Origin of the sequence: Pseudofrankia asymbiotica (assembly GCF_001983105.1) — a bacterium.
Taxonomy (GTDB): Bacteria; Actinomycetota; Actinomycetes; order Frankiales; family Frankiaceae; genus Pseudofrankia; species Pseudofrankia asymbiotica.
Genome location: NZ_MOMC01000043.1, coordinates 57,672 through 115,342 on the forward strand (window position 1 = coordinate 57,672; position 57,671 = coordinate 115,342).

Sequence of the window (57,671 nt, forward strand, 5' to 3'; positions counted from 1 at the left end):
CGGTCGAGATGCCCACCCGCACGGACCTCGACGAGACGGTCCGCCTGGTGAAGGCGACCGGGCGCCAGGTGACCGCCCTCGAGATCGACGTCCGGGACCTCGAAGCGCTGACCGCCGGTGTCGACGAAGCGGTCGCCGCGATGGGCCGGCTCGACATCGTCTGCGCGAACGCGGGCATCGGCGGTTTCGAGACCGTCCGCGAGATGACCGCGCGCTCCTGGCAGGACATGATCGACGTCAACCTCACCGGCGTCTGGAACACCACCAAGGCCACCCTGGCCCACCTGGCCGACTCGGGCCGCGGCGGGGCGATGGTGCTGACGAGCTCGACGGCCGGCTTCAAGGCCGGCAGCCAGGCCGTGCACTACGCCGCCGCCAAGCACGGCGTGATCGGCCTGGTCAAGACCCTGGCGAACGAGCTCGGGCCGTTCTCGGTGCGGGTGAACGCCGTATGCCCGGCGATGACCGCCACGCCCATGATCCTCAACGACGGCGTGTTCCGTCTCTTCCGCCCCGACCTCGAGGCGCCGACGGTCGACGACGCCCGCGCGGGCTTCGCCAGCCACCACGCGCTGCCGATCCCCTGGGTCGAGCCCGTGGACGTGAGCAACGCCGTGCTGTTCCTCGCGTCGGACGACGCACGCTACATCACCGGCATCGCGCTGCCGGTGGACGCCGGATACCTGGTGAAGTGAGGCGGGCCTGGTGCCGCCGCGTCGGTCGCGGCGGCGGCGAGATGGCGCGCCGCTGGGCGACCGTGAACGGTGCGGCCGCCTACGGAGCACCCGACGACCTGGACGTGGTCGCGCCGGGCCGGCTCGCGGATCTCCTGGTCGTCGACGGCGACCCCGTCGAGGACGTCTCGATCCTTTCCGACTCGGAACTGTCGCTGCTCGCGGTCCTGAAGAACGGCGAGCTCGTCACGGACCGCCTCGACGAGCTCGCGGCGGTGCCCGCGTGAGCGCCCCCGGCGCGGCGCCCGCGGAGGGCACCGATCCCATTCCCGGCCGCCTGGTGCGCACCCGCGGCCTCGACGTGTTCGTCCGCGAACTCGGCACCGGCCGGCCGGTCATCCTGCTGCACGGCTTCCCGCTCACCTCGCACATGTGGCGCCACCAGACGCGCGCGCTCGCCGACGGCGGGTACCGCGTCCTGGCGCCGGACTGCCGCGGCTACGGCCTGTCCGGCAAGCCCGGCACCAGGGTCACCCTCGACGCGCTCGCCCGCGACGTGATCGACCTGATGGACGCCCTCGGCCTCGCGACCGCGGCGCTCGCCGGGCACGACTGGGGCGGGATCATCGCCGCGGCGACGGCGCTGCGCCACCCGGAACGCTTCACCACACTCGCGGTTCTCGACGCCCCGGTGGGGATCTGGCCCGACTACGCCGTGCACGGCTGGTGGTTCAAGGCCCGGCCGCGGCCCGAGGTCTTCATGGCCCGGCACGCCGCCGAGTTCGTCGGCACCGTGATGGGCGGCCGGGCACRCACCTACGGCGGGCCGCCCGAGAGCGCGTGGCCGGCGATCGGCTCGGCGACGACGCTCTCCCTCGCGGGCCGGGCGAGCCGGCCGAGCTTCCTCACCGAGGCCGACGTCGATCACTATGTCGCGTCGTTCGCGCGCGAGGCCTCCTGGCGCCACGCGATCAGCTACTACCGCGACGCGCTGCCGTTCCACCGCGCGCGTCCCGCCCCGGACGAGCGGGACGGCGTGCGTTACGAGTTCGCGGACCCGCGCGTCGCGACCGAGATGTGGGAGCATCCCGGCGGCCTGTCGAGCCATCCCGACCACGGGTGGATGCCGGTGTACGACCCCGACTACCGCCACCGCCCGCTGGAGACGCCGACGCTGTTCGTCTACAGCCGCGCACTGCTGCCGGCCGCGTTCGCCGGTCTGGCCCCCGGCGAGCTGCCGCCGGAGGGCAAGCTGCCCCACCTGCCGGTCCTGGCCGCGCACGCCGAGCTGTTCACGAACCTCGCCGCGTTCCCCGTCGCGGGCGGCCACTTCATGCCCGAGGAGGAGGCCGGCCGCACGACGGAGCTGATGCTCGGGCACCTGCGCGGCTGACGCCCGCCTTCAGCGGTCCCGCCCAGGCCCAGGCCCAGGTCTCGCCGCGACCTGACTGGACCTGGGCCTGGGCGGGACCGCCGGGACCGACAGGGCTCCCGAGTCGACCGTCGTTGTCAACCAATGTTGACATAAGGCCGGCCGGCCCGCCCGTTCTCCGCCTCGCCCTCTGGGACGCCCCACCCCCTCCAGCCGGCGCGTCCCCGCCTGGCTTCCGGTGGTTCAGGCAGGCGGCAAAGTCGGCGTCGGCTCCGCGATGACGACGCCGATGTCACCCGCCTCAGCGATCGCGAGGTTCGGGCGACCTCGACAACGGCTCCGGCGCGGACGGAGACGCCCCTGGCCGCCGCCGAACCTGGCCTTCGGTGATCAGCTCGGCCGCCGGGCCGAGCAGGCGCACGAGGTCGTCGCGGTCGGCCCGCGCCAGCTCCGGCATGCTGCCGACCGCGCGGACGAGGCCGATGCCGATGAGAGCCGCGACCATCGCCTGGGCGCGCAGCACCGGCGTGCCGACACCCTGGGCGGACAGCTTGGCCGCGAGCGGGCCGATGAGCCGCTGCTCGGTCAGCCGCAGCGCTGGCGCGCGCACCTCCGGCGCCAGGCCGGGGATGACGAAGGCCGGCACCCCGCTGCCGATCCCGCTGTCGTCCCACATCTCGAAGATCCGGGCGACCAGCTCTGTCGCGCTCTCGTCCCCGGCCGGGCTGACCGCGTCGACGACCTCGCTCGCCAGCGCCGCCCGGTGCAGGCCGTGCTTGCCGCCGAAGTACCGGGCGACCAGGGCGACGTCCACCCCCGCCTCGGCCGCGACGTCGCGCAGGCGGGTGCCCTCGTAGCCGCGCTCGGCGAACAGGGTTTTGGCCGCGGCGAGCAGCGCCTCCCGGGTCGCGGCCGCGTCCCGCCGCCGAGCGGGTCGCGCGCCGTCCCCTGCTCGCCGGCTTGACTCGGCGGGCATCTGCGGCTGTGCGGGCATGGCACGAGCATGCCAGTCACGTCCTCCCGAGCCGCGCGTCGACGGCCACCAAGGACCCCTTGCACCACGGACTACCTGGATGCAGGATTCCTGTTTACCGACAAGTCCTGTTTACCGACAGGTCACAGAGAAGGGATGCGCGATGACGCAGACGCCTGGCGACGTGGTTCGGGCCTTCGCCGCCGCGATGGCCGAGGGAGACCTCGACAGGGCGCTCAACGAGTTCGCGGCCTCCGACATCGTCTTCGAGAACGTGCCCATGGAACCGCCCGCGCAGGTCGTGCGGGGCGCCGATGTCGTCAGGGCCCGGCTCGGCGCGCTCTACCAGGTGGCGAAGGCCGAGAGTTTCGACATCGTCAGGCAGGTCGAGCAGGGCGAGTGGGTCTTCCACGAGCGGGTCGACTCCTTCCGGTTCCCGCCCGGCACGTTTCCCAAGGGCGATGTCTTCGTGATGCGGGTGGCGACCGTCTTCCACGTCCAGGACGGGCGCATCGCGCTCTGGCGGGACTACTACGACTTCGGCTGCTTCGAGCGCGACCTCGGCGTCGACCTCGCCGAGTTCGGCCGCCGGGTGGGGCATGCCTACACCCCGGCGTAGTCCCGGCMCGGCCGGGTCCACGCCGACCAGACGCGACCGCTGCACGCCAGGCCGTATTCCTGAAGGTCGTCCGGAGAGCGCATGACGCCGGACTCGGAATCCAGTCCTTCGACCACATCGAAACGGAACCACGCCCCGCGGCGTGGCGAGCGGACGGAAGGGCGCGATGGCGAGCCTTGAGGAATACCGCCAGGTCGGCGAGAGGCTGCGTAACTGGGGACGGTGGGGCGCGGACGACCAGCTCGGGACGCTGAACCTGCTGACGGCCGACCGGGTACGCCAGGCGGCGGCACTGGTCCGCAAGGGCGCGGTCTTCCCGCTCGGCATCGCGTTCGGTGCCGACGGCATCTGGCCGTCGAACCACTTCCGGCGCAACCCCATCCATGTCATGACTGTCGACGGCGGGGACGCCAACGCGCTCGCCGAGTGGCTGCCCGGGTACGGCGGCCCCTGCGAGGCGTCGATGCTCCCGATCTACGCCTCGCCGTTCCGCTTCGCCGACGACATGGTGATCATGCCGCTGCAGTCCGGGACCCAGTGGGACGCGCTCGCCCACGCCTGGTACGACGACCTGCTCTACAACGGCGTCCCGGCGAGCGCGATCACCAGCATGGGCGCGACGCGCAACAGCATCGACCAGGTCCACGTCAAGGGCATCACCGGGCGAGGGGTCCTGCTCGACGTCGCAAGGGCGCACAACCAGGAGCACGTCCCCACGAACCACGGCATCACCCCCCGGGAGCTGGACGAGACGGCCGACCGCCAGGGCGTCGAGGTGCGCTCCGGCGACATCGTGCTCGTCCGCACCGGCTGGTGGTCCCAGCTCGGCCAGGTCGGCGACCCCGCGCGCTGGCGCGCCGGCTCCCCCGGGCTTTCCTGGACCTGCGGGACCTGGCTGCACGACCACGAGGTCGCCGCGGTCGCCRCCGACAACGTAGCGCTGGAGGCGGCCGAGCAGGCGGTCGACGGCATGTTCCTGCCGCTGCACGGGCTGTGCCTGCGCGACATGGGCATGATGCTCGGCGAGCTGTGGGACCTGGAGGCCCTGGCCGCCGACTGCGCCGAGGACGGCGTCTACGAGTTCCAGCTCGTGGCGCCGCCGCTGCGGGTCACCGGCGCCGTCGGCTCGCCCCTCAACCCTCTGGCGCTGAAGTGACCCGGCCGGAGGCTGGCGCCGCCGGGGACGGTGGCCGGGCCGGGGACCTCGACGGCGACCTCTCGGGCTACTGATCGATCGTCGGGCCCGACGTGAGCCCGCCCGGGGCCTGGCGAGGCCTCACCCGGGCCCGACGATCACCGAGCCTCGCGGGTCTGGCCGTACTCGATGTGGGCACGCACGGCACGCTCGACCAGCCAGCCCTTGCTGGCCGCGTACCCGRGCATGCCGTCCCACCGCGCATCCCAGCCCGCTGACAGCTCCGTCGAGGCCGCGGCGAGCGCGTGAAGGTGGTCCACATCGAGCACAGCGTGATCATCTTCGGTGACGGTACCAACCGGGTCGAGAGCCCTCGCCAGCGCGTCGCGCGGCAGCGCGCTCTCGACGTGCAGGCGGCCGCAGTCGTCGGCCTGGTCCACGAAGACGCGCGCCGAGGCGTCCACGACGACGATCACTGGGTCACCCGCCGCCACACCAGCTCCCGGACCTCCCGCTTGAGGATCTTGCCGGTCGAGCCCTTCGGCAGCTCGTCGACGACCACGACATGGCGGGGCTTCTTGTATCCGGCGAGGCGGTCGGAGCACCAGGCGTCGACCGCGGCCGGCTCGACGGTCGCTCCGTCGGCCGGCACGACGGCGACGGTCACCAGCTCCCCCCAGCGGGCGTCGGGGATGCCGACGACACTCGCCTCGCCGACGCCGGGCATCTCGCGCAGGACACGCTCGACCTCGGCGGGGTACACGTTGAGACCGCCGGAGATCACGATGTCCTTCGACCGGTCGACGATCACGTACCTTGCCTGGGCGTCGACCGTGACGACGTCGCCGGTGTGGTACCAGCCGTCGACGATCGACTCGGCCGTCGCCTCCGGCTTGTTCCAGTAGCCGGCCATGACGTTGGGGCCGCGCACGAGCAGCTCACCGGTGCGGCTGCCGTCGGCGGCAGGCTCGGCGTCCTTGCCGTCGGTGGTCGTCACCCGGACCTCGACGCCGACGGACGGATAGCCCGCCGGGACGCCGAGCTCGCACGGGACGTACGGGTCGGCCTCGTCGCGGTGGCGCAGGGCGAGGACCGGATGCGGCGCCTCGCACGAGCCGTAGACCTGGGTGAGGATCGGGCCCAGCACGTCGAGGGCGTCGGTGAGGGTCTGCCGGGAGATGGACGCGCCGCCGTAGGTGAGGTTGCGCAGCCCGGCCGGGACCTCCTTCCCGCGCAGGTGCTCGACAAGCATCTKGATCATGGTCGGCACGACGAAGGACGACGTGCCGCCCGACTGCTCGACCGCCCGCAGGAACAGCTCGGGCTCGAACTTCGGCAGCACGATGTTGCGCGCGCCGCGCACGAAGAACGTCAGCAGCTTCGACGCGCTGCCGTGCGACAGCGGACCGGCGTGGATCATGCCGTCGGCGGGGGTGACGAGGTACTCGTCGGTGAGCGTCATCATCGTCGCCGAGACCCGGCAGCGGTCGAGCAGCATCGCGCCCTTCGGGCGGCCGGTCGTGCCGGAGGTGTAGAGGAACTGGCTGAGCCGCTCGGGGTCGGCGGGCAGCGCCGGACCGGTGACCGCCGAGTCCCGCAGCAGGTCGGCGTAGTCGACGACCCCGGCGCCGGGGCCGTCGACCGACACGACCACGGTGCCCCGGGCCCGGCAGACGTCGACGACGCGGTCGAGCTCGGCGGCCTCGGTGATCAGCACCGCGGCGTCGGAGTCCTCGAGCACGTAGCCGCGCTCGTCGTCCGACAGCCGCGGGTTGATCGGGACCTTGACCAGGCCGGCGACGGCGAGCGCCAGGTCGGTCTCGACGTACTCCAGCCGGTTGCGCATCAGGATGGCGACCCGGCTGCCCGGCTTGGCCCCGAGGCCGGCCAGGCCGCTCGCCAGCCGGAAGACGCGCTCGCCGGCCTCGGCGAACGTCAGGCTGCGCTCCCCGTCCACCACCGCGGTCCGGTCGGCGTGGCGGGCCACGGCGCGGCGCACCAGCTGGGGGATCGTGGGCACGGTCAACTCCCTGGAAACAGTGGTCGTGGGACGGCCGCGGCCGGCTGGCTCCGGCCGCGGGGGCGGGGGCGACGGACTCGGCCGGGCGGCCGCGGTCAGCGGGTCGCGGTCAGGCGGCCGCGGTCAGAGGTCGATGTCGAGCATCAGCGACGCGTAGCTCTTGCCGGTGCCGTCGACCCGCAGTGACCGGGACATACCGCCGGCCAGTGCCGCGGTCATCACGAAGTTCAGGCCGTGYAGCACCGGGAACTCGTAACGGGTCACCGTCCCGTGGATCAGTGGGGCGAACTTCGTCGCGACGACCTCGGCGGTGAGCCGCTCCCGAAGGGCCGGCCAGTCGGCCTCGTCGTGTGGGAAGACGCAGATGTTGGCCACGTCGGTCTTGTCGCCCTGACGGGCATAGGCGATGTCACGCAGCTTCATGGTCACCTCGCTTCATGGTCACGCGGCTTCATGTCTCGAGGATCTCCACGTGCAGCGGGACGTCGGCCCGGTCCAGGAAGGCCGGGGTGACGCCGATCGCGCGCCCGATGGTCATGGCGCCACGGCCGCCGCCACCGGCGGGCCCCGAGATCGGCAGGTAGTCGGCCTCGTCGAAGATGGTCTGCGCGGCAGCCCTGGACTCGGTACGCGCCGCGACGCGCATCCGCACCTCGGCCGGGTAGCCGCGCTCGATGGCGGTGCCGAACAGCGAGGTCATGCCTACGAGGTCGGTGTGCCACTCGATGATCTCGCTGCCGACGGCACGCTCGACGCGGGCACGCACCAGGTCGGCGGCGTACCGGGCCCGCTCGACGCAGCTGGGACCGCCGTAGGAGATCTCGGCGGTCACCTTCCAGCCGAGGTCGAGACCGACGAGCACCTTGAGCCGCTCTGGACGGGCCCGGCCGGTCATCCCGGTGACCTCGACCTGGTCGGGGCCGAGCTGGCGCACGGACGCGTGGCTGAAGTCGGCCGTCACGTCCGGGGTCAGGTACGAGGTGGGGTCGTGGACCTCGTAGCCGATCTGGACCCGCACGGTCTTGGTGCTGACCAGTCCCCCGGTGCCCGGGGTCTTGCTCAGGACCACGCGGTCGCCCTCGACCTCCGCCCACGGGAAGCCGATCTCGAGCATGTCGGCGACCGGGTTGAACGGCGGGTCGGTGAAGTTGCCGCCGGAGACGTGCGGGCCGCACTCGAGCAGGTGTCCCGCCATCGTCGCGACGCCGAGCTTCTGCCAGTCGTCGAGCGCCCAGCCGTTGCGGAAGCAGATCGCCCCGACGTAGGGCGACGGGTCCRCCAGCCGGCCGCCGATCACGAACGTCGAGCCGCGTTCGAGGGCCTCGACCACGGGTTCGGCACCGATGTACGCGTTGGCGGACACGACGCGTTCCTTGATCTGGGAGATCGTGCAGTCGTGCTCGGGGAGGTACAGGTCGCGGTCGTTCGCGGCGGCCAGCACGTCGTCACCGGTGATCACCGCGACCTTGACGCCCGTCACTCCCGCGGCCCGCAGCCCGTCGACGACCACGCCACCGGCGGCCTCGGGGTTGGCCGCGCCGTAGTTGCCGATCAGCGTGCCGCCACCGGCGACGAAGCCGGCGAACGAGCTGACGATCTTCGGGAGGCGGGCGTCGAAGCCGGGCACCGGCCGGTCGAGGCGCTGCAGGAAGCCGGCCGAGGCGTCCTCGAGCTTGCGCAGCTGGTTGAGCGCCATCGAGCGCTCCGCCAGACAGTCGAAGCCCATGTGGTCGACGACGCCCGAGTTCGCCAGCCGCGCCGGCCAGTCGAGGCGGTCGCGCTCGTACGCGCTCCCGCAGCCGATCCGGATCACTGGGCGAGCCCGAGTTCCTCGCGGCGACCGGCGGGCCAGAAGTCGAACAGCTCCCGCGCGTTGATCTCCGCGATCCGGGCGGCGTCATCGTCGGCGACGTCCGCGAGCTCCTTGGCCAGGCCCTCCCGGGCGTTCGGCCAGTTGGAGTCGTTGTGCGGGTAGTCGCACTCCCACATCAGCCGGTCGACGCCGATCAGGTCGCGCAGCCGGACGGCGACCGGGTCGCTGATGAAGCAGGTCCAGAAGTGGCGACGGAACAGCTCCGACGGCGGGATCGAACGGTCGACGTCGAGCCGGGTGCGCTCCCAGGTGTAGTCCATCCGGTCGACGAGGTAGGGCACCCAGCCGCTGCCACCCTCCGACAGCGCGATCTTCAGGTCGGGGTGGCGGGTGAGGGCGCCGGAGAAGATCAGGTCGGTGCTCGCGCTCATCGAGTTCAGCCCGCACAGGGTGATCGGCACGGTGGGCGCGGACTCGGGGCTGGGCACGACCATCTTCGACGACGAGCCGATGTGGGTGCACAGCGGCAGGCCGGTCTCCTCGGCGGCGTCGAGGAACGGGTCCCAGTAGTTCGTCCAGAACGACGGTAGGCCCAGCGCCGACGGGTTCTCGCTGAACGAGACCGCCTTCGCGCCGCGCGCGGCCATCCGGCGGACCTCGGCCGCGGCCAGCTCGGGGTCCCACAGCGGCACCAGGACCATCGGGATGAACCGCTCGGGAGCGGCGCCGCACCACTCGTCGATCATCCAGTCGTTGTAGGCCTGGACGCACAGCAGGCCCAGCTCGCGGTCCTTGGCCTCGTTGAAGGTCTGGCCGCAGTAACGCGGGAAGGTCGCGAAGACCGTCGCCGCCTGGATGCCGTCGCGGTCCATGTCGGCGACGCGGGCCTTCGGGTCGTAGCAGCCGGGGATCATGTCGTCGTAGTGCCGGGCGACGATCTCGCTGCCCTGCGCGGCCAGCTTCTCGGCCAGGGTGCCGGTCGCGGCGCCGCTCCCGGCGTCCGAGCTGGCCGCCCCGGCGGTCGAGGAACGGCCGTGGAAGCGCCGGGTGTGCACGCTGCCCTGCATCGACAGCGGGTACCGCCGGTCCTCGTACTGCCAGTCCAGGACGCCGCCCTCGCCCTCGACGATGTGCGGGCCGGCCTCCCGGTACTTGGCCGGTAGCCGGTCGGTCCAGATGGTGGGCGGCTCGATGACGTGGTCGTCGACCGAGACGAGTTGAACCGAGTCCCTGAGCATGACGCACCTCCCGTGCCCGGTCCGCAGACGCGGCCCCCCGCGCCCCGCCTCGCCGGGCTCCCTTCGACTGTGTCTGTCCGCCGCCAAGGCGACCTTGAGGACTGGGGTCAGATCTTCCTGGCGCCGTCTGCCCAGTACGCCTCGCGTACCTTCCGCCGCATGAGCTTGCCGTTGTCCCCGCGCGGCAGCGCGTCGACGAAGTCGACGCCGCGCGGGACCTTGAACCGGGCGACCCGCTCCCTCGCGAAGTCGATCAGCTCCGCTGCCAGCGCGTCGCTCGCCGCCGCGCCGTCCGCGAGCTGGACGACGGCCCTGACCTGCTCGCCCCATTCCGGGTCTGGAGCGCCGACGACGGCGACATCGACCACGGCCGGATGCGTGATCAGCGCGGCCTCGATCTCGGCCGGGTAGATGTTCACCCCGCCCGAGATGATCGTCTCGGCCTTGCGGTCACAGAGGAAGAGGTAGCCGTCGGCATCGACGTAACCGATGTCGCCGACGGTCGCCCAGTCTCCTCTGCGGCTGCTCGCGGTCTTGTCCGGGTCGTCCTTGTACTCGAACGGGACGTTGACCTTGAAGTAGACCAGGCCGGGCTCGCCGGTGGGCTGTTCGTTGCCGTCGTCGTCGAGGATCCGCAGCTGGGCGCCAGGGTAGGCCCGTCCGACGGTGCCCGGCCGCGCCAGCCACTCGGTCGGGCTGACCATCGTGCCGCCGACCTCGGAGGAGGAGTAGTACTCCCAGATGATCGGGCCCCACCAGTCCATCATCGCCCGCTTGAGGTCGGGCGGGCAGGGCGCGGCGGCGTGCACGACGTTGCGCAGTGTCGTCACCGAGGCCTGGCGCCGTTGCTCCTCCCCCAGGCGTAGCAGGCGCTGGAACATCGTGGGGACGAAGTGCGCGTCGGTGACGCCGTATCGCTCGATCGCCGCCAGCGTGCCTTCGGGGGTCCACTTGTTCATGAGCACGACGGTCTGGCCGAAGTGCAGCGCCGCCATGCCGAACCCGAGCGGCGACGGGTGGTAGGTCGGCCCGGTGACCAGGTGAACGCCATCCGGGTACGTGCCCATGCCCGAGTGCCCGAACAGGTTCGCGGAGAACCGCGCCGCCGCCGTGTCCGCGTCGCCGGCCGGGCGCGGCTTGAGGACGGCCTTCGGCCGGCCGGTCGTGCCGGAGGTGTAGTAGAGCCGCTGGCCGGGGCGACGGTCAGACGGCGCCGACGGCGAGGACGCCGCCTTGAACGACTCGTAGGACGCGAAACCCTCGGCCTCCCCGCCCACCAGCAGCCGGCGCTCCGGCGGAATGCCCGCCTCCTCGGCCGCGGCACGCACGGTGTCCGCGAACTCGGCCGCGGCGACGACGACCGTCGCGCCACTGTCCGCCAGAACGTAGGCGATCTCGGACGCGGTCAGATGCCAGTTGACGGGCGTGAAGTAGAGACCCGACTGCAGCACCGCGCTGAAGACCTCGTAGACGACGCGCGAGTTCGGCAGCACGATCGCCACCGGGTCCGCGTCTCCCAGGCCGAATGCCCGCAGGCCGTTGGCGACCCGGTTGCTTGCCTCGCCGAGCGCGGCGAACGTCGTCACCGTCCCGTCGGGGTCGATCACCGCCGGCTTCGTGCCGAGACCGGCCGCGCRCTGCCAGAAGGACAACGCGGCCGGCGCCCGCACGGCGTTCGTCGCCGTGCTCACCGGGCGCCCCCCGCCGACGGTTCGGACGTCGCACCAGCCATGGTCAGTTCTCCTCGTTCCGGTCCGGGGGCGTCCAGCCGGGCGGACAGGTCGTCCCCGGCCGCGGCCGGCGGCGACCAGCCGCACCGGCCAGGGCCGCCAGGCCGTTTCCGCTCACCTGTCGCCCATGGATGCCAGCAGTGCAGCTAACCGCAAGGCTGGATCCAGGATACGTTTGATCTTTCGCGAACGCAACCGGCCAAAGCCTCACCCGTCCGCCGTCTCGTGACTAGGAGTCACAGATCCACCGCGCGAGCCGGGCCCGGTGCGTACCGGGGCTGCCGAACAGCAGCTCGTCCGACTTGGCGCGGCGGTAGTACAGGTGCGCGCGGTGTTCCCACGTGAAGCCGAGGCCGCCGTGGATGTGCAGCGCGTCGTACGCGGCCTGGGCATACGCCTCCGAGCACAGCGCCCCGCACGCCGCCACCGCGGCGGGGAGCATCGAGGGGCGCTCGTCGGCGATCCATGCCGCGTGCTCGGTCAGCGCCCGAGCGGATTCCAGCTCCAGCATCATGCGCGAGCAGGTGTGCTTGATCGCCTGGAAGGAGCCGATCGGCCGGTCGAACTGCTCGCGCACCTTGGCGTAGTCCACGGCCATCTCCAGCACGGCCTCGGTGCCGCCGACCTGCTCCGCCGACAGCGCCAGCACGGCGCGGTCGCGGACCAGGTCCAGCACGGTGTCCCCCTCGCCAGGCGCGCCCACCGGCACGGCGGCGGCGTCCTCGAGGTCGACCGTGGCGAACTCCCGCGTCATGTCGAGCGACGCCAGCGGCCGGGCGGAGACCCCCGCCCCGGCCGGCACGGCGAACAGCGAGACGGCGCCGTCCTCGCCGGTCACCGGCACGAACAGCACGTCGGCCTGGGCGGCGAACATCACGTGCGACAGCCGCCCGGTCAGGCGGGCGGCACCTCCCTCTCGCCGTACGCGCAGCGGGTCCCGCATCGGGGTGTCGAGGGCGACGGTCGCGATCAGCTCCCCGGCGGCGAGCCCGGGCAGCCAGCGCTCGCGCGCCTCCTGGTCGTCACAGGCCGCCAGCAGTGGGATCGCGAGACCGACGGCGGCCAGGTACGGACCGGCGTAGAGCACCCGCCCCAGCTCGTGGAACACCAGTGCCTGCTCGACCCAGCCGAAGCCGGAGCCGCCGTGCTCCTCCGCCACGGTGATGCCGTGCGCGCCCAGCTGGCCGGCCAGGTCCGCCCACAACGCCCGGTCGAAGGCCGCGCCGGACTCGGTCCTGGTCACCAGATCCTCGGTCGGCAGCCGGTCGGCGAGGAAGTCCCGCACGGCCTGCCGCAGCGCCAGGTGCTCGGCGGTGAGCGCCGACCCACCGCTGACGAAGTCGCGGACGGACAGCCGGCCCCCCGCCGGTTCCACGTCGAGCGCCGTCATCCCGCCACCGCCTCGTTCGCCACGGCAGGCCGCGGGACCTGCCCGTCTGTCGCCTCGGCCCGCGCCGCGGCCGCCGAGGAGCCATTCCACCGGGACGGCGGGTTTGCGGGCTTCGGCTCCCGGGGCAGGCCGAGCATCCGCTCGGCGAGGATCGTCGCCACGATCTCGTCGGTCCCACCGCCCACCGCGAGGCCCGGCGCCGCGCAGACCCTCGCGGCCCACTGCCCGCCGGCCTCGTCACCATCGTCCCAGGCCAGGGCGTCAAGCCCGCCCGCGGACAGCCCGAGCGCGGAGACCTGCCGGACGAACCGCGACGACGCGAGCTTCGCCAGGGCACCCTCCGGGCCCGGCGCACGCCCGTCCAGCACCGCGCGGCGGACCCGCTCCCGCATGAGCATGATCACCGCCTCGCAGGACCAGGCGTCGGCGAGGCGCTGGCGCACCACCGGGTCGTCGATCATGCCCGACGCGTTCGCCTCCGCGATCACCAGCTCGACGGTGCCCCCGCGCAGGGCCGTGTTGCCGCCGACGGCGACCCGCTCGTTCGACAGGGTGGTGCGTGCCACCCGCCAGCCGTCGCCGGGCTCGCCGAGCACCTGGTCATCGGGCACGAAGACGTCGTCGAGGTAGACCTGGTCGAACTTGGACAACCCCGTCATCTGCTTCAGCGGCCGGATCTGCACCCCCGCCGCCCGCATGTCGACCACGGCGACCATCAGGCCCTTGTGCTTGGGCCGGTCCGGGTGGCAGCGCACCAGCGCGAGGCCCAGGTCGGAGAAACGGCCGTGCGAGGTCCAGATCTTCTGCCCGCGCAGCACCCAGCCGCCGTCCACCCGGTCCGCGCGCGTGCGCACGGCCGCCAGGTCCGAGCCCGCGTCCGGCTCGGAGAACAGCTGGCACCAGACCTGATCGCCGCACAGGATCGCCTGTGCCCACCGCTCACGCTGGGCCGGCGTGCCATGCGCCAGGATCGTCGGCCCGCACATGCCGATGCCGACGTTGAACAGCGCGTTCGGAAGCTCGTAGTCGGCGCACTCCTGCTGGAACACGACCTCGTAGCGCGCGTCGAGGCCCTGCCCACCGACGTCCACCGGCCAGGTCAGGCCACTGAAGCCCTCGCCGTGCAGCCTGCGCTGGAACCCGCGGGCCGCTACCACCGACACCTCGTCGTACTCCTCGGCGACACCCGTGCCGCTCGACCGGAGCCGCGCGTTCCCGGCGAGCCAGGCCCGCGCGMGCCGGCGGAAGGCGCCCAGGTCCTCCGCTTCCATCTACTTCRCTCCTCCGCGCCGTGGTCACCATCCGCTCGGCGGTGGGCCAACCCTCAGCGCCTCCGACCCTGCGGGTATGACCGGCTCCGCGTCCTGGCAGCCGTCCCCGACCCGCGCCCGGCGCCCGTCTCCCTTGTCTCGACGAGTGTATCCGGGATTCAGCTTTTCGGCTGCCTATCCGGCGGGTCCGCGGGTCAGGACCACGGCGGGGCCAGCCCGTCAGTGGGGATGCACGCTCGACATGCCACCGTCCACCGGCAGGACCGCGCCGGTGACGAACGAGGCCTCGTCGCTGGCCAGGAAGGAGGCGACGGCGGCGATCTCCGCCGGCTCGGCGATCCGCCCCAGCGGGACCGTCGCCCGCATCCGGGCCTCGACGTCGGGGATGTTGCGGATGGCACTACCGAAGATCCCGGTCCGGGTCGGGCCCGGGCAGATCGCGTTCACCCGCACCCCGGCGGCCGCGTAGTCCACCGCGGCCGACCTGGTCAGCATGGCGACCGCGCCCTTCGAGCCGGCGTACGCGGCCCGGCCCGGCAGCGCGAGCAGGCTGGAGGTCGACGCGGTGTTCACCACGGACCCACGCCCGCGGGTCCGGATGATCGCCGCGATGCCGTACTTCATCCCGAGGAACACGCCCCGGGCGTTGACCGCCTGCACGCGGTCGTAGTCGTCCTCGGAGATCTCCGCGAGCGGCGTCGGCGCCAGGGTGATGCCCGCGTTGTTGCAGACCACGTCGAGGGCGCCGAACTCGTCCAGCGCCGCCGTGACCGCGCGCCGGACGTCCTCACCTCTGGTGACGTCGGCGGTCACGGCTAACGCCGCGCCGGACAGGCTGTGGGTGACGTCCTCGGCGCCGCCCAGGTCGACCGCGACGACGCTCGCCCCCTCGGCGACGAACCGCTCGCACATCGCCGCACCCATCCCGGAGCTGGCCCCGGTCACGAGAACCACCTTACCGTCATGCCGCATCGCGATTCTCCTTCATCAAGTATCCTGGATGTAAGCACGGTGCAGCGCAAGCCGTCGGGCTCGTGACCGAGCCGACAACGCGACAGGCGCCCCGCCGTTCCGAGCGGGGCGCCTGTCGTGGTCGGAGCGCGGCACAGCCGCCAGCGCCGGCGTGCCGGGCTGCTGGGCCCGCCCCGCCGATCGGGTCAGAACCGGATGACTCCGCGCAGGTTCACGCCGGCGTGCATGTCGGCGTAGCCCTCGTTGATCTGGTCCAGCGTGTATTCCCTGGTGATGATCTCGTCAAGGTGCAGCTGACCCGCCCGGTACTGGCTGAAGATCCGATCCACGTCGGCGAGCGGGCGCGTCTGCCCGAAGACGCAGCCCAGCAGCCGCTTCGCCGACAGGAAGAACTGCGAGATCGRCAGCGTGATGGTGGTGTCGTCGTACCGCGCGACCGCCGTTGGCACCACCGCACCGCCCTTGCCGACGAGCTCGGCGACCTGGCCGATGAGCTCACCGGTCATGACCCCGACGGTGATGATGGCCGAGTCGGCCATGGCGTTGCGGGTCAGCCCGGCCAGCAGCGGCCCCGCCTCCTCGACGGAGGCGGCGACGTGGGTGGCGCCCAGCTTGAGCGCCTGCTCCCGCTTGAACGCGACCGGGTCGACCGCCACGATTTTCGCCGCGCCGGCGATCCGCGCGCCCTGGACCGCGTTGATGCCGACCCCGCCGGCACCGACGACCACGACCGTGTCGCCCTCGCGCACGGCGGCGACCCGCACGGCGGAGCCGTAGCCGGTGACCACGGCGCAGCTGGTGATCGCGGCGACCTTGGCGGGGATGTCCCGCTCGTAGGGGACGACACGGTGCTGCTTGACGAGCGTGTACTCGGAGAAGGTGCCGAGCTGGGCGTAGGCGCCGACGCCCCGGCCGTCAGGGGTGCTGAACGCGTAGGTCCCGTCCCCGCGTACCCCGGCCATGACATCGGCGTTGGCCTCGCATATGTAGCCGCGGCCGTCCGCGCACCAGCGGCACTTCCCGCAGGTCGGGGTGGCGACGAGCAGGACGGCGTCGCCCACGGACACCCTGTCAACCCTGGGGCCAACCGCGACGACCTCACCGGCGCCCTCGTGACCGCCGACGACCGGGGGCGGTACCGGGAAGTCACCGGTGATGTTGTGGTCGTCGCTGTGGCACAGGCCCGCGTACTCGAGCTTGACGAGGACCTCTTCGCCCACCGGCTCGGCGATCTCGAGCTCGGTGATTTCCCAGGGCTTTCCTGGCCCCCAGCACACAGCCGATCGCGTCTTCATGATGAGTATCCCTTCGGGCCGCGCCACCGCCGTCGTCGTCGGGGCGCGGTGTGGTCGGTATTGGAGATCCGGTCGACGCACCGGGGCCGGTCAGTCCAGGAGCTTGATGGCCTGCACCGGGCACGAGTCGGCCGCGGCCTGGACGTCGAACCGCAGGTCCTCGTCGTACTCGGCGTCGTACTCGAGCCGGTCGTCGTCGTTCATCCGGAAGACGGTCGGCGCCGCGAACACGCACTGGGCGTGGTCCTCGCAGACGTCCAGGTCCACAGAGACGTGGGGCATATCAACAGCTCCAGAAGGCAGAACTCGTCGCGGTTACGGGCCGCCCAGGGACAGGACCGGGCGCAGGGCCGGGGGAACACACACGGGGCATGAGGAAGGCGGAACGCGCGGAGGCGGGCGGCGAGCCCCCGGCTCGGGGGCGTCCGACTAGGCCACGGCCGCGGCCGCCGCGGCCGCCGCGGCCGGCCGCCCGCCCTCCCGTGACCCGGGCGTGAACACGGCCGGCAGGTGCATGAGGCCGTCGATCGTCTTGACCGTGTGGTAGCGGTCCACCGCGGACTCGTCGATCTGATAGTCCGGCATGCGGCGCAGCACCTCGCGCACCATTGTCCGGAACTCCATCCGGGCGATGTGCTGGCCGAGGCAGCGATGGGTGCCGTTCCCGAAGGACAGGTGCCGGTTCGCCTCGCGGCGGTCCAGCCGGACCTCATAGGGGTCGGCGAAGACCGCGGGGTCGCGGTTCGCGGCGGCCCACCACATCATCACGGACTCGCCACGCCGCACGGGCTGCCCGGACAGCTCGGTGTCCTGCGTGGCCACCCGGAAGATCTGCACATTGGGCGTGAAGACCCGCAGGAACTCCTCGGTGGCCGTGGCGAAGTAGGCGTCGTCGGTGAGCAGCCGCGCGCGGTGCTCCGGGTTGTGGTGCAGCCAGCGCAGCGTCTGCAGGGTCAGCGTCGCCGTGGTGTCGCCGCCGCCGAGGATGAGCGACATGAGGACGCCGACGACCTCGTCCTCGCTGAGCTGGCGTCCCCTGACGTCGCCCACCAGCAGCCGGTCGATCAGGCCGCCTTCGCCCGGGTTCTTCTTTCGCTCGCTGACCAGGCCGATCACGTCCGACTGGATCTCACCGATCCCCGCCATCGCCTCGTCGAAGCCGGGCTGCCCGGGAGCGAGATAGGAGGACTCGTGCGAGACCTTCGCGTAGAGCGGGAGCCGGTCGGCCGGCAGCCCGATGAGCTCCATCGTGGCGCGCACCGTGGTGATCGCGGCGAGGTCCTCGGAGAAGTCGACCCGCCCGGTCTCGATGACCGCGTCGAGGCACTCGGTGACCATCTCGAGAAACCGCGGCTCGAACTGCTTCGCACCGGCGGGCGAGAACGCGGGCCCGCACAGCTGGCGGATGAACTGGGTGAACGGGCTGTGCGACTCGATCGGCAGGGTGCGCACCGGGCCGGGCGGGCGCTGCACTCCCTGGCCGAGGCCGCCGCCGTCCTCCCTGCGCTCGTGATCCTGGGTGAAGTAGTCGTCGTCCCGGGCGACCCGGGCGACGTCGGCGTGGCCCGGCGTCACCCAGAACCCGCCGTGGTGCTCGCTCCAGGCGACCGGGCAGCCGCTGCCGCGCAGCTCGTCCGCGACCTGATGATAGGAGTCCGCGTACTCCTGGCTGTGGTGGTCTAAGTCAATCGTTCGGCGATCCGTCATGCGAGATCCCTGCCTTGGTTCTGGCTAACACGATCGCCCCGGGTGCTGGCGCGCCGGGTCTCCCAGACACCAGGTACTTCGGCGAGGGCGTGCGGAGCGTTCACGCGGACTCCGGCGCGACGGACGCCGCACGCGCGTCGCCGGTCGAGGCGAGCACCTCGCCGTGGCTCGCGTGCGGCCGACCGTCCAGCAGCGCCGCCAGCTTCGGCTGCCAGGCCCGGAACGCCTCGGTCTCCCGATGCGCCAGCCGCGCCGGCTCGTCGACGTACTGCTCGTAGACGAGGAACTGTCGGGACTCGGCCGCCAGCCGCACCACGGTGTACGCCAGCGCCCCGGGTTCCGTGCCCGCGCCCGCCACCAGCTGCCGCAGGATGTCCGCCGCCTCGTCCTCTGTGCCGGGCAGCACCGTCAGGGTCGCCACGATCGCGACCGGGCCGGCGGCCGCGCCGTCGGATCCGGGCATGCGCACCTTCCTTCCTTCTCGGGAGCCAGACGCCGGCACGGGGTCATCGCCAACGCCGGAACACTCAGAACTCAGAGGTTCGGGGTGACCTCGCGGATCGCCTCGACGCCGTCCCAGTCACGCGCCGCGGCGCTGATCAGGTCGAAGAACGAGCGCAGCCCTGGGATCTCGATGAGCTCGAGCAGTGGCTCGGAGCCACCGGTGCGGCCCAGGTAGCAGAAGTTGATCGTGGGGCCGGCGTCGCCCTCCTGGACGAGCTCCAGGCCGCCGTCCATCAGCCGCCGCTTCGTGTCCTGGTAGTCCTCGACGAACCGGCCCACGTGGTGCAGCGAGCCGAGGCCGTGCGGCAGGACGTCCCGGTAGGCCGAGGGGACGTCGTTGAGCAGCTGGATGAACTCGACCTGGACGCCGCCGGCCTGGGCCAGTGCCGTGGAGCTGACGACAGCGGTGCGCTCCCCCTTGAAGAAGAGGTTCCGCGTCGCCGACCGGCGCAGGTGGAAGAACGGGCCGACGCCGAGCACCGACGCCCAGTACCGCATGGACGCCTCGATGTCGGGGACGACGAAGCAGATCTGGTCGACCCCCTTCCCGGCGCCAGGGATCCCCAGCGCCGGGAAGGGGTTGGCCTGCGAAGTCACGGACGCCTCCTGTGGTGGTCGCTTGGGCGCACGGCCGTCAGCCGGCCGCGAGCGTGGTCCGGAAGTCCCGCGCACCACTGGCGATGTCGGCGGGGACCTCGTGGTGGAACAGCGCAGCCGGTCACGGCCGTGACGGCCCGTGGCTCACCCGGCGGATCATCACTAACTCCCGAACGGCTGGCCGTCCAGGAACGTCGCCTTCTGCTCGACATAGGCGTTCATCCCCTCGGGCCCGAACTCCCGGCCGTAGCCGGACGCTTTGAAACCGCCGAACGGCACGCCGATGTCGACGGTGAGCGCGTTGTTCAGATGCACCGATCCGGCGCGGATGCGGCCGGCGACCGCCGCGACCTCGGCGTCGTCGGCGCCGAACACCGCGCCGGACAGGCCGTAGGCCGTCCCGTTGGCGATCCGCACGGCGTCGTCGACGGAGTCGTAGGGCAGGACCGTCAGCACCGGGGCGAAGATCTCCTGCTGCGCGATCTCGGCGTCCGGCTCCACGTCGCAGACGATCGTCGGTGCCAGGTAGAAGCCCCGATCCAGGCCGTCCGGCCGGCCGCCACCCGCCACCACCCGGGCGCCGCCGGCCTGCGCGGTCTCCAGGATCTTCTGCACCCGGGTGTAGTGCGCGCGGAAGGCCAGCGGGCCGATGTCGGTGCCCGGGTCGCGGGGATCTCCGACCACCAGCTTGCCGACCGCGTCCGCCACGGCCGCGACGATTTCCTCCTGCCGGTCGCGGGGGACCAGCATCAGGGTCATCGCGGCGCAGGCCTCGCCGTTGTTGAGGGTGAACCCGGGAGGCACCGTCTCCACCAGCCGGTCGAGCGGCGCGTCCGCGAGGACGATTCCGGCCGACTTGCCGCCGAGCTCGAGGGTGACGCGCTTGAGCGTCTCCGCCGCGGCGCCAGCGATGATCTTGCCGGTGTGGTCGCTGCCGGTGAAGGCGACCTTGTCGACGCCCGGGTGCCGGACCAGCGCGTCGGACGCCGCGATGCCGGCCGGAACCACGTTGAGAACGCCACGCGGCAGGCCGGCGTGCTCGGCGGCGTCGGCGAAGCAGCGCAAGCTCAGCGCGTTGAGCGGCGACGGCTTGAGGACCATGGTGCACCCGGCGAGCAGTGCCGGGACGATCTTGCTGGCCGAGAGGCTGACCGGTGCGTTCCACGGCACGATCCCGGCCACGACGCCGATCGGCTCCCGGGTGATGCGGGTGTGCACGCCGGACACGCCGACGCGCTCCTCGGCCCACGGGTAACCCTCGTACGCCTGCTCCCAGTAGGCCACGTGGTAGGCGACCGAAGCGACGCCGCCGACCGACAAGCCGACGGGCAGGCCGACCTCCTGGACGACCAGGTCCCCGTAGGTGGCCGCGTTCTCGGTCAGGAACTGCGCCATAGCCTTCAGATAGGAGAGGCGTTCGGCGTGGGTGAGGGAGGTCCAGGCGCCGTCGTCGAACGCGCGGCGGGCGGCCGTGACGGCCGCGTCCATCGTGGCCGGGCCGGCGAGCGCCACACGGGCGAACACCTCCTCGCGGGCCGGGTCCTCCAGATCGGTCCATTCGGCGTCGTCGGGACGGACCCAACGCCCGTCAAGGTAGACATCTTCAGCTGTGATCATGGCCATCCACTCAAGCAGATTGGATCCTGGATTCTTACTCTAGTTCGACGGACGCGCCGCGCCTACCCGTCCGGGCCCGGAAGCCGGGGCCTGGCTACCGGCCCGCCAGCCGCGCCACGACCGGGGCGAACGCCTCCAGGTTGTCCTCACGGACCGTGATGTAGGAGAAGCCGTAGCGCTCGCGCCGCTCGACCAGCCGGTCGCAGATCTCGTCCACCGAGCCGATCAGCACGTGCGGGTGGTCAAGGGTGTCCCGGGGCGACAGGTCGAACATGCCGCGACTGGCGGCCCCCAGGTTCGCCACCGCCCCCTCGGGGTCGTCGGTGATGATCGTGAAGAAGGCGCCAACCTCCAGCGTCAACTGATCGAACCGCTCCCCCGCGGCCTCGCGCACCCAGCCGATCTTCTCCGCGGTCGCCTCGGCGGTGGCCGAGCGCACGCCCTCGGAGCCGAGCTTGCCCGTGGCGTTGTTGAGGTTGATCGCGACGACGTCGGCGGCGCGGGCCGCGGTTTGCAGGACGACGCGCCCTCCCCCGCCCACCGCGATCTCCGGCTGGCGCGCGGGCGTGGGCACCCCCTCGAAGCCGCTGGCGTGCACCCCGTGCTCACCGCGGACGTCGACCTGGCCCGGGCCGAAGCATGCCCGCAGCACCTCGATGACCTCCGCCATCCGGCGGATGCGGACACCGGGGCGGTCGAGCGGGATGCCCATCGCCTCGTACTCGGCGGTGATCCAGMCGGCGCCCAGGCCGACCTCCAGCCTGCCCTCGCCGAACAGGTCGATCGTGGCGAGCTCCTTGGCGAGCACCACGGGGTTGTGGTAGTCGACGCACAGCACCCGGAAGCCGACCACGAGCGACGACGTCGACACGATCGCCAGCGTCGCCGCGGGGATCGCCGCCACGGTCTGGACGGGGTGGTTCGCCGCGGTCATGGCCGGGCCGGGCCCGAGATAGTGGTCGTTGTACAGGAGGCTGTAGTAGCCGAGGTCCTCCGCGGCACGCGCGCGTTCGCGGATGTCCTTGGCGGAGGCGCCGCCGCKCGACATCACACCGAACCGGAACGGCTTGGCCATGCGGTTCTCCCGTCCGGCGTCCGGCGTCCGGCGGACACCACAGCATTTTTGGATGTTGGATTCAGGATCCTAGAAGCGCCCCGCGCCGCCCGTCAACGGACCGATCGACCCTCGGACACCAGCCGGCGCACCCCCCGCCACCGCCACACAGCCAGCGACCACGGCGAGTCCCGCTGACACCGCGCATCGGGCGTGCCGCACGAAGGCCTGCCCGCAAGGCGGGACCCCGTATCCACGATGCTGGAGAGTACCGTGGCAGGCGTCACAGGTCGGGACATCGCCCCACCCGTCGACTCTTCCGACCATCGCCCACGTCACTCAACAGAGGTATCCTGGATCCAGTATCGAKCATGCGTTGCGGGCGAGGAGGACCCATGACCACGACAGAGGTGAAACGCGTCGCGACGTTCCTGCCGGATCCGGAGCCGCGCGAGGTCAGGAACCTGCTGATCTCGACCGATGACCACCTCGTCGAGCCACCGGACATTTTCGACGGCCGGATCCCCGCCGCGCTGGCGGACAGGGCTCCCCGGCTCATCGAGCGTGACGGCATCCAGAGCTGGCTGATCGAGGACATGGTCCTGCCGAACGTCGGCCTCAACGCCGTCGCGGGCCRCCCTCCGGAGGAGTGGAACTACGAGCCGCAGAACTTCACCGACTTCCGGCTCGGCTGCTATGACATCCACGCCCGCATCCGGGACATGGACATCAACGGCGTCTACGCCTCGCTCTGCTTCCCGTCGCAGATCGCCGGGTTCGGCGGCGCCCGGTTCGCCGAGCTGAAGGACCCCGACCTGGGCCTGGCACTGGTCCGCGCCTGGAACGACTGGCACATCGACGAGTGGGCCGCGCCCTACCCGGACCGCATCATCCCGCTGCAGATCGCCTGGCTGCGTGACCCACGGGTCGCGGCGGCCGACATCCGGCGCAACGCCGAACGCGGCTTCAAGGCCCTGAGCTTCCCGGAGAGCCCACGCCACCTGGGGTACCCGAGCCTGCACTCCGACCACTGGGACCCGATCATGCGGGCCTGCGCCGAGACCGGGACCGTGATCGCGCTGCACACCGGCTCGGCCGGCCGGATCCTGACGGACCCGGAGGCGCCGGCGAACGCCGCCGTGTCGCTGTTCCCCGCCTACTCGCTCGTCTGCGCCGTCGACTGGCTGTGGTCCGGAATCCCCAGCCGCTACCCCGACATCAAGATCGCGCTCGCCGAGGGCGGCATCGGGTGGGTACCACAGCTGCTGGACCGGCTGCGCTGGTGCGACACCCACTCCGGCGTGGCCTTCCTCGACGGCTGGAAGGACACGACCATCCGGCCGATCGACGTGCTGCGCCGCAACTTCTACTACTGCGTCCTCGAGGACCCGTCGGCGATGCCGTACCTCGACGACATCGGCGTCGACCACATCACGATCGAGGTCGACTACCCGCACGCGGACGGCACCTGGCCCGACTCGCAGGCCTACGTCGAGCGCATCGTCACCGGGCTGCCCGACGACGTCGTCCGCAAGATCACCCACGAGAACGCGGCCGCGTTGTTCCGCCACCCGCTGCCCGCGAAGGTCGCCGCCTGATGGCCACCCCGGGGACGGTCTTCCAGCCGGACACGCTGGCCGGGCGCCGCGCGCTCGTGACGGGCGGGAGCCGCGGCATCGGCGCCGAGATCGTCACGACGCTCGCCTCGATCGGCGCGGAGGTCCGGATCGCCTCGAACGACGCCGAGGGCATGGAACGCGTCGTGCGTCAGGTGAAGGAGGCCGGTGGCACGGCGTCGGCCGTCTTCGTCGACCTCGCCGACCGGTCGGCGGTCGCGGACCTCGCCGCGGCCAACACGGACCTCGACATCCTCGTCAACAACGCCGCGCCCGACCAGAAGCCGATCCCGTTCTCCGCCACCCCGGACGAGGTGTGGGATCTGCACTACACCCTCAACGTGTTCACGCCGGTGTCGCTGATCCGCACGATCGCGCCCGCGATGGCGGAGCGCGGCGGCGGCTCGGTCGTCTGCACGTCCTCCATCTCCACCCACACGCCGGCGCCGGCCATCGCGCCCTACGCCTCCAGCAAGGCGGCGATGGAGACCATCATCCGCGTGCTCGCGATGGAGTTCGGCCCGCGCAACGTCCGCTGCAACGCCGTCGCGCCCTCCATGACGCCGACCGAGCGCATCGCCGGGATGCTCGCCAATCCGGACTTCCGCGCCCGGGCCGTCAGCCGGGTGCCGCTCGGCCGGCTCTGCGAGCCGTCCGACACCGCGGCCGCCGTGGCGTGGCTCTGCTCGGACGCCGCGCCGTTCGTCAACGGGCAGGTGATCGTGGTCGACGGCGGGGCGACCGCCGGTCTGTTCATGCCGATGCCCACGTCCTCCTGACCTGGCAACACGGCGCCTGCGCACGCCGAGAACGCCTCGGCGTGCGCAGGCGCGCCCATCGAGCGAGAAAGGCAGCACAGGTGGACGTCGAGCCCCGCCTGCTCGTGGACGGAAAGCTGGTGCCGGCGGCTACCGGCCGGACCTACGACAACATCAACCCCTACACGGAGGCCGTGCTCGGCAGCGCGCCGGACGCCGGCCCCGACGACACGGACGCGGCCCTCGCCGCCGCGCGCCGCGCGTTCGACGCCACCGACTGGTCGCGCGACCACGCGTTCCGCGCGCACTGCCTCCGCCAGCTCCAGACGGTGTTCCGAGCGAACGCCGAACGGCTCCGGGAGGTTCTGCTCGACGAGGTCGGCTGCCCGGTCTTCATGACGCGCCAGCTCCAGCTGGACGCGACCATCGACGAGATCGAGTACTGGGCCGGCCTGGCCGAGAACTACCCGTTCGAGACCAGCATGCCGCCGGTCACCAGCCCCGGCGGGACGAACAACCGGACGGTGCTGCGCGAGGCGGTCGGCGTCGTGGCCGCCATCGTCGCCTACAACTACCCGTTCCAGCAGATCATGCTGAAGCTCGGACCGGCGCTCGCCGCTGGCAACACCGTGGTGCTCAAGCCGTCGCCGCTCACGCCGTGGACGGCGAACCTGGTCGCGGCGCTGGCGACCGAGACCGACCTGCCGCCGGGCGTGCTGAACATCCTCACCTCGGCCGGCGACGAGGTCGGCAGGACAATAACCTCGGACCCGCGGGTCGACCTTGTCGCCTTCACCGGCTCGACCGCCGTCGGGCGGGCGATCATGGCGGCGGCGGCGCCGACGGTGAAGAACCTCGTACTCGAGCTCGGCGGCAAGTCCGCCAACGTCGTGCTCGACGACGCCGACATCGAGGCGACCGTGCGGGCCAACGTCGTGCGGGTGTCCCGGCACTCCGGGCAGGGATGCAGCAACCTGACCCGTCTGCTGCTCCCCCGGTCCCGCTACGAGGAGGGACTTGAGATCGCCGCCGCCACCGCGCTCCAGATCCCCTGGGGCGACCCGCGCGACGAGCGCACCCACATGGGGCCACTGATCAGCGCCGCGCAGCGGGCGAGCGTGCTCGCCCGCGTCGAGCGCGGGCTCGCCGAGGGCGGGCGGCTGGTGGCCGGCGGGCACGCCATCGGCGACCACGGCTACTTCGTCGAGCCGACGGTGATCGCCGACGTGGACCCCGACGCGTCGCTCGCCCAGGAGGAGGTCTTCGGCCCGGTCCTCGCGGTGATCCCCTACGACACCGACGACGAGGCGGTCGCGATCGCGAACAACTCCGTCTTCGGGCTGGCCGGCGCGGTCGCCTCCGCCGACCAGGACCGGGCGGTACGGATCGCCCGCCGGCTGCGCACCGCGCTGGTCGACGTCAACGGGGCCACCTACTACAGCGTCGACACGCCGCGCGGCGGGATCCGCCAGAGCGGTGTCTCCGACGAGTACGGCGTGCCCGGGCTGGAGGCCTACCTGGAGACCAGGATCATCAGCACGCCCGCCACCCCCGGGGCCTAGCCCACACGCACGCAGGCCCGCGGCCCGTCCTCGGTGAGAGGACGGGCCGCGGGCCCTGGCGCCGGTCCCGACGGGCCACGGCGCGCGCTGGGTGCGGCCGCTACCGGCCCTGGTACCTCGGCGTCGGCTGGCGCGCGGCCGCCGCGGCCCAGGCCGCCTTGGTGTCCTCGGTGCTGCGCAGCAGGTACGCGTACGCCCGCTCGAGCTCGTAGTCCTCGTCGACGTCCATGGCGCGGTTGACCAGGCGCTTGGTGAGCGCCATCGTCAGCGGCGGACGGGCGGCGATGTCCGCGGCCAGCGCCAGCGCCTCCTTGAGGCACGACTCGACCGGCACGACCCGGTTGACGAGCCCGCGCGCGAGCGCCTCCTGCGCGTCGATCTTCTTGCCGGTCAGGGCCAGCTCCATCGCCAGGTGCTTGCCGATCATCTTCGGCAGGTAGTTCGTCGTCGTCGCGAACGGGTTGACACCCAGCTCGACCTCGATGGCGCCGAAGACCGCGTTCTCGCCTGCGATGATCAGGTCGCACATGTGCGCGAGCTCCCAGCCCCCGCCGAGCGCGTACCCGTTGACCGCGGCGATCAGCGGCTTCTTGAACGCCATCAGCGTCTTCCACATCAGGCCGTACGAGTAGTCGTACGCGAGCCGCTGGGGCATCGTGGCGTTCGCGTCATACTCGGTCCGCGGCTTGGGCTTGTTGCGCAGGTCGGCGCCGGCGCTGAAGGCGCGGCCACGACCGGTGATGACCACCACCCGCACCTCGGGGTCCCGGTCGAACGCGGTCAGCGCCGCGCTGATCTCGCTCTCGGTGGAGAGCGGGTCGATGGGGTTGAGCCGGTCGGGCTGGTTCAGCTCCAGCAACGCGACGCCCTTGTCGTCCTGGGAGACGACGATCTTCTCGAACTCGGGTTCAGTCAACTTTGCCTCCTTGGATCCAGGATACGGTAGCGAGATTCGGTCGGCGCGTCGATACAGTCCGCACCACATGACATCTTGATATAGTTTCACTATATTGACTATGGTCATGCATAAGCGAGATCTTGCCGGCGCATGTACGCGGCACCCGGTCCGAGCGCGTGGGAGAAGCGATGGGCACGAAGGCAGCCATAGTCACCGGCGGATCCAAGGGCATCGGAGCCGCGATCGCCGAGCGTCTCGTCCGCCAGGGAACAGCCGTGATGATCACTGCCCGGAAACGCGAGCCGCTGGAGCGGACGGCCGAGCGGCTGCGGGCGCTGGGCGGCGGCGAGGTCGCCTTCCAGGTCGGCCACGCCGGCAGCCCCGAGGACGCCGAGGCGTGCATGGCCGCGACGATGAGCGCGTTCGGCTCGGTCGACATCCTGGTCAACAACGCGGCGACCAGCCCGTACCACGGCCCGGTCATCGAGGTCGACATCCCGCGGCTCGACAAGACGATCGAGGTGAACCTGCGCGGCCCGCTGCTGTGGAGCCAGGCCGCCTGGCGGGCCCACATGGGACGCCACGGCGGCTCGATTCTGAACATCTCCTCCATCGGAGGCCAGGCCTACACCAGCGACAACGGCGTCTATGCCATGACCAAGGCCGGGCTGGACTTCCTCACCCGCTTCCTCGCCGTGGAGCTCGCGCCGACGGTGCGGGTGAACGCGATCGCCCCAGGCCTCGTCGCCACCGAGATGGCCGAGGCGCTGTGGAACGGACCCAACGTCCGGGTGCCGCCGATGGGCCGCGTCGGCACCCCCGAGGACATCGCCGCGGCCGCCGTCTACCTGCTCGGCGACGAGGCCGGCTGGGTCACCGGCCAGGTTCTCGACGTCGACGGCGGTGCCCTGATCTGCGACTTCGAGCGCTACCGCCGCCGGCCAAAGCCGGCGGTCCCGCTGCCTGCTCCCGAAGCGGGCGCCTGAACAGTCGTCCGGCCGCCGTGACGCCATGTCAGCGGGACGGCACCTCACCACGACCGGGAGCAACCTATGTGGAACTTCGCCACCGAACCCGAGTACCAGGAGAAGCTCACCTGGGCGGACGAGTTCGTGCGCGCCGAGATCCTCCCCCTGGAGGCGTTGAGCCTCGATCGGCAGACCCTGCACGCCCGCACCGCCCCGCTGCGCCAGCAGGTCAAGGACGCCGGGCTGTGGGCCTGCCACCTCGGCCCGGAGCTGGGYGGCCAGGGATACGGCCAGGTGAAGCTGGCGCTGCTTCACGAGGTGATCGGGATCAGCCGGCTGGCGCCGCCCGTCTTCGGCAACCAGGCACCCGACTCCGGCAACGCCGAGATCATCGCCCTGTTCGGCACCGAGGCGCAGCGGGAGAAGTACCTGCGGCCGCTGCTCGACGGCGAGATCTTCTCGTCGTTCGCGCTGACCGAGCCCGGCGCCGGTTCCGACCCGACCCTGATCACTACGAGCGCCGTGCTCGACGGCGGCGAGTGGGTGATCGACGGGCACAAGTGGTTCGCCTCGAACGCGGCGTTCGCCGACTTCGTGCTGGTCGTCGCCAAGACCGATCCGGAGGCCCGGCGCCACCAGCAGTTCACGATGCTGCTCGTACCGGCAGGCACGCCGGGCATGACCGTGCTGCGCGAGGCATCCCTGATGGGCCTCGACGGCGTGCACGCCGAAATCGCCTTCGAGGGCGCGCGCGTCCCGGCCGACTCGGTACTGGGCGAGCGGGGTGGCGCGTTCGCCATCTCCCAACGCCGGCTGGGCCCCGGGCGCATCCACCACGTGATGCGCTGGCTGGGGCAGTGCCGGCGCGCCTTCGACATGCTCTGCGAGCGGGCGGTGAGCCGGCGGATGCGCGACGGCACGCTCGCCGACAAGCAGACCGTCCAGAACTGGATCGCCGACTCCTACGCCGAGATGCAGGGCCTGCGCCTGATGACGCTGCACGCCGCGTGGGTCATCGACACCCAGGGCGTCCCCGCCGCGCGGACCGACATCGCGGCGATCAAGTACCACGGCGCGAAGGTGCTGCACGACGTCATCGACCGCGCCATCCAGGTCCACGGGGCGCTCGGGGTGTCGTCCGACCTGCCGCTGGAGCACATGTACCGATGGGCCCGGGCCGCCCGCGTCTACGACGGGCCCGACGAGGTACACCGGGTGACGGTCGCGCGCCAGGTCCTGCGCGGCTACTCCCCCACCGTCAGCCTGTGGCCGACGGAGCACATCCCGACCAGGCACGCCGCGGCCCTCTCGCGGCCGGACCCGACGCGGTGAGCCAGACCGCCGCCCAGCCCGGCTCCCCGGCAGACGGCCTGACGGAGGCGCTGCTGCCCCGGCGACCGCTGCTCGCCTGGCTCGGCGGGCATCTGCCGGTCGGGCCGGAGCTCGTCGTCACCCGGATCAGCACCGGCCACTCGAACGAGATGTTCAGGCTCGAGATGCCCGGGCAGGTCTGGCTGCTGCGCCGGCCGCCGCGGACCGCCAACGCCCCAGGCGCGCACAGCATGGCGCGTGAGTTCCGCGTGCTGCGCGCGCTGCGCGGCAGCGGCGTCCCCCACCCCGAGGCGCTGGTCCACTGCGAGGACCCGGAGGTCGTCGGCGCCCCCTTCCTGGTGCTCTCGTTCGTCACCGGTTTCGCGCCGACCCTGCCGCTGCCGGCGCCGTTCACCGGCGACGTGGCAGGCCAGCGGGAGATGGCGGGCGCCCTCGTCGACGCGCTCGCGGCGGTCGCCCGGTTCGACTGGCGGCCAGCCGGGCTGGACGGATTCGGCCGGCCGGACGGATTCCTCGACCGCCAGGTCGACCGCTGGCTCGGCCAGCTCGCCCGGTACCGGACCAGGGACCTGCCATGGCTGGACGAGCTCTCCGGCTGGCTGCGCGCCCGCCAGCCAGCCCGCCCGGTCACCGGCCTGCTGCACGGTGACTACACCTGGTCGAACGTCATGTTCGCCCCGGACCGGCCGGGACGGGTGGCGGCCGTCGTCGACTGGGAGCAGTCGACCGTCGGCGACCCGCTGCTCGACCTCGGCCAGCTCACCGGGCTGTGGTACGAGCAGGGCGAGGACGCGGGCGGCCGCGACCCCCGCGCGCTGTTCTGCCAGCTGCCCGGCAACCTCACCCGGCGTGAGCTGGTCGAGCGCTACGCCCGCGCCAGCGGCCTGCCCGTCGACGACATCGCTTTCTACCAGGCGCTCGCGCTGTTCAAGCTGGCCTGCATCCTGGAGGGCGGCTGGGCGCGGTTCCGCGCGGGTGCGAGTGACGACCCGGGGCACCGGAACTTCGAGCGCCGGGTACCGGCGCTTCTCGCCCGCGCCGCCACCTTCGCCGGGCTGCGCGCGTGACCGCGACGTTCACGGTGGCGCCCACGCCCACGGCCGCGGCCCGGCGGGCGAGCGCTGGGCCGCGGCCGTGGGTCAGGAGGCCGGTCCGTCGCCGAGGGCGGCGGTGAGCCGTTCGGTCGCGTCGAGGAAGTCCTCGACCATGTCGAACACGACCTGCCGCGCGGGCTTGACCTTGTTCATCAGCCCGACGCCCTGCCCCACCCAGTAGGTGACAAGCTGCTGGGCACCCGGGTCGCCGTTCTCGGCGAGAGTGTCCAGGCGGCGCAGCGCGGGCTCGCTGATCATGGACTGCAGCGGCATCGGAAGGGCTCCCGGGTTGCCCGGCGCGTCCCACGCGTCGGTCCACGCCGAGCGCAGCTGCCGGGACGGCTTGCCGGTGCGGCCCTTGGACCGCGCCGTGTCCCGGCTCGACGCGGCGAGCATCCTGCGCACCGTGTACGGCGCGGTCTCGGCCTCCTCCGTCGTGAGCCACACCGACCCGGTCCACACGCCCGCGGCGCCCAGTGCGATCGCCGCCGCCATCTGGCGGCCGGTCACGATGCCGCCGGCGGCGAGCACGGGCACCTCCCGGACCGGCCTGATCGCCTCGATCACCTCGGGGACGAGCACCAGCGTGGTGACCTCCCCGCAGTGGCCGCCGGCCTCGGTGCCCTGGGCGACGAGGACGTCCACGCCCGCGCGCACCTGCCTGACCGCGTGCTCCTTGGCCCCCACCAGCGCCGCGACGGGAATCCCGGCGGCCTTCGCCCGGTCGATCATGTACTGCGGGGGGACGCCGAGGGCGTTCGCTATGAGCCTGATCGGATGCTTGAGCGCGACGTCGAGCAGCCGCTCCCCGAGATCGTCACCGACGCCCGCCGGGGCACTCCGCGTCAGCTCGGCCTCGGACAGGTGAACCCCGTTGGACTCCAGCAGCTCCCGGACGAAGTCCCGGTGCCGCTGGGGAACTCGGGCCGCCAGGTCGGCGAGGCCGAGATGCTCACCCTTCCCGGCGAACTTCTCAGGCACCACGATGTCCGCGCCGTACGGCCGGCCGTCGACGTGGTCGTCGATCCAGGYGAGCTCGTGCTCGAGCTGCTCCGGYGTGTGCGACGAGGCGCCGAGCACGCCGAAACCGCCGGCGTTGGTCACCGCGGCGACGACGTCGCGGCAGTGGCTGAACGCGAGCAGCGGGACGTCGACGCCGAGCAGCTCGCAGATCGGAGTGTTCACGAGGAGACCAGCCTCCTTCGAATCGCGATAGGGATCCAGTATCCAGGATTGGTAAAGGCTGGCAAGCTGGGGACGTGCGCTACTCACGTCTCGGCGGGACCGGGCTCCAGATCTCCACGGTCATCCTCGGCGCGGCGCAGTTCGGCGAGTCCGTGGACGGCACGGTCGCCGGCGACCTGGTGCGCGAGGCCCTCGACCTCGGGATCACGACCTTCGACACCGCCGACGTCTACGCCGGTGGCCGCAGCGAGGGCATGCTCGCCGGGGCGCTGCCCGCCGGTCTGCGCGACCAGCTCGTCGTGTGCACCAAGGTCGGCCTGCGGGTCGGCGACGACGACGCCGCGCACGCGGCCGGGGCCAGCGCGACCGGCCACGATCAGGCCGCCCGCTGGCGGGCGGGCATCGCGCCGACGGATCAGGGCCTGTCTCGCAAGCACATCATGTCCGCCGTCGAGGCGAGCCTGCGCGGGCTGGGAATCGACTACATCGACCTCTACCAGGTGCACCGGTTCGACCCGAGCACACCGCTCGACGAGACGCTCTCGGCGCTCGACGCGCTGGTCCAGTCGGGCAAGGTCCGCTACCTCGGTTGCTCGGGATATGCCGCCTGGCAGCTGTGCCTCGCCCTGGGGGCGAGCAGGGAGCATGGGCTCGAGCGCTTCGCCTCCACCCAGGTCCGCTACAGCGTCGCCGACCGCGCCGGCGAGCAGGAGCTGCTACCCGCCTGCGAGGCCACCTCCGTCGGCGCGCTCGCCTTCCAGGTCCTCGCGGGCGGAGTACTGGCCGCCCCACCCGACGACGCCGCGGAACCGCGGGCCGGCAGCCGGGCGTCCCGAGCCTCGGTGCGGGGCCGCTACTGGAACGACACGGTGCGGGCCAGGAGCGCGAAGCTGCGCGCCGTCGCGGCCGAGCTCGGCCGCGACCCGGTCGAGACCGCGCTCGCCTGGGCGCTGGGGCACCCGGCGATCGACGCGGTCATCATCGGCGCCTCACGCCCAGGCCAACTCGCCGCCGCGGCCGCCGCGGCCGAGCGTCCGCTGACCCCCGGCGAGCGGCGAAGGGTCACGGACGCTGTCGACTGAACGGCGGTTTCCCGATCCCCCGGTCACAGGTTCGAGCCTCGCCCGCCCCACCATGTTTGGCATTGTACGAACCGCTCCCTTCGGGGGCGTTGTTGCTGGTAGGGCGGCTGCGGTGGCCTCGGTCGGCTCGAGTCTGGGGACTCGGAAGACTGGTTGGAACCGTCCGGGGCCGAGGATCTTGACTTCGTGGATGAGGGCTTCGACGAGGGCCTTGCGCTGAAGGTCGGTGCCGACCTCAATGATCGTATCGATGTGGTTTGCGATCTTGCTGAGGGTGGCGCGTGGCGGCATGACGGGTTCGTCGTCGATCTGGGCGGTGAGTTCGGTCTGTCGGCGACGGAGCTGCTTCTGCTTGGTACGCAGGGCGGCGAGTCGGGTGGCGAGGGTCTCTTCGTCGAGGGTGCCGCGCTCGAACGCGGACAGGTAGCGGTCGATGGCCTGGTCGGTCTGGGTGAGGTCGGTCTGGACGGTGGCGAGTTCGCCGGTGCGGTCGGAGTGGGCGTCGTGGTGGCGCTGGCGGGCGAGGTGGACGGCGTCGGCGATGAGCTGCTGATGGTCGCGGTAGAAGGCGGCGAGGGCGGTGAGGATGGCTTGGTCGAGGGCGTCGGCGTCGGCGTCGAGGCGAGGGGCGTCGCAGCGCTCGCGGCTGTAGCGCAGGCGGGTGAAACAGGTGTAGTAGCGGTAGGTCCGGTTGCGTCCCTGTGCGTTGGAGCCGAGCATCGCTTTGGCGCATTGCGGGCAGCGCATGCGGCCGGTGAGGTAGTAGTCGGAGTCGCTGGCGGCGCGGTGGTTGTGTCCGTCGCTGCGGATGGTGAGGATCTTCTCGGCCTCGGCGAACTGGGCCGATTCGATGATCGGTTCGTGGGTGTCGGTGACGGTGATCTCGCGGAAGGTCAGTTCGCCGAGGTAGACGCGGTTGTCCAGGACGCGGATGACCTGATGTCCGGACCAGGGGCCGCCGGTGGTGGTGCGGTGGCCGCGTTCGTTGAGGGTCTTGGCGATGGCGCGGGTCCCGAGCCGTTCCTTGACGTAGAGGTTGAAGATCAGGCGGACGACGGCGGCTTCCTTGTCGTCGATGAGCAGTTTCCAGTGGGCGCGGTCGACCTGGTAGCCGAAGGGCCGGTTGCCGCCCATCCACAGGCCCTTGGCGGCTTTGCGTTCCATGCCGCCAATGACCCGGTCGATGATCGTGTCGCGCTCGAACTGCGCGAACATCGCGAGCATCTGGAGCAGCATGCGACCCATCGGGGTCGCAGTGAGCCTTTCCCGGTAACGGTTCGTCACGTTGCGTGTTAACAATGCCGTGTTGGTGTGTTGGGTGTCAGGCGGTCCTGCGGTACTCGGTGTGGAGGATGACGAGGGCGGCTTTGACGACGAGTCCGATCTTCCAGGGGTCGATCGTGATGTTGTGGAGCAGTCGGAAGGTGACCTTGAGCAGGGCGTTCGCGCGTTCGCCGACGGCGCGGAGCGCGTTGTGGATCCGGTTGTGCGCCTTCTGTTCGTCGGTGAGGGTGGCGCCCTTGGGCTTCTTGTACGCGATCGCGAGCGGCCCGGCCGGGCTACCCACCCCTTCGTAGCCGAGGTCGAACAGGACCTCGTGCAGGTCGGCGGTCCACTCGGCGAGGATCGCCAGCGCGCCGGAGGCTTTCAGGGCGGTCGAGTCGTGCTCGCGGCCGGGCCGCACGTCGGAGATCCACAGCGGCCAGCCGTCGTCGGGGGCCGAGAGGACCTGGATGTTGCCGCCGTGGTGGGCGGCCTTGCCGGACCACCACAGGTCCACGCCTTCGGTCGGGCCGGGCACGCGCAGCCGGTCGGTCTCGATCACCGTACCGTCGATGATCACATGGTCGTAGCCGGCGATCCTGGCCCGCATCAGCGCTTCGCGCAGGTCAGGCGCCCGCCAGGCGAGCACGGCGACGCCCTCGTGCAGGTAGCGGTAGCCCACGGACCGGGACACTCCATGATCCTTGAAGAGCTGTCTGGCCTTGAGGCCGTCACAGAACCAGCGCAGGACCATCACGGCCTGCTCCAGGGTGGACAGTGTTCGGGTGCCGCTACGAGTCCCGCGACGTTGACGCTCCGCGACAAGAAGACTCGCCAGGCGGAAGACGGTGTGATCGCCAAGGGGCAGCTCGGCGGTGTATGTGAAACTCATCGAGGCGCGGGGTTCCTTCGGAGTTGCTCTTTGGTCGGAACAACTTCCTAGCGGGCCCCGCGCCTTCGCCGTCACGGCCCCCAGGGACATTCACACCCCGCAACGGTCACCGAACGTCACAAGTCGTTGCCGGGAATGGCTCACTGACGGCCCACATGGGCGGTGGCCCTGCCGTCCTTGCGGTCCCCGGAATCGTCGACGACCAGCACCCCACCGGGATGCGGCGCGGTGGCCGGATCAGCCCGCAACAGCTCCAACCTCCGCGCGTTGACCTTCTCCGGGTCCCACACCGACTCCGACAGGAAGAACTGCAACCGCTGCACCGCCGGATGCTGCGCACCCACCACCGGCTCCGCCCCGGCCAGACAGGTCAACGTCTTGTTCCGATCCCGTGGCGCCAACAACCCGGTCAGATACTCCCGAAACCCCCGCCGCTGCGCCACCGCCGAGAACAGATCATCGAACCGGGCCGCGTAGTCCCCCAACGGACCCGGCGCCAATGGGCAGGCCACACGCTTGGCCATCACCGGCCCCCTCCCACAGACAACCAGCGACCGACGCCCTACCCAAACCGGGTTCAACAAACCACCGCTAGGCACGTTCGACGCGCACCGGAAGTGACTCCCATGCACGCAGGGTGTTGTTGTGGTGGCGTCTGGCGGGCCCGGCCACGTCGATCCGCTTGACCCGGTTGGCGAGTGCGGTCAGCAGTGCTTCCGCCTCCAGCCGGGCCACGTGCTGCCCGACGCACTGGTGCAGCCCCATCCCGAACCCGACGTGGCCGGAGGGGTCGCGCAGGAGGTCGAAGGTGACCGGATCGGCCCACCGGCGGGGGTCGCGGTTGGCCGCGCCGAGGAACAGGAGGATCTTCTTGCCGTCCGGGATGACGACGCCACCGATCTCGACGTCGGTGGTCGCGGTGCGGAAGAACGTCTGAACCGGCGACTCCCAGCGCACCGCCTCGTCGAAGGCGACCCGCGCGAGCGCGGGCTCTGCTCGCAGCCGCTGCCACTGCTCGGGATGGGTCGCGAAGGCGAAGAGCACGGCGGCGAGACCGTGCACGGTGGTGTCCACCCCGGCCGACAGCAGGCTGCGCACCACGAGCGGGGCCTGCTCGTGGGTGATGTCGCCGCGGTCGGCGGCTGCCCAGATCTGCGCGCCGAACCCCTTGCCGTCGAGGACCTCGCGCGCGCACCGCGCGTTCGCCCAGGCGGACAGCTCGGGCACCCGCGGCGCGCCCTTCTCGACGAGGTCGTTGGGCGGGCCGAACGCGTTGAAAAGGTGATCGCCGTAGGGCAGCAGGTTCTCGCGGCCCTCCTTCGGGATGCCGACCGCGTCCGGGAAGACCCGCAGGGGGAACGCGGCGGCCAGCCGCTGGGCGGCGTCGAACTCGTGGTCGACGAGCACGTCGTCGACGAGCTCTTCGGCGTCCGCGAACCAGGCGTCGCGGAGTCTGCGCACCGCGCGCGAGYCGAGGATCCTCGACAGAACCGCACGCGGCGCATCGTGGCGAGGCGGGTCGGCCTCCAGCAGCAGGCTCGGCGGCCGCCACGGCTTCTCGGAGCGGAAGTTGGAAAGTCCCACCCCGGCCGCGGACTGGAACGCCTGCCAGTCGACCAACGCGGCCCGCACCTGCTCGTACCGGCCCATCGCGTAGACGTCGTAGCGGGTCAGGTACACGACCGGTCCCGCGTCGCGCAGCTCCGCCTGGAACTCGGTGGGGTTCTCGAGGACATCGTGCGAGAACGGGTCCGCATCGGACGTCGGACAGCTACGCGGCAGCGTGACGGTGGTCATGGCATGCCTTTCGTAAGAGACCGATCACAGGTCCAGGACGAGCCGGTCGGACAAGGAGCCAGACACACAGACGAACATGCAGTCGCCCACGGCGCGCTCGTCGTCGTCGAGCAGACAGTCGCGGTGGTCCGGCTCGCCGGCGAGCACCGTGGTCTCGCRGGTGCCGCAGACGCCCTTGCGGCAGGAGGACAGGACGTTGACCCCGACGCCGGCAAGCGCATCCAGCACGGACCGGCCAGGCCGCACCTCGGCCGTGCGGCCCGAGCGGCGCAGCTCCAGCTGAAAGGGTTCCGTTCGCGCGGGAGCATGGTTCTCCTTGGGGACGAACCGTTCCGTGCGCAGCTGTCCCGCCGGGTAGTCGGAACACTGACGCTCCACCGCGGCCAGCAAACCCTCGGGGCCACAGCAGTAGACCCTCGTGACGCTGCCCGTCGGTGGCAGCCACTGCGGCAGCGGGAGCATGCCCCGCTCGTCCTGCGGCACGACGGCGACCTTGTCGCCGTAGACGGCCAGTTCGTCCAGGAACKCCATCGTCGCCCGCGATCGTCCGCCGTAGAGCAGGCGCCAGCGGGCGCCGAGCAGCTCGGCCTGGTGGACCATGGGAAGTAGCGGCGTGATACCGATGCCGCCCGCGACGAACAGGTAGTCCTCGGCGGGCACCAGCCTGAAGTTGTTCCGCGGGCCACCGATCGCCACCGGGTCACCCGCCCGGAGGTGGTCGTGCACGTAGGCCGAGCCGCCGCGGCCCGCCGGCTCGCGCAGCACCCCGATCCGGTAGCTGTAGGCGTCCCAGCGGTCGCCGCACAACGAGTACTGCCGGGTCTGGCCGTTCGGCAGCACCAGGTCGATATGCGCGCCCGGCGCCCAGTCCGGGAGCCTGCGGTCCTCGGGGTGCCGAAGCTCGAGCGTGACGACCGCGTCGGCCGCCGTGTTCTTGGCCGCCACCACCAGCTCGACGTGGGTGGCCGCGGGAGAGGTCATGGTCGTTCTCCTCGCGTTCGCCGCTCGCCGGCCGACCTGGCCGGGGCCCCGCCGGCCGGTCCCACCGCGACGATGCGGTCGACGTAGATGCCCGGCGTGACCACGTTCTCGGGGTCCAGCCCACCGACGGGAACGATGCGGGAGACCTCGACGACGGTGGTGGTGGCGGCCGGCGCCATGATCGGGCCAAAGTTGCGGGCGGTCTTGCGGTACCTGAGATTCCCGCGCTCGTCGGCCACGTCGGCCCTGATGAGGGCGAAGTCGGCTCGCAACGGATACTCCAGCACGTAGTGGCGCCCGTCGATCTCTCGGGTCTCCTTGCCTTCGGCGAGAAGGGTGCCAAACCCGGTGGGCGTGTAGAAGGCGCCGATGCCGGCACCGGCGGCCCGGATCCGCTCGGCGAGGTTGCCCTGCGGTACCAGCTCCAGCTCGATCTCGCCGGCGCGGTACTTCTCGTCGAAATGCCAGGAGTCGGTCTGGCGCGGAAACGAGCAGATGATGCGGCGTACCCGGCCCGCGGCGATGAGGCGGGCCAGGCCGTGCTCGCCGCTGCCGGCGTTGTTGTTCACGACGACCAGCCCGCTCGCGCCGGAGTCGATCAGCGCGTCGATCAGGGCCACCGGCTGGCCGGCGTCGCCGAACCCGCCGATCATCACCGTCGCCCCGTCAGCTATCCCGGCCACCGCGTCGAGCGGCGTCGCCACGATCTCGGCCATCCGCGTCCCTCCTTTTCCTGCTCGGGCTCCTGCTCGAGTGCTCGTCAACCGCCCGCGGGAACCGGCAGGCGGTTGACGAGCGTGTCCCGCCGCCGTCAGTCCCGGCCGCGCGCCGCCGCGGCCAGGTACCGCTCGACCTGCGCGAGGCCGACCGCGGCCCCCACGGTCACGACAGGCCCCACGACGCCCGGAAGACGTGGCTCCAGGTGTCACCACCGACGATCGCGCCACCGTCGATGCCGTCCTGCGCGACGGTCACGTCGCCGATGTTGGACGTGTCGAAGGTGCGGAAGGGCGTGTCCAGGCGGTCCCAGGTCTTGGCGCCGACCAGCACCCGCAGGGTCTGGTCGGTGATCGCCCAGCCGGCGTAGCTCGGGCTGACCAGAACGTCGGCCCGCTGGAACTGACCGCTTCTCACCCGCTGCAGGGCCGCCAGGTCGCCGATCGCGCCGACGAGCTTGACGCTCTTGCCGCGCGGCGAGCTCTGCAGCCCGGTAACGATGTACTGGACGTTGGCGTCGAACTCGGAGACGACGTAGTCGATCTTGGGGTCCTTGAGCAGGGCGGCGCTGACCTGCGTGCCGAGGTTGCCGAGCTGCGCGGCCGTGACGCTGATGACCTGGACCTTGCAGTTCGGGCAGTTCTTGGCGAACGTCGGCTGCATGTACTGGCTGACGTACTTGACCTGCAGCGGCGTGTCGTTCTGCTGCACGATCAGGACGTTCGCCTTGCCGCCGGAGTCCGCGATCGTCCAGTTGGCCGCGGCCTGGAGCATCTCGGGCCCGCCGGTGCCGGCATACGTGACGCCGTCCGCCGCGGGGAGACTCTCGCCCTCGGCCGAGATGATCTGGACGCCCGCGCCCTTGAGGGCGTCAGCGCCCTGACCGATGAGGTCGACCGGGATGTTGTCGAGCACGATCGCGTCATAGTGCTGGCTGATGGCCTGCGTGACGCACCCGGCGATGTTGGCGGGCGTGACGTTGCCGTCGCAGCCGTCCACCTGGACGCCGGCGAGGCCGGCGGCCGACTGCATGGTCTTCAGGACGTTCTGGAAGTAGGGAATCTTGAGGCTGATCGCGGTGTAGAGGACCTTCTTGTCCTTGGCCTTCGCGATCTGGTCGATGGCCGGCAGATCCGCCTTGAAGGTCTGACTGCCGAGACGGCTGTCGACGACCTTCTGGGCGGCCGCCACGCCCGGGTCGTTCGAGGACGCGGACGTGGCCGCGGTCGGGGCGGACGAGGAGCCGCATCCGGTCGCGGCGAGCGTCAGGGCAAGGGGAACCACGGCCGCGAAAAGCGATGTTCGCAGGCGTAAGGAGCTGGAGCGCATGGGTTCGCTTTCTGGTCGGTGCTGGACGCCTTTCAGCGGGTGGCCACCCGGCGCCGCAGCAGGGTTGAGACGGTGACCGCGAGTACGAGGGAGGCTCCGAAGAAGAAGTCGCTGATCCAGCCCGAGAGGCCGAGGAGCTGGAGGCCGACGATGCCGGTGTAGAGGAAGAACACGGCGATCCACGTGCCGACCGGGTTGAAGCGGCCGGGCACGATGATCGCGGTGCCGAGGAAGGTGGCGGCGAGCGCCGGGAGCAGGCTCGCCGTCGAGCTGACCGGGTCGTAGCCGCCGATGTTCGCGGCCAGCAGCAGGCCGCCGAGCCCGGAGAGCAGGCCGGAGAACATGAACGCGCCGAAGCGGATCCGGTTCACGTTGACGCCGGCCAGCCGGGCGACCTCGCTGTTCGCGCCCACGAACGTCATGTGCTTGCCCAGCGGCGTGGCGAACAGGACGTAGGTCACGACGACCACCAGCACCACCCCGTAGTAGAAGAACAGGGGCAGTCCCGCGAGGTGGGTCGTCGCGATGTCCGAGTAGCCGAACGGCAGGCCGTTGACCGTGGTCAGGTTGGAAAGCCACAGCGCGACGCCGACGAGGGCCGTCGCCATGCCGAGAGTGGCGATGATCGGGTCGACGCCGAGAATGACGATGATGACGGCGTTCAGCGCTCCGGCCGCGATTCCCAGCGCCAGGCCGAACGCGGCCGCGGCCACCATCGGCCAGCCGTGGGTGACGTACATGACCGAGGTCGCCGTTCCGCTCAGTCCCATGACCGAGGCGACGGAGAAGTCGAACTCCCCGACGGAGAAGACGCAGACCAGCGCCATGCACAGGAAGATGAGCTCGCCGTGGCTGCCCAGGATGATCTGTAAGGTGCCGCTGGTCAGGAAGACGTGGGGCGAGGCGATCCCGAAGGCCACCACCATCAGGGCCCAGACGACCACCACCGCCCCGCGGCGGGTCAGGTCGGCCGGCCCGGTCCGGGCCCACCAGGAGGGGCGCGGCGCCAGGGCCGGCGCCTCGGTGCGGGGCCCGTCGGCCCGGGCGTGGCCGGTGTCCGGGGTGGTGGTGCTCACGACTGCTTCTCCAACGCCGAGACTCGAGTGCCGAGAACGTCCTCGGCGGTGAAAGGTGCGGCCAGCTGACGCGACGGGCGGCCCTCGGCGAGCACGACCACTCGGTCGCAGACCGCCGCGAGGTCGTCCTCGTCGATGGAGATGACGACCACGGCGGCTCCCGCGGCCGCCGCCCTGCGCAGGTTGCGCAGAATGTCGCGGCGCGCGCCGACGTCGACGGCCTGGGTGGGCTCGTGCAGCACCAGGACCCGCGGCCGGGCTACCATCCATTTCCCGATCAGGAACTTCTGCTGGTTTCCCCCGCTGTAGGCGCCCATGAGCAGGTCGGCGCGGGGCGGGGTGATGCCGAACTCGGTGATGACCGACCGTGCCTCCTCGTCCTGCCAGCCCGACGACAGCCGGTAGCGGCTGTTGCGCGCCCGCATCCGCGGCAGCGAGACGTTGTCGGAGGCGGTCAGGCCGAGGGCGAGACCCGCGGTGGTGCGGCCCTGCGGGATCAGGGCGATGCCGAGGTCGAGCAGGGCCCTGCTGCCCGCGCCGGCGAGGCTGACCGTCGTGCCGCCGCACGCGACGGTGCCGCGGCCGGGACGGGCGCCGGCAAGCAGATACGGCAGCTCCTCGTGGCCGGAGTCGGTCGCTCCGGTGACACCGAGCACCTCGCCGGCCCGCAGCTGGAGGTCCAGCCCACGCAGCCGCCGCCCGGTCAGGCCGGTGGCGGTCAGGACGACGTCCGCGGGTGTTGTCTCGACCTCCTCGCGCAGCGGGTGCACCTGCGGGTCGACGCCGAGCATCAGCCGGGTCAGCTCCCGGACGCTGGTCTGCGCGGTGGCCACCGCCGAGGCGACCACCCGGCCGTCGCGCAGGACGGTGACCGAGTCCGACAGCGCCATGACCTCGTCCAGGTGGTGGCTCACCAGCAGGATCGCGGTGCCATCCGCGGCGAGGTCACGGATCGTGTCGTAGAAGCCGGCCAGCACCTCGGGCGGCAGCGACTGGGTGGACTCGTCGAAGACGATGACGCCGTCGCCCGCGCGCAGGCTCTGCACCGCCCGCGCGATCGCGACGATGGCCCGGTCCGCCGCGCTGAGCGCACCGACGGGCCCGTCGACGTCGATCGAGCTGCCCAGCCGGTCGAGGGTGCGCCGGGCGGCGGCGCGCTCCTGGCGCATGTCGACCCGCCGGGTGAGGCGCCCGCGGCTGAACCGGCCGACCCGGATGTTGTCCACCACCGAGGCGGCGTCGACGAGGCCCAGGTCCTGGTGGACGAACGCGATCCCGAGCTCGTCGAGCTCGTGGGCCGACAGCGGGAGGTCGTAGCTCCTGCCGCCTCGGTGCAGCGTGGCGCCGGCATCCGGGCGATGGAAGCCCGAGAGAACCTTGACGATGGTGGACTTGCCGGAGCCGTTCTGCCCGATCAGGGCCTGGATCTTTCCCGGGACCAGGTCGACATGCGCGTCGCGGAGCACGGTCGTCCGGCCGAAGGTCTTCGTCAGTCCCGCGATGCGTACGACCTCGGATCCCGAGGCAGGCCCCGGCGAGCGGCTGTCCGGGGATGGTCGCGGCTCGCTGGTGATGTGGGTCACGACCGGAAGGTAGGCCCATCACTCCGCTCCCCGCCAACACACGTCAGGGATGCCAGCTATCCACTCAGGCGATGCGCCGGGCGGTCACGAGCCCAGGCGGGGCAGCCCCCGGCGCGGCGGCCGGGCCGCGCCGCCGCGCCGCCGCGATGCGCGATGCGCGATGCGCGATGCGCGATGCGCGATGCGCGATGCGACCATTGAGACGACGGATGCCAGCTCCCGGAGAACAGCGATTTCCGGCACGGCCGCGCGCTGCGCAGACTGGGTGTCGCGTGGCGGCGATGACCGGACCCGGCACGCTCATCGTCAGGAGCCTTCATGACGCATCCTGTGACTCTGCCAGTGCCGTCCGCGKACGCCCTTCCCGTCCTGAGCGGGCTGCTGCGGGATGCTGTCCTTCTCGCTGAGCGGCGGACAGCGACGCCGGCGGACATCGACACCGCCATGCGGCTGGGCGCCGGTCACCCGGCTGGTCCCTTCGAGCTCCTCGCCGCCCTGCCGCGGCAGGATCTGGCCGCGCTGGGGATCACCCTGCCGGTGACCACGGACATCCAGGCCCCACCTGCGGCGGGGAACGTTTCCTGGACGGGACCGGTCGGCGTCGTGGGCACCGGCCACATGGCCGGTGGCATCGCGGAGGCGATCTCCCGCGGCGGGCGACCGGTGCGGGTGCTGGCTCGCACGGCCGTCTCCAGCGAAGGGCTGCGCCAGCGCGTCACAGCCAGTCTGGATCGGGCCATCGCCCGGGGACGCATGGACGAGGACACGAAGACGGAGGTCCTCGGTCGCATCCAGGTGACCGAGGATCCGTCTCGTCTGGCGCGAACGGATGTGGTGATCGAAGCCGTCGCCGAGGACCTCGCGGTCAAGGCCGAGGTCGTCGCACGCCTGGACCGGGAGCTGACGCCCTCGACACCGCTGGCCACCAACACCTCGTCGTTCCGGGTCGGTGATCTGCTGCCGTCCGTCTCCTCCGGCCGGCCCGTGCTGGCTCTGCACTTCTTCAACCCCGCCCCGGTCATGAAGCTCATCGAGGTCGTGGTGCCGGACAGCACGCCGGGCGCCGGTGACCTTCGCGGCGCCGCGGCCGCGTGGGCACGCGACCTGCGCAAGACCCCGGTCACCTGTGCCGACACACGCGGCTTCGTCGTCAACCGGCTGTTGATCCCGTTCCTCAACGACGCGGTCCGGCTGCACGAGACAGGTGTCCGGGCGACCGAGGTGGACGAGCTGCTGCGCACCGGCGCCGGCCACCCGATGGGCCCGCTGGCGCTCATCGACCTGATCGGCGTCGACGTCACCGTCGCCGCTCTGGAGTCGATGGCCGCGGTGGCGGACGACCCGCGGATCTCCCCGGCCGACACCCTGCGCGCGTTGATGGCGGCGGGCCGGCTCGGCCGCAAGACCGGCGCCGGCTTCCACGACTATCCCGGAAAGGGCAGCGCATGACCGACCTGGCCGACCCCTGGACGGCGGCCGACCCGACCGCCGCGTGGACAGCGCTGATCAGCCGCTACTACGACGGCTGCAGTGCCGGCGACGTCGAGCTGATGCGCCAGACCCTGCATCCAGACGTCGTGCACTGGTTCCTGGCGCCGAACAACGGGTCGAAGGCCGTCCAGGGTGGCGAGCACCTGGCCCGGTACTGGCGCAAGGTCACGGGCAGGCTCCAGGCCCGCTGGGTGGTGGATGCCATCTGCGCCACACCGGAGCAGGCGGTCATCGAGTGGACCCTGTGGTGGCTTCCCGAGGGCGCGACCGAGCGCGTCGCCACCCGCGGCGCGGAGTGGTTCACGTGCGCGGACGGGCTGATCCGGGAGATCCGCTCGTACTACCAGATGCGTCCGCAGACGTCCGAGCTCGACGGCTTCCCCTACGCCGATCGCGGCTACTCGGTGCAGGGCGACGAGCGCAGCACGATCCACCCACGCGCGGAGGACCACGGCCCCGAAGGAGCAGCATGACCGACGTCCAGATCACCCGGGACGGCGCGGTCGCCACCGTCACGCTGAACCGTCCGGACAAGCTCAATGCGCTGGACCGCGACACCCGGTGGCAGCTGATCGGCGCGCTGCGCGCCGTGGCAGGGGACGACGGCGTGCGAGCCGTCGTGCTGACCGGTGCGGGGCGGGCCTTCTGCGTGGGCCAGGACCTCGCCGCCGTCGAGGAGCTGGAGCACGCCGACGAGACGGTCGCCGGGTCGTACAACCCGATCGCGCGCACGCTCGCCGACCTGCCGAAGCCCGTCGTGGCCGCGGTCAACGGCCCGGCCGTCGGAGCTGGCCTCGGCCTAGTCCTCGCGTGCGACCTGCGGCTGGCGGCCGAGACGGCGTCGTTCTCCTGCGCCTTCGCCAAGGTGGGCCTCGTCCCCGACACCGGGGTGTCCTGGCACCTCGTCCGAGAGCTGGGCTACGCGCGCGCCTTCGCGCTGGCAGCCCTGGGGCGGACCTTCTCCGCCGCGGAGGCGAAGGACTACGGCCTGGTGAACCGGGTGCTGCCCGTGGACCAGGTGCTGGGCAACGCTCAGGAGCTCGCGGGCGTGCTCGCCGCCGGTCCGGCGCTGGCCCTGGCCCGCACCAAGCGGCAGTTGCGCGCCGTCGGGGAGCTTCCCTTCGACGCGGTGCTGGCGATGGAGGCCCGCCATCAGGGCGAGGCCGCCGCGCACCCGGACCACCCTGAGGGGCGCGCCGCGTTCGCCGAGAAGCGCGCGCCGCGCTGGACGTGACCGCGCCCGGCGCCGTGCTGGTTCACGGCCTCTGGCACGGGGCGTGGTGCTGGGACGCCGTCCGCTCCGCCCTCGACGAGCTCGAGGTGGACAGCGTCGCCGTCGAGCTGCCGCTCACCGACCTGGCCGCCGACGCGCGGGCGACGCGCGACGCGCTGCGCGCCTTCGGCCGTCCGGCCGTGCTCGTCGGGCACTCCTACGGCGGCGCGGTCATCACCGCCGCCGGGCTGCACGCGTCCGTCCGGGAGCTGCTCTACCTGGCGGCGTTCGCGCTGGACGCGGGAGAGTCCGTCAGYCGCACCGGGCCGGGGCGGGGGCTGCCGGACACCCGCCTGGGGGAGGCGATGCGCCTGGACGAGCAGACCGGCGAGGTCACCCTCGACCCGGTCGCGGGACGCGGCCTGCTCTACGGCGACGTGCCGGACGACGTCGCCGCGGCCGCGGTCGCGCGGCTGCGGCCCGTCTCGCGGATGGTCTTCCGCGGCGTCCCGGACGAGATCGCCTGGCGGAAGATCCCCTCGACCTACGTCGTCTGCACCAGGGACGAGGTGATCAACCCCGAGCTGCAGCGGGCGCTGGCCCGGCGGGCGACCCGCGGCCTGGAGTGGCCGTGCGGCCACAGCCCGGCCGCGAGCCGGCCCGAGGCCGTGGCGCGCCTCATCGCCGAGCGGGTCCGGCTGTACGGGTAGTCGGGCCGTCGGCCAGGTGGCCAGGTGGCCGACGGCCGCCGGCTAGGAGCCCGGCGCGGCCGGCGAGAGGCCGGGCGTCGCGCGGGCCAGGCGCCGGACGCCGGCCAGCCATCGGTCGGGGTCGGCGGCCTTGCGCTCCCAGTAGGTGCCGACCTCGGGATGCGGAAGGATGAGGAACCGTTCCTGCGCCAGGCCGTCGACCACGGACTGTGCCACGTCGTCGGCCGAGATGACCTCACCGGACGCGGCGACGACGGCCGCCGCCGGCTGGCCCTCCTGCAGCGGGTCGAGCAGCAGCGGGGTCGCGACCCCGAGCGGGCACACCGCCGAGACCTTGATCCCGCGGTCGCCGTAGGTGACCGCCAGCCACTCGGCCAGCGCGACCGCGCCGTGCTTCGTCACCGTGTAGGGCGCGTCGCCGGGCGTGGTGAGCAGGCCAGCGGCCGACGCGACGTTGAGCAGGTAGCCGCTGCCGCGTTCCAGCATGGACGGCAGCACGGCCCGGGCCGCGTACACGTGGGCCAGCACGTTGACCGCGAAGATCCGCTGCCAGTCCGCCGTGTCGACCTCCACCCCGCCGCCGGCGAAGATCCCGGCGTTGGAGCAGAACAGGTCGATGCGGCCGTAGCGGTCCAGCGTCCGGTCGACGAGGCGCGCGACGGCGTCCTCGTCGGCCACGTCGGTGGTGTCGGCCACGCCGCCGATCTCGGCGGCCACGGCCTCGGCCGACGCCCCGTCCCGGTCGCTCACCACGACCGCGGCGGCTCCCTGGGCGGCGAACCGCCTGGCCAGCGCGGCGCCGATCCCGCTTCCCGCGCCGGTGATGACGGTGACAGCGTCCTTCAGTTCCATCGCTTACCCCTCCACCCGGACACGCCGCCGCCCCGCCGGGATCTCGACGGCCGTGGGACCGGCCACCAGGCGGTTCTCGATGAACCCGAGCTGCTCGACCTCGATGCGCACGACATCACCCTCCCGCAGCCAGCCCGGCGCCGTGTCAGGTCTGGTGCGCCTGATCTCCGCCAGACAGCCGGTGCCGCAGGTGCCGGAGCCGAGCACGTCGCCGGGCCGGACCACCGTGCCCCGGGATGCGTAGGCCACCAGGTCGGCGAACGTCCACGACATGTTCGACGTGACGTCGCCGCCGGCGCGCACCCCGTTGACGTCCACCTGCGTGGCCAGCGCCAACTGCCCGTCGACGACGTGCTCCGCCAGCTCGTCCGCGGTCACCAGCCACGGCCCGAGGGTGATCGCGGAGTCCTTCGACTTCGACGGCCCCATCGGGAACTTGAACTCGCGGACCTGCAGGTCACGCGCCGACCAGTCGTTGAAGATCGTGTAGCCGAGGATGTGGTCGGCGGCCTGGCGCGGCGTCAGGTCGGAGCCGGCCCTGCCCACGACGGCGGCGACCTCCAGCTCGTAGTCGAACTGCTCGACCCGCGGCGGGATCCGGACGTCGTCGTAGGGGGCGGTGATCGCCGCCGGGTTGGAGAAGTAGAACAGCGGCTCGTCGTACCACTCGTCTGGTACCGCGCCGGCCAGCTCGGCCAGGTGCCGCTCGTAGGTGAGGAAGTCGCGCACGCTGGGCGGCGTGAGCAGCGGCCCGAACGAGGCTTGCTCGACCGGGACGGCGTCACAGGCCCTGGCGCGGCGGGCGACATCACCCAGTGCCTCGGCGCCGCCCTCGATGACCCGCGCCAGGTCGAGTCCCGGCTCCAACAGCCGGATGACCTCGCCGTCGAGGACGCCGACGCGCGGGCCGGCGGGCGTGCGCAGCGTCGTCAGCCGCATGTCACTTCACCGCCACGGGGTTGACCGGGGATCCGACCGCGCCGGTGAACGGCAGTGGCTGGGCTGCGAGGAAGAACTCGTAGACGCCGTCGCGCGCGCAGTCCGCGGCCAGCTCGTCGAGATCCCACATCTCGCCGAGCAGCAGCCCGACGTGCGGGAGCGCGACCTGGTGCAGGGGCTGCATCGCCTCGGGCCACTCGTTGGGCCGGACCTCCACCCCCCAGGTGTCGGTGGCGACCGCGGCGATCTCGGTGCCGTGCAGCCAGCCCAGCGTCTCGAACGACAGGCCGGGCGCGGGTCCGCCGGCGTAGGCGCCCCAGCCGTCCCCGGCGAGGACCCCGCGGCGGGCCCGGCCCAGCTGCCCGGTCCGGACCAGGAGGATGTCGCCACGGCCCACCGCCGAGGTCGGTCCCTGCCGCCGGATCGTCTCCGCCAGGTCGGCGCTGGTGATCGGGCAGCCGTCGGGGAGCTCGCCGTCGTCGCCGAGCGCCCGGCCGACGTCCAGCAGCACCCCGCGGCCGAGCACCGGCGCCGCGACGTGCTCGATGCCGGTGACCAGGTCGCCCTCGCTGGTGACGGTCTCGCGGGCGAGCCGGCCGTTCCAGGCGATGCCGTGGTCGAAGCAGTGGCCGAGGCCGTCCCACTGGGTGGCGCACTGCAGCGGCATGAAGACCGCGTCGTCCGCGACCGACAGCCCGTGCGGCAGCCCCATCTGCTCGGCCGTGTCCATCCCGGTGGAGGTCATGGTGTGCACCGGGTTCACCCGGCGCTTCCAGCCGAACTGCGGGCCGTGCTCGTCGAAGGGAAGGGACAGGCTGAACGAGTCGCCGCGCCGGATCAGGTCCGCGGCCGCGGACCGCTTCGCCGCGTCGAGGAAGTTCACCGTGCCGCGCGCGTCGTCCGCGCCCCACCGGTTCCAGTTGCTGAACCGCTTCGCCGATGCCGCGATGGCCGCCTCGGGATCGTGGCCGAAGTCCGCGGTGATGTCGTAGTTCTTCACTGGTCCGCTCCAGGGGTCGCGAGGCCGAGCAGGCGAGCGGCGTTGCCACCGCGGATCGCCTCGGTGGTGGCGGCGTCAAGGCCGGCGGCTTCGAGCCGGTCCACCGGGTCCTCGACACCCATGTCGAACGGGTAGTCGCTGCCGAGGGTGACCTGCCCGGCGCCCATGACCCCGACCAGGTGCCGCAGTTGCTCGGGCGTGTAGACCAGCGAGTCGACGAACGTCCTGCGCAGCAGCGCCGACGGCCGCTCGGCCGTGGTGTGGGCGTCGGCCCGGGCGGCCCAGGCATGGTCGGCGCGGACGACATAGCTGGCCAGGTACCCGCCGCCATGCGCGGACCATATCCGCAGCCGCGGGTTGCGCTCCAGAACCCCGGAGAACAGGACGCGGGACAGGGCAAGTGCCGTCTCGGTCGGGTTGCCAACGCTGTTGAACAGGTAGTAGGCGTTCAACCGCTCGCCGAGGGTGCAGCCCCACGGATGGATCAGGACGGCGGTGTCGAGCGCCGCCGCGGCCGCCCAGAAGTCCTCCAGCGCCGGGTCGTCGAGCTCCCGGCCCGGCCCGGCGGACGTCGAGATCTGCACCCCGCGGACGCCGTGGTCGGCGGCGGCGGACTCCAGCTGCCGGACGGCCAGGTCGGGGTGCTGGAGCGAGACCGTGCCGATGGGCACCAGCCGCTCAGGGTCCTTCGCGCAGAAGGCGGCGACGGAGGCGTTGCTCGCCGCGACGATCCGGGCGGCGAGATCCCGGTCGGCCCAGGCGTGCGGCAGCGGCACCGCGCTCACCGCCTGGACGTCGACCCGGGCTGCGTCCATGGCGGCCAGCCGAAGGTCGAGGTCCGTCAGCTTCGCCCCGATGTCACCCATCTGCTGAAGGTTGAGCCGCAGCGAGGCGGGGCCGAGGGTGGCCGCGTCCACCTCGCGCTGCCGCGCGAGTCCCGGCTGTCCCCCCAGGAGCGCGTCGACCTCGGGAACCGCGACGTGGGCGTGGACGTCGATGGCGGGTACGGCAGGCACGTGACGATCACTCCTTGCGGGACGTCGACGACGCTCGGTGGGCCCGGAACCGGACCAAACCTTGACACAGTGGCACTTCGCGTTTCAGGGTCGTGACCGCCATCGACGAAGGGGCGGACGGGCCTGTGAAACTCGGCCAGATCGATCTCAACCTGTTAGTTGTTCTTGATGCTCTGTTACGGGAGAAGAACGTCACGCGGGCGGCGGAGAGTCTGCACCTGTCCCAGCCCGCGACGAGTACGGCGCTGGCCCGGCTCCGCCGCGTACTCGGCGACGAGCTGCTGCACAAGAACGGCCGCTACCTCGAGCTCACCCCCCGCGCGGAGTCGCTCGTCGAGCCGGTGCGGGAGGTACTGGCCACGATCGAGCAGACGATCGCCCGGCCGACGACCTTCGACCCGACCAGGGACTCGCGCCACTTCTCGGTCATCGGCAGCGACTACGTCTGCACGACCCTTCTGCGGCCACTGATCGCACGTCTCGTCGGACTGGCCACCGGCCTCCAGGTGGACGCCACTCCGGTCGGTCCGCGCTACCTGGAGGCGCTGCACCGCGACGAGGTCGATCTCGCGATCCTGCCGGACCGGATCGTCGACCCGTCCTCGATCCCGGACTGCTCGCGCATCCCGGTGATCGTGGACCGCTTCGTCGGGGTGGTGTGGCGCGATCATCCCCACGCCGAGGATCGCCTCACCGCCGACCTGCTGAGCCGCTCGCCCTACCTCGGGTACGTCAACCAGGGGAACCGCTCCCTCGTGGAGGAGGACCTGGACGCCGCCGGCTGCACGCGCCGGGTGGCTGCCACCTCCACCAGCATGGTGACCATGGCCTTTCTCCTGGCGAGCACGGACCTCGTGGCGGTCCTGCCGGAGCGGTTGGCCAAGCGGATGGCCATAGCGGCGGAGATCCGGCTGYTGGAGCCCGAGATGCCCCTGCGGCCGCTGTGCCAGTCGGCGTTCTGGCACAGCCGGCGAAACCGGGACCCCGGCCACGTCTGGCTGCGCGAGCAACTGTTCGCGGTCGCCCGTCTGGAGTTCCCGGAGACCGCGGCCACGGTCATGGCGACGGCCGCCGCCGGATAGGACACCCGCCCTCACGGCGTCACCCGGGCTGGCACGTGCACGCGGTCATCTCAGGACCCCTTCGTCCGTGAGCAGGACTTGACGGGAGACGCGGTGAACAGGATCGGTCCGGGCAACGCCGGACGGAAACTCCTTCTCTGGATACCGGCGATCCATGCCGTTGATTCCTGCCGAAGCCCCGCTTTCTGCCGGCGGCTTCCAGACCGGTGACCAGGCAGCCCGCACGCGCGGCGTGCGGCGGTATCACGGTGGTGAATCGCAGTTAGCCGCTGTTCGCATTTCCGCCCGGCCGTTGCGCGCACTAGCGTCGAACGCGTTGCGCGACTACGAGGAGCCGATGCGATGGACCGCGTCCACAGCAAGCGGAACAGCCCAGAGCTCACCCGCCCGAGAGTGTTGGCAACCGACATCGCCTGGCCCTCGGCGGACGTGGAGCGCGCGGTGCTGGCCGAGGCCGGGGCCACACTCGTGGTGGCCCCGACCGGCGACAGCGCCGAGCTGGCAGCCCTCGCCGCCGACGCCGACGCCATCCTCACCTGCTTCGCCAAGGTTCCCGCCGAAGTCCTGGACGCGGCGCCGCGCTGCCGCACCGTCGCGCGCTACGGCGTCGGCGTGGACAACATCGACGTCGAGCACGCCACCCGGCTCGGCATGGTCGTCAGCAACGTCCCGACCTACTGCACCGACGAGGTCGCCGACTCGGCGCTGTTGGGCATCCTCGCGCTGGCCCGCAGGCTGGTCCCGTTCACCCGGGACGTCGCGGCGGGCGGCTGGGGCCGTTCCGTGCCCGGCACGTCGGTCCGGCTGCGCGGCCGGGTGCTCGGTCTCGTCGGGCTGGGCGCGATCGGCCGCGCGCTCGTGCCGCGCGCGCGGGCGATCGGTCTCGACGTCGTGGCGTTCACCCGCTCGGGCGGCGTCGACCCGGGGATTCGCCGCGCGGCCTCGTTGGAGGAACTGCTCCGCGAGGCCGACGTCGTCTCCCTGCATGTGCCCCTGACCGACGGGACCCGTCACCTCATCGGTCCCAGGCAGCTGGCCGCGATGAAGCCGACGGCGTGGCTGGTGAACACCGCCCGCGGCGGCCTCGTCGACACGGACGCGCTGCTCGCCGCGCTCGACGCGGGCGTGATCGCGGGCGCCGCGCTGGACGTGACCGATCCCGAGCCGCTGCCGGCCGACCATCCGCTGCGTGGCCGCGCCGACGTCGTCCTGACCCCGCACGTCGCCTTCTCCTCGGACGGGTCGCTCGCCGAGCTGGCGCGCAAGGCCGCCGGCAACGTCGTCGACGTGCTCCAGGGCCGGATTCCGCGCACCGTCGTCAACCCGGACGTGCTGACCAGCGCCGCCCTGCGCTCGCCGCTGGCGGCCCGGTGACCTCGGCCGCCATCCTGGATACCGGCGCGCTGGCCCGCCACCTGGTCAGCCGGGGGCTCGCCACGTCCCCGCTCGACGTCGAGGTCCGCGAGCTGGCCGGCGGGGTGTCGAACGACGTCGTCGCGGTCCGGGCTCCCGGCCTCGACGCGGTAGTCAAGCGGGCGCTGGGCCGGCTGCGGGTCGCCGAGGAGTGGCTCGCCGACCCGGGCCGCATCGACACGGAGGGCCGGGCGCTGCGACTGGCCGGCCGGCTCGTGCCCGGGGCGGTCCCCGCGGTGCTCGACCTGGCCGACGGCTACCTGGTCATCGAACGGGCCCCGGACCCGTGGCGGACCTGGAAGCAGGACCTGCTCGCCGGCACGGCGCGGGTCGCCGTGGCCGACCGGCTCGGCCGGGCGCTGGGCCGCTGGCAGTCCGCCACCGCCCGCGAGGCCGGCGTCGCGGGCGAGTTCGCCGACGTGACGGCCTTCGACCAGCTGCGGGTCGACCCGTTCCACCGCACGGTCGCGAGACGGCACCCCGGCCTGGCCGGCCCGATCCACGAGACGATCGAGACCATGGCTGCGAACCGCCGCTGCCTCGTCCACGGCGACTACACCCCGAAGAACGTGCTGGTCGGACCGGCGGCGACCGACCTGTGGGTCATCGACTGGGAGGTCGCCCACTTCGGCGACCCGACCTTCGACCCGGCCTGGACGGTCGGCCACCTGCTGCTGAAGTCCATCCACCGGCCGGCGTCGGCACCGGCCTACGCGGCGGCGGCACGCGCCTTCCTCGCCGGGCTCGCCGCCGGGTGGCTCGAAGCCAAGCCGCTCGAAGCCAAGCCGCTCAGCACCGCGCCGCTCAACGGCGGACCGTTCAACGGCGGACCGCTCGACGCGGCCCAGCTCGTCCGGCAGGCCGGCTGCCTGCTGCTCGCCCGGGTCGACGGCAAAAGCCCCGCGGAGTACCTCACCGCGAACGGCCGGGCCCGCACCCGCGCGCTCGGTCGCGGCCTGCTCGCCGACCCACCCGCCACGTTGACCGACGCCTGGGAGCGGCTCACATGAGCGACACCACCATCACCGGACTGTTCGCGTGGGAGGCGCTCGACTCCCGCGGCCGGCCCACGGTCGGCTGCGAGGTCCGCCTCGACGGCGGGGCGACCGGGTCGGCGACGGTGCCCGCCGGCGCCTCGACCGGCCGGCACGAGGCCCGCGAGCTGCGCGACGGTGGCCCGCGGTACGGCGGCCAGGGGGTCCGCCGCGCGGTCGCCCACGTCACCGGGGAGATCAACGACGCCGTCCGTGGCCTCGACAGCACCGACCAGGCCACGCTCGACGAACGGCTGCGCGCCCTCGACGGCACCGCGGACCTGCGCCGGCTCGGGGCGAACGCCGTGCTGTCCGTGTCGGCCGCCGCGGCGCTGGCCGGCGCGCGGCAACGCGCGGTGCCGCTGTTCGAGGCGGTCGCCGACGGCTCCGGCGCCCCGCTGCTGCCGCTGCCCATGGTCAACATCATCTCCGGTGGCGCGCACTCGGGCCGCTCGATCGACGTCCAGGACTTCCTCGCGGTCCCGCTGGGAGCGGCCTCGTTCGGCGAGGCGATCGAATGGGCGGCCCGGGTCCGCGCCGGCGCCGCCGAGGAGCTGGCCGCCCGGGGCCTGCCGGTGGCCCTGGTCGCCGACGAGGGCGGGCTCGGCCCGCTCCTGCCGACCAACCGCTCGGCGCTGGACATCCTCGTCGCCGGGACCGAGCGCGCCGGGCTGCGGCCCGGCGCGGACGTCGGGATCGCCATCGACATCGCCGCCAGCCAGTTCGTGCGCGCGGACGGGCGCTACGTGCTCGCCGCCGAAGCCCGCGAGCTGACCGCCGGCGAGCTGGTCGACGAGCTGGTCGACTGGTGCGCCCGCTATCCGATCGTCTCGCTGGAGGACCCGCTCGCGGAGGACGACTGGGCCGGCTGGCGGACGGCCACCGAGCGCCTCGCGGGCCGCCAGCTGCTCGGCGACGACCTGTTCGTCACCAGCCCCGACCGGCTGGCACGCGGCGTCGACGAGCGGGTCGCCAACGCGGTCCTCGTCAAGCCCAACCAGACCGGCACGCTGAGCACCGCCCGTACCGTCGTCCGCCGGGCGCACGCCGCCGGGTACGCCACGGTCCTCTCGGCCCGGTCCGGCGAGACCGAGGACGACTGGCTGGCCGACCTCGCCGTCGGCTGGCGCACCGGCCAGATCAAGGTGGGCTCCACCATGCGTTCGGAGCGCACGGCGAAGTGGAACCGGCTGCTGCGCCTCGAGGCCGAGCTGGGCGACCGCGCCGAGTACGCCGGCCGGGCCGCACTCCCGCAAGCCTCACCGCCGCAAGCCGCACCGCCGCAAGCCGCACTGCCGGACAGCGGGCCCCCACACCACTCCCAGCCCGAGGTCAGGAGCACGCCATGACGCAGCCCATCGACGGCTACGCGCTCGGCCGGTTCGATGACGGTGCCGGCCCGTTCACCGGCCTGGCGCTCGGCGACCGGGTCCTGCGGCTGCCGGACGACGGCCTGGTGAAGGGACCGCCCACCTACCTGGCCCTCCTCGAGGAATGGGCGACGGTGGCGGCGGCCCTGCCCCGGCTGGCCAGCGAGGCCAGCCCTGGCGACGGTGTGCCCCTCGCGGCGCTGCGGGTGCTGGCACCGGTCGAGCCACGGCAGATCATCCAGGCGGGCGCGAACTACCGGTCCCACGTGGCCCAGATGATCGTGTCCGGCAAGGCGCCCGACGACACCCGGTCGGACGACGAGCTGCGCCAGGCCGCCGAGCGGGAGATGGACGACAAGGTCCGTCACGGCCTCCCGTTCCTGTTCGCCGGCCTGCCCAGCGCCCTGACCGGCCCGGACGACGACGTCGTCCTGCCGCCGGAGTCGGCGCAGGTCGACTGGGAGGCGGAGCTGGCCGTCGTCATCGGCACCCGCGCGCACCGGGTGTCGAGACAGCGAGCGCTGGACCACGTCGCCGGCTACACGGTGTGCAACGACGTCAGCGCCCGGGACCTCCAGTTCCCGCCCGAGAACAAGGTGTTCGGCGGTGACTGGCTGCGGGCCAAGAACCGCCCGACGTTCCTGCCCACCGGGCCCTTCCTGGTCCTGGCCGACCGGGTCCCCGACCACCGGCAGCTGCGGATCACCCTCGACCTCAACGGCGAGCGCCTGCAGGACGACCTTCCGGCCAACATGCTGTTCGACGTTCCCAGCCTGATCGCCGCCGCGTCGGTGTCCAACACGCTGCTGCCCGGCGACCTGCTGCTCACGGGCAGCMCGGCCGGCAACGGTGGCCACTGGCGGCGCTGGCTGCGGCCAGGCGACGTCATGGAGGCAGCCATCGCCGGCCTGGGTGCGCAGCGCAACCGCTGCGTCGCCGAGGTCGTGTGACCGAACCGGACCGCGACCGCCAGCGCACGGCCGACAGCTCGACGAGACCCTCCCGGCGGTCGCCCGTCGCCACGCGGCTGATCGTGTCGTGCGTGTCCGCCGCCGGAGCGCGCCCTGCGCTCGATCTGCGCACGGCCGGCCTTCTCTGGTGAATCATGCGTCCGGTGGATTTGAGGAATAGCAACGACGCACTCCCGCCGCCCGCGTTCCCTTTCTAGCGTCAGCGGCATCACTGGCACACATCACACCGGAGGATCCCCATGGGCAGCCTGATTGCGAAGCTGGGTTACGTGGGCGTTCAGACACCCCAGTACGAGGAATTCCGGGCCTGGGGCCCTGACGTGCTGGGCTGCATGCTCGGGCCCGACGGCGAGGACGGCGCCGTCCGGCTCAAAATCGATGACGCGGACTACCGGCTCTCGTTTCATCCGGGCGAGGACTACCGCCTGCTGTTCGCCGGCTGGGAGGTGCTCAACCATCGCGATCTCGACGCCGCGGTCAGGCGTCTGGAGGAGGCTGGCGCGAAGCCCCGCTTCGCCGGCAAGGACGTGGCGAGGGCCCGCGGCGTCGACCAGCTCGTCCAGTTCGAGGACCCGTTCGGCCAGCCACTGGAGCTGTTCTGCTACCAGGAGTCGAACTACCACTACTGGTACCCGCCGCGGCCGCACGCCGGGTTTGTCACCAAGGAGCAGGGGCTCGGCCATGTCGTGTTCGCCGTGCCCGACGCGCGCCAGGCCGTCGACTTCTACATCGACGCGATGGGCTTCGTCCCGAGCGAGATCATCACCCTGATGCCACCCGTCGGAGAGATGTGGTTCCTGCGGGCCAACCCCCGGCATCACAGCGTCGCTTTCATCGAGGTGCCGAACTCGGTCGGGCTGCACCACGTCTACCTGGAGTCGGCCCACATCGACGACGTCGGCTACTCGTATTTCGAGGTCCTCGGTGGCGACGCGAACCCCGACCTGCAGATGGCCCTCGGCCGGCACGTCGCGGACGAGGTCATCTCCTACTACGTGCACACCCCGGGCGGATTCATGATCGAATATGGCTGGGGCGGCGTCGCGATCGACCGGGCGGAGGGGCGCTCGCCCAACAACCTGAACTTCCGCAAGGGCAAGCGCCCGGAGATGTGGGGCCACAAGTTCCGGTACCAGCCCAACGAGGCCGTGCACCCGTACCAGCCCTGAGGTCAGCGGAAACAGACAAAGGAGTCCCCCATGCCTGCTGTCAGCAATGTCCTTGTCGTCGGGGGCGGCTTATCCGGCACCGCGGCGGCGATCCTGCTCGCCGAGGCCGGCGTCGCCGTGGACCTCGCCGAGATCAACCCCGCGGTCAGTGCCCTCGGATCCGGTATCACGCTGCAGGGCAACGCGCTGCGGGTGCTGCGCCAGCTCGGCGTCCTCGACGAGTGCACGGCCGCCGGATACCCCTTCTCGAAATTCGTGGTGCGCATCCCCGACCAGCGAGCCACCGTCGTCGCCGAGATGGACGACCTGCCGTTCGGCGGCCCCGACCTGCCCTCGACCATGGGCATGTACCGCCCGAACCTCGCCCGGATCCTCGTGAGCCGCGCCGAGCGGGCAGGCGTCAGCTTCCGCTTCTCGACCTCGGTCGAAGCGCTCGCCCAGGACGACTCGGGCGTCGATGTCCGGTTCGCGGACGGCTCGTCGGGGCGCTACGACGTCGTCGTCGGCGCCGACGGAGTCCGCTCGTCGACGCGCCGGCTGGTCGGGATCGACCTGGAGACCCGACCCCTCGGCATGGGCGCCTGGCGGATGGTCGGGCCGCGGCCGGCCGACCTCGTCTCGACCCAGGCCATCTTCGGCGGCCCGTGCTACATCGCCGGCGTGACACCCACCTCGGAGACCGGCGCGTACTGGTTCCTGGTGGAACCGGTACGCGACCGGACGGCCCAGACGCCGGCCGAGCGGCTGGCCGACTTCCTCGACGCCACCCGCCCCTACCACGGCCCCTGGGACGAGGTGCGCGACTCCTTCACCGACCCGGCCGACCTGCATTACACCGGCTTCGAAGCCCACCTCCTGGACCCGCCCTGGAACCGCGGCCGGGTCGTGCTCATCGGCGACGCGGTGCACACCTGCCCGCCGACGATCGCGCAGGGCGCCGCCATCGGCCTGGAGGACGCCGCCGTGCTGGCCGAACTCCTCACCACCTCGCCCGCGGTCGACGACCAGCTGTGGACGGCGTTCACCACGCGGCGGTACGCACGGGTGAAGACGGTCGTCGAGGCCTCGCTGCAGGTGGCCCAGTGGAACATCGACCACGTCCAGGGTGACGTACCCGGCCTCACCCGCACGATCGCCGACCTCGTCAGTCAACCGGCCTGACGCGCGGCAGGCCGGACGCCCAGCTCGCGGCGGCCGGTCCGCCGCGCGGCGGACCGGCCACACCCTGCGCCGGGGGGCTCCCGCGTGCGGGGCGTCCGCCTGGCCGCCACCGGGCCCGTTGCCGTACCCGACGCGA

Annotated in this window: 55 protein-coding genes (1 of these 55 only partly in view); 23 read left to right on the top strand and 32 right to left on the bottom strand. The window is 72.0% G+C overall.

Features of this window, described 5'->3' with window-relative positions; translation table 11 throughout:
- The 3 genes in view from BL253_RS20940 to BL253_RS20950 are tightly spaced (each overlapping or abutting the next) and all read left to right on the top strand, a layout consistent with a single transcriptional unit that may run on beyond the window.
- Nucleotides 1–695: the 3' portion of a mycofactocin-coupled SDR family oxidoreductase gene (locus tag BL253_RS20940; RefSeq protein ID WP_076818826.1), read on the top strand. Its footprint begins 139 nt before the window's first position; the window shows 695 of its 834 coding nt (coding positions 140–834); its start codon lies beyond the left edge, outside the window; it ends in the stop codon at nt 693–695.
- A complete protein-coding gene (locus tag BL253_RS20945) occupies nt 692–961 on the top strand; it encodes an amidohydrolase family protein (RefSeq protein WP_076818827.1) in 270 nt (89 codons plus the stop codon). The genes BL253_RS20940 and BL253_RS20945 overlap by 4 nt, the downstream gene beginning before the upstream one ends.
- Complete coding sequence (locus tag BL253_RS20950) at nt 958–2,067, top strand: alpha/beta fold hydrolase (RefSeq protein WP_076818828.1); 1,110 nt, start codon at nt 958–960, stop codon at nt 2,065–2,067. The genes BL253_RS20945 and BL253_RS20950 overlap by 4 nt, the downstream gene beginning before the upstream one ends.
- 280 nt (nt 2,068–2,347) lie before the next feature.
- Here the strand turns inward: BL253_RS20950 and BL253_RS20955 are convergent, their stop codons facing one another.
- Nucleotides 2,348–3,040, bottom strand: a complete 693-nt coding sequence (locus BL253_RS20955; RefSeq protein WP_076818829.1) for a TetR/AcrR family transcriptional regulator — start codon at nt 3,038–3,040, stop codon at nt 2,348–2,350.
- A 142-nt stretch (nt 3,041–3,182) separates the two neighbouring features.
- On the opposite strand from BL253_RS20955, the gene BL253_RS20960 reads away from it, so the two are divergent.
- Both BL253_RS20960 and BL253_RS20965 read left to right on the top strand, forming a co-directional pair.
- On the top strand, nt 3,183–3,638 hold the full coding sequence (locus tag BL253_RS20960) for a limonene-1,2-epoxide hydrolase family protein (RefSeq protein ID WP_076818830.1): 456 nt from the start codon (nt 3,183–3,185) through the stop codon (nt 3,636–3,638).
- Between the two features lie 166 nt (nt 3,639–3,804).
- The gene (locus BL253_RS20965) at nt 3,805–4,794 is read left to right on the top strand and encodes a cyclase family protein (RefSeq protein WP_076818831.1); all 990 of its coding nucleotides are present in this window, start codon (nt 3,805–3,807) and stop codon (nt 4,792–4,794) included.
- Nucleotides 4,795–4,931: 137 nt separating this feature from the next.
- On the opposite strand, the gene BL253_RS20970 is transcribed toward BL253_RS20965, so the two are convergent.
- From BL253_RS20970 to BL253_RS21045, 16 genes are all read right to left on the bottom strand, one after another.
- Nucleotides 4,932–5,267 (bottom strand): hypothetical protein, encoded by a 336-nt coding sequence (locus BL253_RS20970; RefSeq protein WP_076818832.1) that lies wholly within the window; start codon nt 5,265–5,267, stop codon nt 4,932–4,934.
- A complete protein-coding gene (locus tag BL253_RS20975; protein WP_131831533.1) occupies nt 5,246–6,793 on the bottom strand; it encodes an AMP-binding protein in 1,548 nt (515 codons plus the stop codon). The genes BL253_RS20970 and BL253_RS20975 overlap by 22 nt, the downstream gene beginning before the upstream one ends.
- Nucleotides 6,794–6,916: 123 nt before the next feature.
- On the bottom strand, nt 6,917–7,216 hold the full coding sequence (locus BL253_RS20980) for an AtuA-related protein (protein ID WP_076818895.1): 300 nt from the start codon (nt 7,214–7,216) through the stop codon (nt 6,917–6,919).
- Nucleotides 7,217–7,244: 28 nt separating this feature from the next.
- Nucleotides 7,245–8,606: an acyclic terpene utilization AtuA family protein gene (locus BL253_RS20985; protein WP_076818833.1), complete on the bottom strand. Its 1,362-nt coding sequence runs from the start codon at nt 8,604–8,606 to the stop codon at nt 7,245–7,247.
- Nucleotides 8,603–9,844: an amidohydrolase family protein gene (locus BL253_RS20990; RefSeq protein ID WP_076818834.1), complete on the bottom strand. Its 1,242-nt coding sequence runs from the start codon at nt 9,842–9,844 to the stop codon at nt 8,603–8,605. The genes BL253_RS20985 and BL253_RS20990 overlap by 4 nt, the downstream gene beginning before the upstream one ends.
- Nucleotides 9,845–9,951: 107 nt before the next feature.
- Nucleotides 9,952–11,535, bottom strand: a complete 1,584-nt coding sequence (locus BL253_RS20995; RefSeq protein WP_198946338.1) for an AMP-binding protein — start codon at nt 11,533–11,535, stop codon at nt 9,952–9,954.
- A gap of 268 nt (nt 11,536–11,803) precedes the next feature.
- Nucleotides 11,804–12,964 carry an acyl-CoA dehydrogenase family protein gene (locus tag BL253_RS21000; RefSeq protein WP_081438510.1) on the bottom strand — a complete coding sequence of 387 codons (1,161 nt, stop codon included), beginning with the start codon at nt 12,962–12,964 and terminating at the stop codon, nt 11,804–11,806.
- Entirely contained in the window at nt 12,961–14,235 is a 1,275-nt protein-coding gene (locus BL253_RS21005) for an acyl-CoA dehydrogenase family protein (protein ID WP_076818835.1), read from the bottom strand. The genes BL253_RS21000 and BL253_RS21005 overlap by 4 nt, the downstream gene beginning before the upstream one ends.
- 219 nt (nt 14,236–14,454) lie before the next feature.
- Nucleotides 14,455–15,207 carry an SDR family NAD(P)-dependent oxidoreductase gene (locus tag BL253_RS21010; RefSeq protein ID WP_076818836.1) on the bottom strand — a complete coding sequence of 251 codons (753 nt, stop codon included), beginning with the start codon at nt 15,205–15,207 and terminating at the stop codon, nt 14,455–14,457.
- Nucleotides 15,208–15,392: 185 nt separating this feature from the next.
- Nucleotides 15,393–16,502 carry an NDMA-dependent alcohol dehydrogenase gene (locus BL253_RS21015; protein WP_076818837.1) on the bottom strand — a complete coding sequence of 370 codons (1,110 nt, stop codon included), beginning with the start codon at nt 16,500–16,502 and terminating at the stop codon, nt 15,393–15,395.
- A 90-nt stretch (nt 16,503–16,592) separates the two neighbouring features.
- The gene (locus BL253_RS21020; protein ID WP_076818838.1) at nt 16,593–16,784 is read right to left on the bottom strand and encodes a ferredoxin; all 192 of its coding nucleotides are present in this window, start codon (nt 16,782–16,784) and stop codon (nt 16,593–16,595) included.
- A 147-nt stretch (nt 16,785–16,931) separates the two neighbouring features.
- Nucleotides 16,932–18,209 carry a cytochrome P450 gene (locus tag BL253_RS21025; RefSeq protein WP_076818839.1) on the bottom strand — a complete coding sequence of 426 codons (1,278 nt, stop codon included), beginning with the start codon at nt 18,207–18,209 and terminating at the stop codon, nt 16,932–16,934.
- 100 nt (nt 18,210–18,309) lie between these two features.
- Nucleotides 18,310–18,672: a putative quinol monooxygenase gene (locus tag BL253_RS21030; RefSeq protein WP_076818840.1), complete on the bottom strand. Its 363-nt coding sequence runs from the start codon at nt 18,670–18,672 to the stop codon at nt 18,310–18,312.
- Nucleotides 18,673–18,743: 71 nt separating this feature from the next.
- Nucleotides 18,744–19,310, bottom strand: a complete 567-nt coding sequence (locus tag BL253_RS21035) for a VOC family protein (RefSeq protein WP_081438511.1) — start codon at nt 19,308–19,310, stop codon at nt 18,744–18,746.
- Nucleotides 19,311–19,472: 162 nt separating this feature from the next.
- Nucleotides 19,473–20,927, bottom strand: coding sequence for an aldehyde dehydrogenase family protein (locus BL253_RS21040; RefSeq protein ID WP_076818899.1), 1,455 nt, complete (start codon nt 20,925–20,927; stop codon nt 19,473–19,475).
- A 94-nt stretch (nt 20,928–21,021) separates the two neighbouring features.
- Nucleotides 21,022–22,002, bottom strand: coding sequence for a TIGR03621 family F420-dependent LLM class oxidoreductase (locus BL253_RS21045; protein WP_076818841.1), 981 nt, complete (start codon nt 22,000–22,002; stop codon nt 21,022–21,024).
- Between the two features lie 374 nt (nt 22,003–22,376).
- Here BL253_RS21045 and BL253_RS21050 point away from each other — a divergent pair, with 374 nt between their 5' ends.
- From BL253_RS21050 to BL253_RS21060, 3 genes are all read left to right on the top strand, one after another.
- The gene (locus tag BL253_RS21050) at nt 22,377–23,579 is read left to right on the top strand and encodes an amidohydrolase family protein (RefSeq protein WP_081438513.1); all 1,203 of its coding nucleotides are present in this window, start codon (nt 22,377–22,379) and stop codon (nt 23,577–23,579) included.
- Nucleotides 23,579–24,376: an SDR family NAD(P)-dependent oxidoreductase gene (locus BL253_RS21055; protein ID WP_076818843.1), complete on the top strand. Its 798-nt coding sequence runs from the start codon at nt 23,579–23,581 to the stop codon at nt 24,374–24,376. Before BL253_RS21050 ends, BL253_RS21055 begins: the two co-directional genes overlap by 1 nt.
- 80 nt (nt 24,377–24,456) lie before the next feature.
- On the top strand, nt 24,457–25,917 hold the full coding sequence (locus BL253_RS21060) for an aldehyde dehydrogenase family protein (RefSeq protein ID WP_076818844.1): 1,461 nt from the start codon (nt 24,457–24,459) through the stop codon (nt 25,915–25,917).
- Between the two features lie 100 nt (nt 25,918–26,017).
- Here BL253_RS21060 and BL253_RS21065 read toward each other — a convergent pair whose 3' ends face one another.
- Nucleotides 26,018–26,833: an enoyl-CoA hydratase/isomerase family protein gene (locus tag BL253_RS21065; protein ID WP_076818845.1), complete on the bottom strand. Its 816-nt coding sequence runs from the start codon at nt 26,831–26,833 to the stop codon at nt 26,018–26,020.
- 170 nt (nt 26,834–27,003) lie between these two features.
- Here BL253_RS21065 and BL253_RS21070 point away from each other — a divergent pair, with 170 nt between their 5' ends.
- The 3 genes from BL253_RS21070 (at nt 27,004) to BL253_RS21080 (ending at nt 30,182) form a co-directional block, all read left to right on the top strand.
- The gene (locus BL253_RS21070; protein ID WP_076818846.1) at nt 27,004–27,801 is read left to right on the top strand and encodes an SDR family oxidoreductase; all 798 of its coding nucleotides are present in this window, start codon (nt 27,004–27,006) and stop codon (nt 27,799–27,801) included.
- 66 nt (nt 27,802–27,867) lie between these two features.
- Nucleotides 27,868–29,115 carry an acyl-CoA dehydrogenase family protein gene (locus tag BL253_RS21075; RefSeq protein ID WP_076818847.1) on the top strand — a complete coding sequence of 416 codons (1,248 nt, stop codon included), beginning with the start codon at nt 27,868–27,870 and terminating at the stop codon, nt 29,113–29,115.
- Entirely contained in the window at nt 29,112–30,182 is a 1,071-nt protein-coding gene (locus tag BL253_RS21080; protein ID WP_131831534.1) for a phosphotransferase family protein, read from the top strand. The genes BL253_RS21075 and BL253_RS21080 overlap by 4 nt, the downstream gene beginning before the upstream one ends.
- 72 nt (nt 30,183–30,254) lie before the next feature.
- On the opposite strand, the gene BL253_RS21085 is transcribed toward BL253_RS21080, so the two are convergent.
- Entirely contained in the window at nt 30,255–31,394 is a 1,140-nt protein-coding gene (locus BL253_RS21085; protein WP_076818848.1) for a nitronate monooxygenase, read from the bottom strand.
- Nucleotides 31,395–31,468: 74 nt separating this feature from the next.
- On the opposite strand from BL253_RS21085, the gene BL253_RS21090 reads away from it, so the two are divergent.
- On the top strand, nt 31,469–32,476 hold the full coding sequence (locus BL253_RS21090) for an aldo/keto reductase (protein ID WP_076818849.1): 1,008 nt from the start codon (nt 31,469–31,471) through the stop codon (nt 32,474–32,476).
- Here BL253_RS21090 and BL253_RS21095 read toward each other — a convergent pair.
- The 9 genes from BL253_RS21095 to BL253_RS21135 all read right to left on the bottom strand — a co-directional run bounded on the left by BL253_RS21095 (nt 32,384) and on the right by BL253_RS21135 (nt 42,114).
- Nucleotides 32,384–33,721, bottom strand: coding sequence for a recombinase family protein (locus BL253_RS21095; RefSeq protein WP_076818850.1), 1,338 nt, complete (start codon nt 33,719–33,721; stop codon nt 32,384–32,386). The two genes, BL253_RS21090 and BL253_RS21095, sit on opposite strands and share 93 nt — an antisense overlap.
- A gap of 76 nt (nt 33,722–33,797) precedes the next feature.
- Nucleotides 33,798–34,631, bottom strand: coding sequence for a transposase family protein (locus BL253_RS21100; protein WP_076818851.1), 834 nt, complete (start codon nt 34,629–34,631; stop codon nt 33,798–33,800).
- Nucleotides 34,632–34,771: 140 nt separating this feature from the next.
- Nucleotides 34,772–35,155, bottom strand: coding sequence for a transposase (locus BL253_RS21105; protein ID WP_241834976.1), 384 nt, complete (start codon nt 35,153–35,155; stop codon nt 34,772–34,774).
- Nucleotides 35,156–35,222: 67 nt separating this feature from the next.
- Entirely contained in the window at nt 35,223–36,428 is a 1,206-nt protein-coding gene (locus BL253_RS21110) for a cytochrome P450 (RefSeq protein WP_076818852.1), read from the bottom strand.
- Between the two features lie 24 nt (nt 36,429–36,452).
- The gene (locus BL253_RS21115; protein ID WP_076818853.1) at nt 36,453–37,409 is read right to left on the bottom strand and encodes a PDR/VanB family oxidoreductase; all 957 of its coding nucleotides are present in this window, start codon (nt 37,407–37,409) and stop codon (nt 36,453–36,455) included.
- Entirely contained in the window at nt 37,406–38,125 is a 720-nt protein-coding gene (locus BL253_RS21120) for a 3-oxoacid CoA-transferase subunit A (protein ID WP_076818854.1), read from the bottom strand. Before BL253_RS21120 ends, BL253_RS21115 begins: the two co-directional genes overlap by 4 nt.
- 166 nt (nt 38,126–38,291) lie before the next feature.
- The gene (locus BL253_RS21125; protein ID WP_158230387.1) at nt 38,292–39,410 is read right to left on the bottom strand and encodes a sugar ABC transporter substrate-binding protein; all 1,119 of its coding nucleotides are present in this window, start codon (nt 39,408–39,410) and stop codon (nt 38,292–38,294) included.
- 77 nt (nt 39,411–39,487) lie between these two features.
- The gene (locus BL253_RS21130; RefSeq protein ID WP_076818856.1) at nt 39,488–40,531 is read right to left on the bottom strand and encodes an ABC transporter permease; all 1,044 of its coding nucleotides are present in this window, start codon (nt 40,529–40,531) and stop codon (nt 39,488–39,490) included.
- A complete protein-coding gene (locus tag BL253_RS21135; protein ID WP_081438517.1) occupies nt 40,528–42,114 on the bottom strand; it encodes an ATP-binding cassette domain-containing protein in 1,587 nt (528 codons plus the stop codon). Before BL253_RS21135 ends, BL253_RS21130 begins: the two co-directional genes overlap by 4 nt.
- 318 nt (nt 42,115–42,432) lie before the next feature.
- Here BL253_RS21135 and BL253_RS21140 point away from each other — a divergent pair, with 318 nt between their 5' ends.
- Genes BL253_RS21140 through BL253_RS21155 form a run of 4 tightly spaced genes read left to right on the top strand, consistent with a single transcriptional unit; the run spans nt 42,433 to nt 45,528 of the window.
- Nucleotides 42,433–43,563 (top strand): 3-hydroxyacyl-CoA dehydrogenase family protein, encoded by a 1,131-nt coding sequence (locus BL253_RS21140; RefSeq protein WP_081438518.1) that lies wholly within the window; start codon nt 42,433–42,435, stop codon nt 43,561–43,563.
- Nucleotides 43,560–44,078: a nuclear transport factor 2 family protein gene (locus BL253_RS21145; RefSeq protein ID WP_076818858.1), complete on the top strand. Its 519-nt coding sequence runs from the start codon at nt 43,560–43,562 to the stop codon at nt 44,076–44,078. Before BL253_RS21140 ends, BL253_RS21145 begins: the two co-directional genes overlap by 4 nt.
- Nucleotides 44,075–44,839 carry an enoyl-CoA hydratase/isomerase family protein gene (locus tag BL253_RS21150; RefSeq protein ID WP_076818859.1) on the top strand — a complete coding sequence of 255 codons (765 nt, stop codon included), beginning with the start codon at nt 44,075–44,077 and terminating at the stop codon, nt 44,837–44,839. Before BL253_RS21145 ends, BL253_RS21150 begins: the two co-directional genes overlap by 4 nt.
- Entirely contained in the window at nt 44,836–45,528 is a 693-nt protein-coding gene (locus BL253_RS21155) for an alpha/beta fold hydrolase (protein WP_076818860.1), read from the top strand. Before BL253_RS21150 ends, BL253_RS21155 begins: the two co-directional genes overlap by 4 nt.
- A 42-nt stretch (nt 45,529–45,570) precedes the next feature.
- Here the strand turns inward: BL253_RS21155 and BL253_RS21160 are convergent, their stop codons facing one another.
- From BL253_RS21160 to BL253_RS21175, 4 genes are read right to left on the bottom strand one after another with little or no spacing between them, the layout of a single operon-like run.
- A complete protein-coding gene (locus BL253_RS21160) occupies nt 45,571–46,380 on the bottom strand; it encodes an SDR family oxidoreductase (protein ID WP_076818861.1) in 810 nt (269 codons plus the stop codon).
- Nucleotides 46,381–46,383: 3 nt separating this feature from the next.
- Nucleotides 46,384–47,319: a fumarylacetoacetate hydrolase family protein gene (locus tag BL253_RS21165; RefSeq protein ID WP_076818862.1), complete on the bottom strand. Its 936-nt coding sequence runs from the start codon at nt 47,317–47,319 to the stop codon at nt 46,384–46,386.
- 1 nt (nt 47,320) lies between these two features.
- Nucleotides 47,321–48,319 (bottom strand): cyclase family protein, encoded by a 999-nt coding sequence (locus BL253_RS21170; protein WP_241834977.1) that lies wholly within the window; start codon nt 48,317–48,319, stop codon nt 47,321–47,323.
- Nucleotides 48,316–49,335: an amidohydrolase family protein gene (locus tag BL253_RS21175; protein ID WP_076818863.1), complete on the bottom strand. Its 1,020-nt coding sequence runs from the start codon at nt 49,333–49,335 to the stop codon at nt 48,316–48,318. Before BL253_RS21175 ends, BL253_RS21170 begins: the two co-directional genes overlap by 4 nt.
- A 125-nt stretch (nt 49,336–49,460) precedes the next feature.
- Here BL253_RS21175 and BL253_RS21180 point away from each other — a divergent pair, with 125 nt between their 5' ends.
- From BL253_RS21180 to BL253_RS21210, 7 genes are all read left to right on the top strand, one after another.
- Entirely contained in the window at nt 49,461–50,417 is a 957-nt protein-coding gene (locus tag BL253_RS21180) for a LysR family transcriptional regulator (RefSeq protein WP_076818903.1), read from the top strand.
- A 342-nt stretch (nt 50,418–50,759) separates the two neighbouring features.
- Nucleotides 50,760–51,791 (top strand): C-terminal binding protein, encoded by a 1,032-nt coding sequence (locus BL253_RS21185; RefSeq protein WP_076818864.1) that lies wholly within the window; start codon nt 50,760–50,762, stop codon nt 51,789–51,791.
- Nucleotides 51,788–52,840, top strand: a complete 1,053-nt coding sequence (locus BL253_RS21190; protein ID WP_076818865.1) for a phosphotransferase family protein — start codon at nt 51,788–51,790, stop codon at nt 52,838–52,840. The genes BL253_RS21185 and BL253_RS21190 overlap by 4 nt, the downstream gene beginning before the upstream one ends.
- The gene (gene eno, locus BL253_RS21195) at nt 52,837–54,213 is read left to right on the top strand and encodes a phosphopyruvate hydratase (RefSeq protein ID WP_076818866.1); all 1,377 of its coding nucleotides are present in this window, start codon (nt 52,837–52,839) and stop codon (nt 54,211–54,213) included. Before BL253_RS21190 ends, eno begins: the two co-directional genes overlap by 4 nt.
- Nucleotides 54,210–55,184: a fumarylacetoacetate hydrolase family protein gene (locus tag BL253_RS21200; RefSeq protein WP_076818867.1), complete on the top strand. Its 975-nt coding sequence runs from the start codon at nt 54,210–54,212 to the stop codon at nt 55,182–55,184. The genes eno and BL253_RS21200 overlap by 4 nt, the downstream gene beginning before the upstream one ends.
- 260 nt (nt 55,185–55,444) lie before the next feature.
- A complete protein-coding gene (locus tag BL253_RS21205; protein WP_076818868.1) occupies nt 55,445–56,374 on the top strand; it encodes a VOC family protein in 930 nt (309 codons plus the stop codon).
- 30 nt (nt 56,375–56,404) lie between these two features.
- Nucleotides 56,405–57,535: an FAD-dependent monooxygenase gene (locus tag BL253_RS21210; RefSeq protein WP_076818869.1), complete on the top strand. Its 1,131-nt coding sequence runs from the start codon at nt 56,405–56,407 to the stop codon at nt 57,533–57,535.
- The last annotated feature ends 136 nt before the right edge of the window (nt 57,536–57,671 follow it).

Coding starts and splice junctions, on each gene's coding strand:
- BL253_RS20955 (WP_076818829.1), bottom strand. CDS start 3,040: ATGCCCGCACAGCCGCAGATGCCCGCCGAGTCAAGCCGGCGAGCAGGG.
- BL253_RS20960 (WP_076818830.1), top strand. CDS start 3,183: ATGACGCAGACGCCTGGCGACGTGGTTCGGGCCTTCGCCGCCGCGATG.
- BL253_RS20990 (WP_076818834.1), bottom strand. CDS start 9,844: ATGCTCAGGGACTCGGTTCAACTCGTCTCGGTCGACGACCACGTCATC.
- BL253_RS21000 (WP_081438510.1), bottom strand. CDS start 12,964: ATGACGGCGCTCGACGTGGAACCGGCGGGGGGCCGGCTGTCCGTCCGC.
- BL253_RS21010 (WP_076818836.1), bottom strand. CDS start 15,207: ATGCGGCATGACGGTAAGGTGGTTCTCGTGACCGGGGCCAGCTCCGGG.
- BL253_RS21020 (WP_076818838.1), bottom strand. CDS start 16,784: ATGCCCCACGTCTCTGTGGACCTGGACGTCTGCGAGGACCACGCCCAG.
- BL253_RS21025 (WP_076818839.1), bottom strand. CDS start 18,209: ATGACGGATCGCCGAACGATTGACTTAGACCACCACAGCCAGGAGTAC.
- BL253_RS21030 (WP_076818840.1), bottom strand. CDS start 18,672: ATGCCCGGATCCGACGGCGCGGCCGCCGGCCCGGTCGCGATCGTGGCG.
- BL253_RS21040 (WP_076818899.1), bottom strand. CDS start 20,927: ATGATCACAGCTGAAGATGTCTACCTTGACGGGCGTTGGGTCCGTCCC.
- BL253_RS21055 (WP_076818843.1), top strand. CDS start 23,579: ATGGCCACCCCGGGGACGGTCTTCCAGCCGGACACGCTGGCCGGGCGC.
- BL253_RS21070 (WP_076818846.1), top strand. CDS start 27,004: ATGGGCACGAAGGCAGCCATAGTCACCGGCGGATCCAAGGGCATCGGA.
- BL253_RS21095 (WP_076818850.1), bottom strand. CDS start 33,721: ATGGGTCGCATGCTGCTCCAGATGCTCGCGATGTTCGCGCAGTTCGAG.
- BL253_RS21100 (WP_076818851.1), bottom strand. CDS start 34,631: ATGAGTTTCACATACACCGCCGAGCTGCCCCTTGGCGATCACACCGTC.
- BL253_RS21105 (WP_241834976.1), bottom strand. CDS start 35,155: ATGGCCAAGCGTGTGGCCTGCCCATTGGCGCCGGGTCCGTTGGGGGAC.
- BL253_RS21120 (WP_076818854.1), bottom strand. CDS start 38,125: ATGGCCGAGATCGTGGCGACGCCGCTCGACGCGGTGGCCGGGATAGCT.
- BL253_RS21145 (WP_076818858.1), top strand. CDS start 43,560: ATGACCGACCTGGCCGACCCCTGGACGGCGGCCGACCCGACCGCCGCG.
- BL253_RS21150 (WP_076818859.1), top strand. CDS start 44,075: ATGACCGACGTCCAGATCACCCGGGACGGCGCGGTCGCCACCGTCACG.
- BL253_RS21160 (WP_076818861.1), bottom strand. CDS start 46,380: ATGGAACTGAAGGACGCTGTCACCGTCATCACCGGCGCGGGAAGCGGG.
- BL253_RS21165 (WP_076818862.1), bottom strand. CDS start 47,319: ATGCGGCTGACGACGCTGCGCACGCCCGCCGGCCCGCGCGTCGGCGTC.
- BL253_RS21185 (WP_076818864.1), top strand. CDS start 50,760: ATGGACCGCGTCCACAGCAAGCGGAACAGCCCAGAGCTCACCCGCCCG.
- eno (WP_076818866.1), top strand. CDS start 52,837: ATGAGCGACACCACCATCACCGGACTGTTCGCGTGGGAGGCGCTCGAC.
- BL253_RS21205 (WP_076818868.1), top strand. CDS start 55,445: ATGGGCAGCCTGATTGCGAAGCTGGGTTACGTGGGCGTTCAGACACCC.
- BL253_RS21210 (WP_076818869.1), top strand. CDS start 56,405: ATGCCTGCTGTCAGCAATGTCCTTGTCGTCGGGGGCGGCTTATCCGGC.